Origin of the sequence: Hungatella effluvii (assembly GCF_003201875.1) — a bacterium.
Lineage (GTDB): Bacteria > Bacillota > Clostridia > Lachnospirales > Lachnospiraceae > Hungatella > Hungatella effluvii.
Genome location: NZ_QJKD01000016.1, coordinates 1 through 57,671, shown reverse-complemented (window position 1 = coordinate 57,671; position 57,671 = coordinate 1). Strand labels below are relative to the sequence as shown.

Sequence of the window (57,671 nt, the reverse complement as noted above, 5' to 3'; positions counted from 1 at the left end):
GTACATGAACGTATCCAGTAAGTCCGCGACCATCAAAGAACTTTGATTGCCATTACGGCGCATCCGTTCGATGGCTTCTTTGTCATAAAGTACAGAGTACGTCACATCATAACCGTACATATCAATAGGCAGTCCGCTTTCAAAAACAATCTTGGTCGCTTCCGGGTCAACAAAGGTATTAAATTCCATATATTTTCTTGTAAAAACAAATTTACAGGTACCGCCCATCATAGAGATCTTTTTAATCTTCGGTTTCAAATCAGGATAACATTTCAGTAAAAGCGCCACATTCGTGAGCGGTCCCGTTGGAATTAATGTTACTGGTTCTTCTGATTCCTTAAGGATCTTCGCCATATACTCAACAGCCCTGATTTCTTCTGGTTTTTTCGGGTTGTCTTCCGGGAATGTAAATCCATCAAGTCCTGATTTACCATGCGCACCTTCTGAAATAGCGCCGGTATTGCGGCGCATCTCCGCAAGCAGGGGATCCACATGATTTTGTGGCCGCACAAGAGGGCTGTCACATCCAACCGCTATCGGGATATCATCCGCTCCAATATAGTGCATTACATTCAGACAGTTCCTGGTCACCATTTCAAGAGGCTTGTTCCCAGCCACCGTAGTAACAAGTTTTACATCCAGCGCAGGACTTCCTATCGCCAGCACCAGAGCCATCATATCATCATGTCCGGGATCACAGTCAATAATCACAGGAATTTTCTTCATACTATCTGGCCTTGCCCTTTCTTTAAATACTTATTATGTTTTGGCAGGATTCCTATTCATGCCTTTTATTTACAGTTACGCACAGCTTCCACCAGCATGGAAAGAAACTTCTCATTATCCATACGGTATACCACCTCCACATTCGGCTCCAGGCCCAGTGCGCTGACATAATCGCATACTGTAGCGCCATCAAAATATGTACCGGATGTTTCTATATCTACATGGATCATTTTTGACTCAGTAATCAACTCTGGATCAATGACCCCCGCTACAGCACAGGCATCATGCACTGGACAGGAATCTTTCAGTTTCAAATGATTAAGAGAACTGTTGTGACGGACCATAAAGGTATCCAGCAGACTTTTCACCATACCGCTGCTTTGATTACCAACCGCTTCAATTTGATCTATTGTACGCCTGTCATAAAGAACAGAGTAAGTCACATCATAACCGAACATAGTAATTGGAATACCGCTTTCAAATACAATCTTAGTTGCTTCCGGATCAACAAAGGTATTAAACTCCATAAAGGGACGACTTAATATAAACTCACAGGTTCCTCCCATCAGGGATATTCGTTTGATTTTATGGGTAAGGTCCGGAAACGCTTTGATAAATAGCCCTATATTTGTAAGCGGCCCTGTAGGAATCAGAGTTATGGGGGCCTCGCTTTCTCTCACCACTCTGGCAATCATCTCAACTGCCCTAATTGATTCGGGCTTTTTCGGATTGTCAGGAGGAAATGTAAATCCATCAAGGCCGGTAATACCATGAACCGATGCTCCGGTAATATTTTCCGTATTTTCTCGGCTCTTCTCCGAGTTATTGGTTGGTTTTGGCCTTCTGGCTTTCAGCCGATCCATAGACTCTTTATGACTTCGAACAATAGGATCCTGATAGCCCATTGCTACCGGAATCTCGTCTGCACCAATATAATGAAGTACGTTCAGCGCATTATTAGTAGTATTGCTGATCGTGTTATTACCCGCGACAGTAGTAACTGCCCGGATATCCAATTTTCCGGAACCATAGGCCAGAACCAGTGCCATCATATCATCATGGCCCGGATCACAGTCAATGACAACCGGTATTTTTTTCTCTTCACTCATAGTTCTGTTTTCCTCCATTTGCGGCCCTTAAGACCGGTAAATAAGCAATAGTTCCAAGAATCGCCAGAACCGTACAAATGCCGAACATCGGTTTCATCCCCACATGTTCAATCAGAACACCAGCCAGATAATCCCCCGTAACGCTGGCTATTGCCAGATAGACTCCCGTAACCAGCGTAATCGCCGTAGATCTTAAATACAGAGGTGTGGTCTGACGTATAGATTCTATCATTGCAGGCTGTAAAAATCCGTATGACAAGGAATTAATAATTTGTACGAAGATAAGCGGCCACAATGAATTCACCATAGCCAAGCTGGCAATTCTAATCACAGTAAACAGACAGGCCCACAGATAAATTACTGCATTACTGATTTTCTTTTTCCGGTACAGCCAGCTGTACAGCACCATCATCGGCAGCATTCCAATGGTATTGACCGCCATGGAATACCCGTTATGGCTGCTGTTTCCTCCGAAATTATTAATCATCACCGGTGTAAAAGTAAGGCCGGCCTTCAATCCTATATTTAGCAGGACCGTACTAACAAATACTGCCAGGAACAGCCGGTTCTCCGATAATTCCTTCACGGCCCGTTTCAGTGTCATATCTTTTTTTCTGGTCACATTTCGCCGGATATCTTTGTTCTCCGGATATCCTTTACCTGAAAAAATAATTAGGCAGATAAGCGAAAATCCAACAAGCGCACCGTGAATTACAAAAGCCCAGTTTATGCCGTATTTGTACAGAAAATTTCCGGCCAGAAGACTGGCAATTGCACTGAAAAATGAGCCGCAGCCCCTGGCAATGCCATAGACGATGTAACGGTTTTTCTCTTCGCTTATATTTGTGATAGAATCCAGAAGTCCCTTAACCGGATTTTCAAAACAGGAGGCAACAATACAGCCAATCGTTAAAAGCAGTGTTGACCGCAGCAGCAAAGGAAGCACCAGGACCACCGGAATCGATATCCCCAAACAGATAAGAGTCACTGCCTTGATATTCCACTTCGCATCTGCCAAATATCCCCAAAACGGCTGTGAGATCAGGTTAAACAGGGACATAAAAGTTACAATTAATCCAATTTGAGACTCCGTATAACCATTTTCAATCAAAAAGGTAACCAGAAAAGAGGAAAATACCGTAGCCCCTGCCCAATATCCGGCATGAGCGCCCGAGATCAGTACGCTGTCCAGTTTTGCTCTGAATTTTGTCATCATTCATCCCTTCCTAGTCCAGGCCTGCAACGATTTTTTTCTTCTTATTAGAAGCCGAAACCGACTCGCGTGCACTGTTGACTACCATAACGACCAGCGTAATAACGTAAGGCATCATAGCAATAATTTCCGCAGGAAGCTGTAATATCTGAATGGTATTGGCAAACGCCTGCGCCAGTCCGAACAGCATAGCTGCCAGTAATACGTAAAGCGGGTTGTCTCTGCCGATTGCATTGGCTGCAACCCCGATAAAGCCTCTGGCTCCTGTCATACTTCTTGTAAACCAGGAGACATATCCCATAGATAAAAACATACCGCCCATAGCCGAAACTGCTCCGGCAATTATAAGGGCTATGATCTTAATCCTGTCCGGATTCTCTCCTACCGATTTTGCTGCGGTGTCGTATTCACCTACTGCCCGAATCCGAAGCCCCAAAGGTGTTTTGTAAATCAGCACATATACACCAATTACAGTTAAAAAAGCCAGATACGTAAATAAGTTATGACCCGAGACAATCGTTCCCAAAATCGGAATATCCTTAATAAATGGTATATGAATTGTAGGGAAGCTCAGACTCTGCAGTTTGGAGGTAGATCCTTTGTCTCCCGCAAAAATAACACATAAGAATACGCTGAAACCATTGGCAAATAGGTTCATTGCAACACCGGTTGTATTGGACGGAGCATGCATCTTCACATGGAAAAATGCCAAAAACCCTCCCATCACCATGCCTGTCAGAAGACCACCCAGGCATCCTAACAACAGGCTTTGTGTATACGCGCTGACAAGAACGCCTATAAGCGCGGCCATAAGCATTGTACCATCAATTGTAATATTCACTACACCGGCTTTAGTAGAGATTAAAGCCGCCATACTGGCAAATATAATGGGAGTAGCCACACGGATTATAATAAAAACAAAGCCTGCAGATAAAATATTACTTAAAAATAGCTCCATTATGCTCCCTCCCCGCTCTTTTCTTCCTGCTGTGCACGCAGCCTCGTCTGTTTTTCAATCATCCTCTGCTGCGATTTATTCAGCATGGCTTTAGACGCGATCAACAGAATCATAACAGCCTGTATTGCCGAAATCAGTTCAAGAGGTATGTTACTGTATAAATTCATAATATTGGCTCCGGTTCGAAGATACCCTAAAAACAGTGCCGCAAATGGCACAAGTATCGGATTATAGTAAGCCAGGGTAGCTACCATAAATCCATCCCAGCCATATCCAGGCAGAGCCGTCCAGGAAAAACGCGGTGCTTTTCCGAGAATCTCTACTCCACCACCCAGGGCCGCTACAAATCCCCCAAGAGCCGCCGCAATCAGACTGATTTTAACGACGTTTACGCCTACATACTTGGCAAAATGCGGATTGGACCGCAAAAGTTTTGCCTCATACCCCCACTTCGTTTTATTGCTGAAGACCCATGCCCCCACAGCCAGCAGAAGGCCAATAAAAAAGCCGACATTAACACTTGTTTTCGGGATCAGTGAATGCAATACGGCAAATTCAGGAAAAGGTGCCGTAGCTGTACCACTTTTATAACTATAATCGTGCAGTTTATAATTCAGGAAATAGCTCCCTATGTAAAGCAAAACATAATTAAATAATAATGAAAAAACGAAAGAATCTACTTTAAATTTATTTTGCACAAAAGCAGGGAGTACTGCAATTAAAATACCAACTAATGCCCCTATCAGCAGCGCAATAATTTTTAAAGCATCATTTTGTATAGGCAGCGAAACAGCAACTGCCGAAGCAACAAAACCGCCAAAATATACGGCGCCTTCGCCTGCCAGTGTGACATCACCCGCCGAGAATAACAGACAGGTAGCTACTCCGGTAAACAGTACAGGTGTTGCATTTTCTATAATATTCCCCATATGTCTGACCGAATCAAAAGGAGAAAGAAAGAAGTAATGCATTGTGGAGAATGGTTCATCCGCACACAGAAAGATTACAACAACCACAATTAAAATCGCAACAAGAAAGGCCAGAGACAGTTTTAAAAAATTAAATATTGTCTGAACATTTTTCGCAGAAATGCTATTTTTATTAAATCGCCCCATGGCACACCCCTCCTACCTCTTCTTCTGTCTGCCTTTTTACTCCCAGCATATACTGCCCCAATTCCCGTTCCGTCAGTTTTCTTGTATCAGGGAAGTATCCTGAGATTTCTCCGTCGTATAAGACAATTACCGAATCGGACAGTTCGAGAATTTCATTTAAATCTGCCGAAATCAGCAGCACTCCACAACCCGCATCACGCAATTCCAGAAGTTTCCTGTGAATAAATGTGGTAGCACCAATGTCAATTCCTCTGGAAGGCTGATCTGCCACAATAAGTGGAGGTATCTTGCGCGTTCTGTCCGAAAGTTCTCGCGCTGCGACCACCTTCTGCATATTGCCTCCAGATAGCATTCCTACATACTGTTCACTGGAATCACACTTGACAGAGTAATCCTTCGCCACCTCGTCTGCTAGCTTTTTAAGTGCCTTTGTCTTCAATAATATACCTTTTCTATACTCTTTCCGTTCAGTCAGAAAAGGAATCAGATTGTTTCTGATATCCGTACCGGAAACCACGCCGTAGGTAAGCCGGTCCTGTGGTATATAGGATAACAATTCCGTTCTGATCTGACGAATAGTCTTTTCTTTAATGGAGATCTCTTCAATCGTTACATCTCCCTGATCAAGCGGCATCATACCGGTAATCATAGATACCAGTTCTGCTTGTCCATTTCCTTCTACCCCCGCTACTCCAAGGATCTCGCCTTTTCGAACGGCGAAATTAACATGGTTGACCCGCACTTTGCGTTCCAGATCTACACTGAGAGCCCCCTTCACTTTGAGCACAATATCCTTTGGCTCTGCCGGAGTCTTATTCAGCTCCAGGATAGCGGACCGCCCTACCATCAGCCTTGAAATTTCTTCCTCCGTGATATCCTTCGTGCCTTTCAAAGTATCTCCATGTATATTGTATACCCCCATACTTTTACCCGACCGCATAATGGTCACACGATCACAGATTTCGATTACTTCCCGAATTTTATGAGAAATAAAGATTAATACATGTCCATTATCCCGCAGATTTTTCAATTGTTTAAACAAGACTTCTGTTTCCTGCGGCGTAAGCACAGCCGTGGGTTCATCCAGTATCAGTATTTTTGCTCCCCGGTACAAAGCCTTTAGAATCTCAATCTGCTGCTTCATGCCCACCGACAAATCTTTCACTCTTGCGTCAGGATCCAAAGCGAAATGGTATGTCTCTGAAAGCTCTCTTACCTTCTCTCTGGCCTGTCTTAAATCAATCAAAGCACCCTTATGAGGCTCATTTCCAAGGATTAAATTTTCCGTCACCGTCAGGGAGGGCACCAGCATAAAATGCTGGTGCACCATACCGATTCCCATAGACAGTGCAGATGCGGAATTTGGTATCGATACCTCTGTGCCATTCAAAATAATTTTACCTGACGTGGGTTTTTCCATGCCGAAAAGAATTTTCATCAAAGTCGATTTACCCGCGCCGTTTTCTCCCATCAGCGCATGAATTTCCCCCTGTCTTAAATAAAAATCGACATTGTCATTAGCAAGGATTCCATTTCCGTATATTTTCGTAATGCCTTCCATGCGCAGTACGTCCTGCTCCAAAATTTCACCTGCTTTCCATTTCATAACCGTTTCTGTCAGCTTGTCCCGCCTCCATTATTTTTTGGTTCTTTTGACACAGCCCATGTCTTCATCTCTGCAATCTCATCCTGGGTAGCCGTTAATGCTGTCCCTACAACGATTTCACCAGATGCAATCTTCGATTCAATATCTTCGATGGTTTTGCGAACCTCTTCCGGTACCAAAGTCTGGTAATTTCCTGTTTTCACGATCCCAACTCCACCCGCTGCGATTCCCAGCGCCTCTTGTCCGGTCTTTAACGTTCCATCAGCATACATGGTTATTGCACGGTATACTGCGTTATCCACACATTTCAGCTGTGACGAAAGAATTACTGCTGCCCATTCCGGGTTATTATCTTTATACTGGGCCTCCCTGTCGATATCAACACCTATGGAATAAGCATGTCCTTGAGGAGCCGCTTCCATAACACCTTCGGAAGACGGTCCAGCCGCCGGGAATACCACATCTGCTCCCATATTAATCTCTGACAGAGCAAGCTCCTTTGCTTTTGCAGAATCATACCAGTCATTTGTAAACGAAATAGCTATAGTACCTGTTGGATTCACGTATTTTGCGCCTTCTATGTATCCCCACATAAAATCAGAGATATTAGCTGCTTCCATACCTCCAACAAAACCTACGGTTCCTGTCTTACTCATGCTCATAGCCAGGGCACCCACAAGATAGGAAGCCTCGTTCTGCAAAAAGTTGGCGCAGTATAGATTGTCACCCTTATAAGTAGAAAAATCCAATACTGTGTCAAACAGCATGTATATGGTATCCGGATAGTCCGGGGCAGTACTTACGAAATAGTCGGAGTACATACCTGTCGATAAAATGAAATCATAGTCCTGCTCCGAAACTTCGATCAGACTCGCCTGCAGTTTAGAAGCATCTCCGCTTCCGTCACCTTCCACGATGTCATAAGACAGCCCGTATTCTTCTGCCAGTTTTTCCACGGCTGCGCAAGCCATATCCACTGTACCGCTGTCTCCTCTCGGGCCTGGGAATATTGCACAGACTCTCATATCTGCAAGATTCTTCTTTCCTGTGTTACTTTCCCCCTTCTGTTTGCCGGAATCTTCAGACTTTGTTTCAGACTTTGTCTCAGCCTTCGCCTCAGTCTGTACTGTCTTTTCTCCACTGTCCCCTGTTGGTGCCTTACCGGAATTACCGCAGCCTGTCAATCCCCCGATCATTGTAATTGCCATTACCATTGCTAACAACTTACTGTTCTTCATCATAAATACCCTCCTTTTTTAAACTGCCAGCCCTTTCTTTATGCAGCTGTCCAACTCTTCTCTTGTAGGCAGCGAATCCTGCGCCCCTTTTCTGGTTACCGCAATAGATGATGCCGTATTGGCAAACTCCAATGCTTCGCCTTCTGTTTTTCCTTCTGCCAGCGCTACTGCAAATGCCCCATTAAAGCAGTCACCTGCAGCTGTTGTATCAACTGGTTTCACTTTCCGTGCCGGATATAAATACTCTTCTCCTTTCTTTACCAGCAATGCTCCCTTATCCCCCAGTGTTACAATTACGCAGCCCACTCCTTTATCCAGAAGCAGCTCCGCCCCCCTTTTCATACTACTCATATCACAATCGGTTATCCCGCTTAGCTTCATAAGCTCCGTCTCATTCGGTGTCAGATAATCAACAAGACGATATAATTCATCCGGCAGTTCATTAGGCGCCGGCGCAGGGTTTAATATTACTGTCTTTTTCTCCTCTTTGGCTCTTTGAGCCGCATAAAGCACAGATTCATACGGTATTTCCATCTGCAAAACGACCAGACCACACCACCCGAACAATTTATCCTGTGCTTTTAAATATTCCAGATCACAGTCTTTATTGGCGCCTGGCACAACGGCGATATTATTATCGCCATTGGAATCCACATAAATGACCGCGGTTCCTGTTGGCTGATTTTCACTTTTCTTTAAACAGGATGTATCTACGCCAGCCCATTTTAAGCTTTCAATCTGTTTATCACCGAATTCATCCCAGCCAAGGCAGCCAAGCATACGCACATCTCCCCCCAGTCTTCCGGCCGCACATGCCTGGTTTGCTCCTTTTCCTCCGGTTCTGTAAAACAAATCATTTCCAAGTACCGTCTCACCGACAGCCGGTATGGAATTAAGGCTTATAGACATATCCATGTTCAGGCTTCCTACAACCAATATGCCTTTACTCATCTTTTCCTCCTAAAATGTTATTTTTGTCAAAGAAAATGTTTTCCTAAATCTTTTTCCTAACTTAATATTAGCATGTTTTTCATTCTTGTCAATAGTTTTTATGCAATTTATTTGTAATAATATTTTCTTAAAATGTTTTTTTATGCATATTTTATCTTGCTATATTTTTGGGCGTTGACAAAGTATACTATCTATTACATAATAGAAGCAAGTAATTACCAGATAGTGGCAAAAATATTAAAGAGCGAGGACACTTCATGACTATTAAAGAAATCGCCAGATTAGCCGGTGTATCCATATCAACTGTATCAAAGATTGTAAACAACAAAGATGAGAACATTAATGTGGAGACAAGGAACCGGGTATTAAAAATTGTAAAGGATTATAACTACACTCCATATGGAACTGTTAAAACTACTTCCGAAGCTAAAACATTCATTCTGGGAGTACTTTTAAGATCTATCCCAAAGACAAATCAGTTCCTGAACGGAGCTCTTTTTGCCGCGCAGAAAAATGGATACAGCCTTCTTCTATATGACAGCGTCGGCAGTATTTCATCTGAATTAAAAAATATCACTTCACTGTGTAAAAATAATATTGACGGCGTGATCTGGGAACCAGTCAACGAACAGAGTCTGGAATACCGCCGCTATTTTGATGAACAGGGAATTGAAGTATGCAGCATCAATACAGGATTTGACACAGCCGCCTACTTCATCGATTTTAACCAGATGGGATATGAAGCCACTCAAAGTCTGATCCAATACGGACATACAAAACTTGGTTGTCTCACCAAGGAAAACAGCGTCCGTTCCGACATGGTATTTGAAGGTTTTAAAAAATGCCTGTTTGACAACAGTCTCCCTTATCATGACACAATGAAGCTTTCCGCAGAAAATCAAGATTGGTACAATGGAATCCTTTCCCATACGCCAACAGGAATTGTCAGTTCTCATTATGCATCATCTCTGGTTTTATTGGAACAACTGGCGAAAATCCAGTATCGTATTCCGTATGATCTGTCCTTAGTCAGTCTGCGGGATGATGTAAGGGAAAACCTGCGTTTTCCCGGGATCTCTAGCATCAAAATTCCCTATTACGAGTTTGGGGCTTTTGTCTGTGAACGGCTAATAGAAAAATGTGAAAAAAAAGAACTGACTGCCAATATCTTTCAGACAGAATATCCCTTAGAAAACACATTTAGTCTCGATGTCCCCTTCTCATCTCATGCAAAAAAAATTGTCGTTGTCGGAAGTATCAATATTGATGTGACATTGAACGTGGACGAATTGCCACAGCCTGGCCGAACGGTCAGTACAGGCAAACATTCTGTCATACTTGGAGGAAAGGGAGCCAATCAGGCTGTAGGAGCATCGAAGCTGGGCAGTGAAGTCTCTCTCATCGGAAAAGTAGGCAATGACTACGATTCCACGATTGTATACACCTGTATGGAAGAAAATCATGTAGATGTGCAGGCTGTCAGAAGAGATCCTCACTCTGAAACAGGCAAAGCATATATCTACGTTCAAAATGACGGAGAAAGTATGATCACGATTCTGACCGGAGCCAATCAGAACCTGACTGCCGGGGATGTTCTGCCTTATCATAAGCTCTTTGAAAACGCAGGCTACTGCCTTCTCCAGACTGAAGTACCGGAAGATGCCGTCGAGGCCGCCGCCAGACTGGCGCACAGCTACGGTGTATGTAATATCTTAAAGCCGGCCGCCATGAACCACATCAGTGATACACTCATGGAACTCATTGACATCTTTGTCCCAAACAGAAAAGAAGCCGAGCTTTTGTGCCCGGAAGTTCCGGATATCGAAGGAAAAGCCGATACGTTTTTAAAGAAGGGCGCAAAGATTGTCATTATCACGCTCGGTCATTCCGGCTGTTACATTAAATCACCTGAATTTACAGGATATCTGCCGGCCGCGGACTTTACGCCGGTCGACACCACAGGAGCGGCGGATGCCTTTATCGCAGCACTGGCTGTCTATCTCTCCTCCGGCTTCCCGATTGCGAAGGCTGCCAAGATCGCCACCTATGCGGCAGGCTTCTGCGTTTCGAGGCAGGGCGTTATCCCGGCGCTTATTGACCGCAATTCGCTGGAGACCTATATTAAGAGGATTGAACCGGATATACTGTAGAGAAACTTATACGCTGCAAAAAAGACAGGAATGCATAGCCGCTTTCATCAGCAGCTCACACATTCCTGTCTTTCTTTTCGGGCAGAAAACGTATCCGATTATCTCTGTCATTTACTCCTCAATCGCCTCATACGTCTCCCCAATCCGCCTCTCATCCCCCACGATATCAAGCGGCTCCATCGGCCTGCGCACATTCCTATACTCCGCCATAGTAAGATCCTGGGCGCAGTTTCCCGGTGTCAGAGCCATGATATACTCTTTCAGCACCTCGTAGAATTCCGGCGTCAAATACCCCTGTTTTACCACGGTAATCCGGTAATCATATGCGCTCAGTCCGTACGAATTCAGCACGGCTTCCGAGGTGATCGGTCCGCGTTCGGCCAGGATCAGCACGGTCACCGCATCTGTTTTCACGACTGCCGCCGTCGCTTTTCCTCCCTGACGGAATACCTCCACCAGCTCGGCGTCCGTAAGCACCGTTCTCACGCTTCCTGCCGGATCGATCGTGCCGCCCAGGCTTATATCAAACCGGTCCCCCTTCTCCTTTGCGGCGCAGAACGCCACAGCGGGGCCGTCGATAAAATGGGCGACAAGAACTCCTTTAATCCCCTGTTTCAGGATCATATCCAGCATATACGCGTTATCCCCCGCCGCGCCAGCCGTCACATTATCCGCCGAATCCGAGAGAAAGGCCGGATAATGGCCGCACCGGTCCAGCGTGAGAAGCGCCTTAAGCGGCTCCATGGCCGTACCCTGGAACTTAAATTCCGCCCTCCGCTCCCAGATTCTCCTTCCCAGTTCCACAGCGGCCTTCACTCCCGGGCGCTTATCCCCCACTCCCGAGATTACGATAGAGGAGCCGCCCTGCGCGCAGTCCACCCATGGCATTCCGGCGAAATAGGAGGAACACCAGACACCCGGAACGCTCTCTAAATCCGCCACCATGGAGATCACTTCTTTTCCGAATCCGGAGTCCGTCATCATATTTTCTCCCGGCATCATGAAGGGCAGACGGACTAACTCCGTCCAGGGTTCTTTTCCTTCCTCGATCGCCTTTATCAGAAGCTTTGCGGCCCGTATGCTGGTCTCCGCAATGTCGATGTGAGGCGCGGTCCGGTATCCGTAGATGATATTCGACAGCCTTGCGAGAGTATAGGTGTTATTGGCATGAAGGTCCAGCGCCAGGGCGATCGGAACCCTGGGTCCCACCCGTTCCCGCAGCATGCTGATCAGAAACGCGTCCCCGCTCCCGATAAACTCTACCTCCAGCGCCCCATGGGACGGGAAAAGGATGCCGCTCAGCGAACCATCCAGCGGAAGCCGCTCCAGGATCTCCCCCACCATCCTGCGATAGTCCTCCAGCTTTAAAATCCCCCCCGGCCAGGCACTGGCACAGAGCCCGGGAATCACCTCATAACCGGCGTCCTCCAGTTCTTTGACGCCTGGCGTCTGAGACGTCAGTTCCTCCCCCTTCAAATACGTCAAAAAATCTTTTTGCTCTGACATGAGCGGAGAAAAGGAGTTGCTCTCCTGATAAATACCTGCCACGAATATTTTCTTTTTCATCTTACTATTATTCCTTTGCAATTTGTTTCATTTCGTTTATAATTAAATATACTTTTACAGGGAGGGACATCATGGGAAACGATAAAGCTTACAACAAGCCTGTCTATAACGAACTGATCCGGGTTTCCAACTTATACTATTCCAACTGCAGCCTGTCCGACCTTCTGGACTATCTCGCAGGTGTCTCGGGATTTACGTTCATTCTGACCGACGCCGGCTTTCATCCGGCAGCCGCCAGACTGGCCTTTTCGAGTCACAGGAACACCTTCGCCGCGTCTGATCACGCGTTCGGAGAGATTCCTCCTCTGCAGATTTCCCTGCTGTCCCCTGCCTGCGAACCGGAATACGATACGGCCGAATTTTCCGTTTCCGGAGAAACGGTTGTATGTAAGGTACTTCCGCTTCCCAACTACAGCTATTACCTCTGCATCGATAAAAAGATCGAACTGACTGACAGCCGCTTTCTGGCCATTGTGGAAAACGCGCTTCCTTTTCTTGCCCTGACATTAGATAAGGAGACCGCATTTACCGCTGCCGGTTTTTCCAATAATTTTTATGCGCCGTTTCTCCAGGTTCTCCACAGCAGCAGCTCCAAGACTCCGGATGAAATCAGGAACATCTGTAATATTTACAATTTCAATCCGGACTTAAAACGGGTCTGCATGACGCTGCAGCTTCAGGATTCGGAGGATAACGAGGATGAGCTTCGTGAGCTCATCTCCAGACTACGCAATTACCTCACTGCCGACAAGTACTTCCTGGTCTATAACCACAATTTCGCCAGCGTCTTTCTCCTCTATCCGTACAAGGACCAGGATCTGGATATCATTACAAAAAGCTATGTGCTGTCCAACAATCTGTACAAGGAACTGGAATCCCGCTTTTCTCTGAGAATCGGGATCAGCAGCGCGCACTTCGGTGCGGAGACCATCGCCCTCTCCTTTGAAGAGAGTTTCAAATCCATCAAGGTTCAGAAGCAGCTGAACTTATTAAACTGCGCCTCCTCCTATTTCGAGCAGAGCATTTACCACATTCTCAACATCCCGGAGCTAAAGGACTTCCGGAAGCTAAGCCGCGATATTATCTCGCCTCTCATCGAGTACGACGCGAACAACGATACCAACTTTTTTGAGACCCTGCAGCAGTATTTTCACAATTCCTTTAACATCCAGAAGACCGCCAGGGCCCTGTATATTCACCGGAATACCCTGACCTACCGGCTCCAGCACATCAAGGAGCTGCTGAAATTCGATTTTGACTTTGAACACAACACAGATGCGCTCTTCACCCTGTATTTGTGCATCTGTGTCTATCAGCTTGGATATCATAAGGATTTTACCTCGTAGACTTCTAGTGCCAAACGGCACTAACCTTTCACGCCGGAACTCATGCTTCCTTCCACGAAGTAGTTCTGTAAAAAGAAGAACAGGATTATCATAGGCAGGATCGCTATGGCGGAAGCCGCCATCAGGAGCGCCCAGTCCACTCCGTATGTATTGGTAAACTGGCTGAGTCCCAGGGAGATCGTCCATTTCGTGGATTTCGTCAAATAGATCAACGGACCCATGAAATCGGTCCATGACCAGACGAATGAGAAGAGTGCGACAGTGACGATGGCCGGTTTCTCCAACGGCAGCGCGATCCTTGCGTAGACCCACAGTTCACTGGCGCCGTCGATTCTGGCCGCCTCCATGAACTCGTCCGGCAGATTCCGGTAAAACTGGCGCATCAGGAAGATAAAGTAGGCCGTACCCAGGAAATCCGGCAGAACCAGCGGAATATACGTATTGATCCAGCCCAGCTTCGAAAACAGGCTGTATAAAGGAATCATGGTGACGGTGAAGGGAAGCATCATGGTGGCAACCACGAGCATGAACACCTTATCCCGTCCAGGCCATTTTAACTTTCCAAAGGCATAGCCGATCATGGGGGCCGACAGCACATTTCCCAGAACCGCCAGCGAAGTGGTTTTCATCGTATTCAGGATATACTTCAGATACGGAATCGCCTCGAAGGCCTCCCTGTAATTGCTGAATTTTGCCGGCTTCGGAATCCATTTGGGCGGATACGAGAAGATCTGGTCGGAACTTTTTAAGGATGTGCTGATCAGCCAGATAAATGGCACCAGGAAAAATAAGCCCGCCAGACAGAGAGGAATATACTTCAGCCCCGATTTGATACGTCTTTTCATTCTCATTCACCTCCGTAGTAGACCCATTTTTTCGATCCCTTGAACAGGAAAAAGGTAATGATGATCATTACCACCAGCATAATGGTCGCCAGCGCACTGGAATATCCGAATTTCAAATACTTAAAGCCTTCGTTGTAAATGTCCACCGCATAGAATAAAAGCGAATTTTTCACACCGCCCAGCGTACCGTTTCCCTTGGGAGCCGAGGCCGCCACGATATAGGACTGTGTAAAGGTATTAAAGCCCATGATTATGCCGTTTACGACCTGGAAGAAGGTCACATTTGAGAGCATCGGCCACGTTATGTAGCGGAACTTGGAGATCGGGCCGCCGCCGTCTAAGTCGATGGCCTCGTAATAATCTCTGGGAATATCACCAATGCCTGCAAGGTACACGATAATGGTATTTCCAATTCCCCACAGGGTCATCAGGATGATGGCCGGTTTGGACCACTCCGCCGAAGACAGCCACAGCGGCTGCGGCAGATGAAAGAACTTCAGAACCGCATTTACCAGGCCGTACTGAGGGTTGAGCATCCACATCCAGACAAGGGAGCTGGCCACCGGCGGCACGAGAGTCGGAAGATAAAAAAGGGTGCGGAAGATTCCTCGCCCTTTTACGTTCATATTGAGCAAAACCGCCGAAAATACCGACAGCGCGATCTGCAGGGTCACTCCAATCACCACAAAATAGAGGGAGTTATAGACCGCCTTGTAAAATAAGTCGTCATGGAATATTTTCTTATAATTTAACAGGCCGACAAACTTCGGAGCCTTCATCAGGTTGTATTCCGTGAAACTGTAATAGACCGTCGAGACAATCGGATAAATATGGAACAGGATCAACCCAATCACCCATGGCAGCAAAAATACCATGGCCAGACGGATCTGAGGTGCCTGCGAATTATATTTTTTCTTTTTCTTCATCTGTTTTTCACCTCTGATAGAAAACAGGGCCGCTTTTCCACGGACAGCAGCCCTGTACTTCTTATTAAAATTTATCTGGCATTTTTCCATTCATCTGCAAGCGGCTGCAGCTGTTCATACATGCTCTCCACCGCTTCTTCCACCGTCTTGTCGCCGGAATAGACAGCCTGCTCCTCAAGCCCCTGAATGTCGGAGTATTCCGCGCTGAAAGGTACCGCCGGGAAGGCCTTCGCTTTGCCTTCCAGCACACTCTCTATAAACGGTTCCAGCTGAGGCGCCTGTTTTACAAGATCTTCTGATTCCAAAGCAGAGTACGCAGTCGGAAGGTTTCCAATCAGGGAACAGAATTTAACGTAAGCGTCACCGGAGGTAAGATAACGGATTACCTGGAAGGCCGCATCAGAATTCTTGCTGGTAGACGGGATAGAAAGGAGGCTTCCCTGCAGTCTTCCGCAGCCTGCGATCTCTGGCTTTGCCTCGGTAACAGGAACCTGCACCGCTCCCCATTCGAAATCATCCGGCGCGTATAAATTGATGAAATTCTCAAACCACTCACCCTCGATGGAGAATACGATCTTCCCCTGGAATAAAGCGTTGTCATTGGAAGCGTAAGCGCCGAAGCCGCTCTTGAACTTGGTTACTTCCGGAATTCCATATTCGGTATAGAACTGCGCCTTATAATTCAGCGCGTTCTTAAATTCGTCACTGGTACATGTCACCTGGTCACTTTCAAAATCATAGAATTCCGCTCCGAACAGATACGGAATCTCAACTCTGTCGATCCACGGATAATCCGGAACGTATCCCAGCCGTGTGTACTCTCCGTTTGCATCCTTTACCGTAACCTGCTTACACATCTCGGCCATCTCTTCCAGTGTCTTCGGCGGCTCCAGCCCCAGTTCGTCGAGAACCCCCTTATTATAGAAAAGCATGTAGGAATCCATGGTATACGGCAGGCCGTACTGTTCTCCGCCATACGTACCGAGGGCGTATACGGAAGGGTAAATGTCATCGACATTCACATTTTCCGAGGTAATATAGCTGTCCAGTGTGCTTAAGAGACCGGCCTGCGCCCATTTGCTGCACGTGGTGTCTGAAGTATGTACAATATCCGGGCCGTCGCCGCTGGGAATAGCAGTCAGCATCTTCTCCTCGGTCTGAGACGCCAGGACCTCAACCTCAATCTCATCCTGGCTGGCGTTGAAATCATCAATTACCGTCTGAAATGCCTCGGCCTCGCTGCCGCTCCACATATGCCACATGCTGACCACCGTCGCAGAACCGGAATCTTTCTTTTTCTCACCGCTGTCTGAAACCGTAGTCTCGCCGCTGACCGCCGCCTGGCTGTTATCCGTCTTTTCCCCCGACGAACCGCAGCCTGCCAGAGACGCAGCCACCATGGCCGCCATTGTAAGAGTTGCCAAACATTTCTTCCTTCTCATAATCATTCCTCCTTGGTTTTTAAAAATAGCGGACCGTCCCCAATCCAACGGTCCGCCTCTTTGCCGACGTTTCACTGAGATCAAGTATATCGGATTTTTTATTTTATGGCTTCGTTACCATGCACATGGTTTTTTTTATATTTAATGCGTTTTGCACAATTAACGCTCTATATTTTAAATATTCTTCAATTAACAGTCAAAATAAGGAAGCAATCTTCTTGATTTTCAATTTTCACTATACTATAATAACTCAAACCTAAAACAGTGATTAATAAGGAGGTTTTCCTAATGGTAATGAAACAACTTCTCGAAGTTTTTGATATTCTTGACGACAGTGCGGCAAGCGGTGAGCGCATGAAAAATTATCTTCTGTCCGTCAATCCACAAGCAGACATTGAGGTCTTTCCTCTCACCGGACCGAAAGGCAGTACGGATGTGATCCGTATTCTCATTCCTGGTAAGAACGGCAGATCAGCCGGAAAAACAGCCCCCACTCTGGGTGTCATCGGCAGACTTGGAGGTCTGGGCGCACGGCCAGTCATGACAGGCTTTGTTTCCGACGGAGATGGTGCGTGCACGGTTCTTACTGTTGCTGCCAAGCTGCTGGATATGCAGAAAAAAGGAGATATCCTGGAAGGCGATGTCATCGTCGCCACCCATATCTGCCCCGACGCTCCCACAGAACAGCACGATCCCGTTCCATTTATGGGTTCTCCAGTACAGATGCATCAAAACAACGAAACGGAAGTTCTTCCCGCTATGGATGCCATCCTGTCTGTTGACACAACAAAGGGAAACCGGATTATCAATCACAGAGGGTTTGCCATCTCAAATACCGTAAAATCCGGTTACATATTGAGTGTATCAGACGATCTTTTAGACATCATGCAGACGACCACCGGACAGCTTCCGCACATATTCCCCCTGGCAACTCAGGATATCACGCCATACGGCAATGATTTATACCATATCAACAGCATCCTTCAGCCGGCCACAGCAACAGATGCTCCCGTAGTCGGAGTCGCCATCACAACGGAAACCATGGTAGCCGGCTGTGCCACCGGCGCCAGTCATCCTGCCGATTTAGAGGAAACAGCCCGATTCGTCCTGGAGACTGCAAAATATTACGGCTGCCGCAAGTGCAGTTTTTACTGCGAAGATCAGTTCCGCCGTCTCACAGAATTATACGGCGATATGAAACACTTACAGACCCTGGGAAACGCTTCCCGCTAGGAAAGGACTGCCTATGACAGAATACAGAAAAGCCCGCCGCGGCGAATTGCCGCAGATTATCGAATTCATCAACATGGTTTTCAGCCTCTCCGGAACACCTCACGATTTTGCCTCCCTGATCCCTAAGTTATATGGAAACGGGAAAACTACCGAACCATACCATTTTCTGGCTCTCGAGGAAGGGAAAATCAAGGCGGTCGTCTGTTCCCTGCCCGTAACGCTCCGTTCTGACAGCCATTCCCTTACATGCGCCACCATTGGCAGCGTGGCGGTCCATCCCGACAGCCGCGGGAAAGGCTACATGAAACACCTGATGAACGACGCCATTTGCGACATGAAAGAAAACCACATGGAGCTCAGCTGTCTCACCGGTTTGAGACAGCGTTACCGCTACTTCGGTTATGAACCGTGCGGCAGTATTATAACTTATAGGTTCAGCCGTGATAATTTCCGTCACTGCAAAAACACTTATCTTCATTACGATTTAAGCCTGCGTGAAATAACCGGAGTGTACGATCAGGCATGGGAGGATATCCACCGCCTGCATAAAACCTTACCATACCGCACGGATCGCTTATCTGCTGATTTCAGAGACATCTCAGGCAGCTGGCATCATAAAACCTATGCGGTTCTTCATGGCGGCGCCTTCGCCGGCTGTTTAACGGCAGAACGAAACACAGTCTCCGAGCTGCTCCTGGACGACGAGTCCATGGTCTTATCCTGCCTGGAGACGTATTTCCAGGAAATTTCAGCCCAAGAACTTTTGCTGGAAGTATATCCCCACGAAACCGGGCGTATGGAGACACTGTCCCCATTTTGTGAGAGATGGCAGATGAGACAGGATGACAATTACCGGATACTGGACTTTGAAACCGTGCTGTCATTCTTTCTGTCTCTGAAAGCGGCTTCGGAACCGCTCATGGATGGGAGTACCCTCCTGTCGGTCAAAAACAACGGCAATTACCAGCTGACTGTGGCCGGCGGAGTTCCCTCCGTCTCCCGCACCAGTGAGAAATCCCCCTGGCCGCTATCCGAGACAGAAGCCATACGCTTCCTGTTCTCTCCTGATTATCAGGAAATCCGGGCCCGGCTGAACAGAGACAGCCGGATCAACTGGTTTCCACTCCCTCTGTCCATGTGTTGTCTGGATAAATGTTAGTAAATTCCCGCTCCCGAATGCTATAGTAAAAGCAGGCGCTATTCAATTTAAGTAAAATTTTTACTGTTTTCGTAGAACAGCGGAAACTCATGGATTTTTTCCTGCCTTTGCGCTATAATTTGGTTATAATACCGGTATTATACCGCCATCGGCAGGAAGGAGGATATGCGATTTCCGCTTTTGCGGTTTTTGTATGCAAACTATGGATGATAACTGTAATTCAGCCCTTGAACATAGCGGTTCCATGACATCAGCGCAGATTAATGAATTGATGCTGGAACTGAAAAAAGCCCAGAAGGAACTGGATATGCTGTCTGAAACTGTGCTTGGAGGAACCGCCCGGCTGTCTGTCGACGACGATTTCCGCATCATCACCGCCACGGACGGCTACTATCGAATGATTGGATATACAGAGGAGGAAAGCCAGTCTCCCCCCTTCTGCGCAAAAGGTATGTATCTGGTGGTGCCTCAGGACCGTCCGATCGTCACAAAGGCGCTTCAAAAGCTTCTTGTAACGAATGAGCCAACCACGGTCACCTATCGGATACAGAAAAAAGATAAGTCGATTGCCTGGAATACGGCCTACTGCGCACGGGTGGATGTGACAGGCGGAGAACGGACGGTTAATGTCTTTTTCATTGATATCACAGATAAACGCCAGACGGAAACTACGCTGGAAAGTCTGATCAATACTATCCCGGGCAGCCTGATCCGCCTGCAGCTGGGTAAAAAGGCTACGATGCTCTATGTAAACAAACAATTCTATCGTCAGACAGGCTATGAGCCTGAGCACCTTTCTACCGGGAACCAGCTTTCTCAATTATTCCGCATCGTTTACCCTGCTGACCGCCAGATGGTGAAAGCACAATTTTTCGACTATGTGAATTCCGGGTCAGACAACTGTGTCATGGAATACAGAATCCGTACCAGACAGGGAGAGGTCAGATGGATGCACGCCAGAGCCTTCCGCTTCCGGTCTGACACAGAGACCGGTCAGATCATTCAGCTTTTTATTTCTGATATCACGGAGGAGAAGCTTCAGAGGGAAGAGACCGCACTCAATGAAGAACGCTACCGTATTATCTCCGAGCAGACTCGGGATACGGTATTTGACTGGGATATTCTTAAAGACAGGATTCATTTTTCCCCTGTCTATGAAAAGATGTTCGGATTTCTTCCGCCGCCTGATATTTCCATAAAAAATCTGACCGAGTACGATATTGTATACGAAGATGACAAGCAAAATGTTGAGGATATGATCTCTGCCATACTGAGCGGCGCTCCCTACGCGGAGACAGAATACAGGGCAAAACGCGCAGACGGCACCTATCTGTGGTGCAGGAACCGGGTAACCACTATCTTTGACAGCAAGAAAAGGCCCATTCACGCCATCGGTCTGCTGAGTGATATCGATGACTACAAACAGAAGACCGCGCTCCTGCAGGAAAAGGCCATGCGCGATTCCCTTACCAGCCTGCTGAACCGGATGGCACTGCAGCGGCAGGTGGAACGCAGGCTTAAAAAGCATCCAGACCGGCTTCACGCATTTCTGTTGTTTGATATCGACCATTTTAAGGAGATCAACGATACTCAGGGACACAGCACAGGAGATACCGTGTTAAAAAATGTCTCCACTCTGCTCTCCCGGCATTTCCGGAACACGGATATCATCGGCCGCATGGGCGGTGACGAATTTGCCGTCTTTTTAACCGACCTCCCCTCCCCTTCCACGGCCCGTCGGAAGGCCAGGGAATTAAAACAAAAGACCGCTCAGTTCTTCGAGTCAGCCCCTCTGTCCAGACCACTTACGATCAGTATCGGAATTTCGCTCTATCCCTATTGCGGAAGGGACTTCCAGACACTGTATCAGAGTGCCGACGAGGCGCTTTATCAGGTTAAGAGAAACGGCGGGAACGGTTACTTTATGAATCCGGCCCAACGTCCCCACCGGGATAGAGGCAGGGAGAAGGGCGACAAAACTGATAACCGCTTTTGAAGGGGCTGTAAAATCACCAATTGAATGATTTTACAGCCCCTTCCGTCTATCTTACCATAATTTCCAATATCTTCGCATCGGTCACAATCATTCCCTGTGATGCAATCTCACAGACGCTCTCAATCGTATTTTCTACGGTGTCCTTTACGATCCCGTCTCCCGGCTGGAATTCCTCCGCCTCCATCGACAGGCAGTGCGCCATAATCGCCGCATCCACGGCAGTTGCAATCTTGGCCGCGCACGATGGCTTGGCACCGTCACAGATCATTCCTGATACGTTGGCTAATGTATTTGTGATTGTAGCACAGATCTGCTCATACGATCCCCCTGAAAGATATGTAATACCGGCGCCTGCGCCGCATGCCGCGCTGACCGCTCCGCAGTATGCCGACAATCTTCCGATTCCGGTCTTCTGGTGAATCGCAATCAGATTGCTGAAGACCAGTGCACGCACAAGCTTTTCATGGCTGACGCCCATCTCTTTTGCGTATTCAATCACCGGGACCGACACGGTAATGCCCTGATTTCCACTTCCCGAATTGATCACAACCGGATAAAGACAGCCGCTCATTCTCGCATCGCTTCCGGCGGCCGCCATGGCGCGTGCTCTGACCTGAATGTCATTGCCATAGTATTTCACAAGATTGGCGCCAACGGAAACGCCGTACTCATTTTTCATGCCCTCCTGCGCAATTCTTTCGTTATATTCAATCTGGCGGTCGATCAGCTCCTGTATATCCTCCATCTGAACTTCATCCGCAAATGCCAGAATATCAAGGACATTCAGGCAGCTCCTGTTCGTCAGGGATTCGTCAAAGCTGCCGGACTGATACGGTTTTTCGTACAAAGCAAGACCGTCTTTCTCGATTCTCACCAGATTGGTATGCTGATGTATCAATTCCACCTTTGCTTCATGGCCATCACGCGTCCCGGTAATTCTCACATGCAGGTTCGCTGGAGAATTCATAACCCTGACTTCACAGAAATCGCGGTCTTCAAGCAGTTTTTTCGTTAATTCAATCGCCGCTTCTGTTACTCCGGTCAATACTTCCAGTTTTAATTCCGGATTACCTCCAGCCGCCCCCAGCACCGCCGCGGCCTCAATCCCTTTTAATCCGCCGGAATTAGGAACTACGGCGCCTTTCACGTTCTTAATAATGTTTCCGCTGCTCTCCACCACCAGATGATCCGGCATACCGCCAAGGCATCCGGCCGTCAAAGCTGCCGCATAGGCGATACAGGTCGGTTCCGTGCAGCCAAGGGCCGGAACCAGTTCCTCCTCCAGCACGGCAATATACTGCTTGTAAAAATTCTTGTCTGTCTTCATACTTCTCCATCTCATTTTTATCCGGATAGGCTTATTTCTACGGCCCGAGAATCTCATTCCACAGGCATTCAATATCTTTTACCAATAGTTTCTCCGCCAGTTTTCCATCCTGATGACGGATAGCTTCCATAATTTGTACGTGGCCATTGGCATCTGTCGGATTACCTGTCTCCCAGGACTTATTAAAGTACTGACTTGCCCCTCTGGAACAGAATTTTAACGCATCATTTAACGATTTATACATAAACTGGTTGGAACAACACTCACACAGCATCAGATGGAACTCCATATTCGTTGACCAATGGGTCGTAATATCACGCTTCTGCGCCAAAGCTCCCGCATGCTTTGCATGAGCATTTAACTTATCAATCTGTTCCCTTGTAATGATCTTCATCGTCTTTCTAAGCGCACCTGTCTCCAGGACGATTCTGTATTCGATTATTGCATTGATCTCAGAAGGTGTAATTACAGGAAGCTGATATCCGTATCTTGGAATATTCTTTAAAATCCCCTCACCGCATAACTGAACCAAAGCCTCTCTCACCGGTGTCTTGCTGACACCATACTTTTCTACTAACGTCCTCTCATTCAAAATTGAATTAGCCGGGTACACTCCCTGAATAATATCATTCAGGATTCCCTCATAAACAAGTTCTTTGATTGACTGATTTTTTGCTCCATCCATACCCTTGTTTCCTCTCTGTTGTCCTTTTCCTGCAGGCAGTCCTGCCTCTCGGAATTTCTGTACTAAATATACCACAATAGCAGGAATAATAACAAGTTTATATAATGGCAAATTCCTTTGAGGCCTTCGTGAAATTTTCAAAACCAGTCTCTGTTATAACTCCCATATCTTCAATTCTAATTCCAAAATCATGTTCCAGATAGATCCCCGGCTCCACGGTCATCACCACATTCGGACAGATCATCTCCTGACAGATTTCATTAAATCTTGGGTTTTCATGGCCCTCCAGGCCTATGCTGTGACCTAATCCGTGTTCAAAGCAGCCCTGATATCCGTTTTCGTTAATATAATCTCTGGCTATGCGGTCAATATCGCAGCCTCTGACTCCCGGACGGATACTGATCAATGCTTTCTCCTGGGCCCTTCGCACAATTTCATAGACTTCTTTTTGACGGTCCGTAGCGCTCTCTACCGCAAATGTCCTGGTACAATCAGAATGATAGCCTCCGATTACCGCCCCAAAATCGATCATGATCAAATCACCGGATTCCACCACCTTATCGCCGGTCCCGCCATGCGGCAGTGAGGTTTTGCTTCCGGAAGATGATATATAGCCGATATCGAAATTTTCCGATCCCTGCCGGATCATGAAGCTTCCCAGTTCAATCCGTATTTCAGACTCTTTCATGCCCTTTTTTACGCGTGTTAAAATATACTCATATGCACGGTCGGTGATTTCCTGAGCCGTCCTCAGACAGGATAATTCGTATTCATCTTTTCGTTTCCGATTTTCCTTAATAATGGAATCCATGCAGTACGTATCGTCGAGGCAAATCCCCTTCAAAACCTCTTTTAAATACAGATACCTTTGATGGGATATATTTTTTTCGCAGCAGACAGAGGACAGCTTCCGGTCTTTTATGATCTGTCTCATATCTTCTTCGATATTTTTACACAGCCGTACCTCGCAGTCCCGGACTGATAATAACGCCATCTCATAATAGCGGAAATCCACCAACAGTACTGCTTCCTCCTGAGTGATCAGCATACTGCCTTCCCAAATATCTGTATAAACCAGATACTCCCGGTTTCTCCGGTTCTCGATCAGAGCGGCCTCTATCCCTTTTTCTCTCATCTGTTTCTGAAGCACTTCAATTCGATTTATTTTTCCCATAGCTTTTTCTCCATTTTTATCTGACAGTCCGTTCTCCGGCTTTCTGCTACCCCTTTACAGCTCCTGCAAAACTGCCACCCTTTTGGAATCGTTCCAGAATAATGTATAAAATTATGATAGGAATAATGATGAGCGTCGTTCCAGCCAGGATTACCGGCCACGGGGTGGATAGCCCTTCACTGATCGGAAGCAGCGATATCGTAACAATCAATGTGTATTTGGCCTGTTTCCGCAGATAGAGCAGCGGCCAGAAGAAATCGTTCCATCTGGAAATTAATGTGACCGCTCCCCACGAAGCCAGCGCCGGTTTAATGATGGGTACCACCACCTTCATAAAGATCCCAAAATCATTACAGCCATCAATCTTGGCCGCCTCTACCAGTTCGTCCGGCACATCTGAGATATACTGATTCATATAAAAGATTCCGATTGCGGTGGCTATTCTTGGCACAATCAGGGACCATAAGCTGTTTACCAGATTTAATTTTCTCATTATAATAAACAGGGGAACCGCGCCGACTTCCACCGGAACCAGCATTGTCGCAATAATAAAATAGAATAAGAATTTTCTTCCTGGAAAACGATACTTCGAAAATGCAAAACCGGCCAGGGCACAGAAAAACAGTGAGGTTAAGGTTCCTGCCACCGTAGTGAACACACTGTTAAACGTATTCTGAGCGATCGGGATCAGCTCAAACAGCCTTTTAAAGTTGGACAAGGTCGGATGCTCGATCCACAGAGAATGAAATCCTGTCATGCTTTCCGATGTGCTCTTAAATGAGATCAGACACATCCATAAGATCGGAAACAGGCAGAAAGCTGTGATAACGATCAAAATCGCGTGAACCATGAAGGACTGCCATTTTTTCTTACCTGTATTTTTCATGATACGGTCTCTCTGCCTCCTTTTCTGACGATGAACTGCACCAGTGAAATGATGGTCAGCAATACAATCAATATAACACCGATTGCCGACGCATAGCCCATGTTAAATACATTAAATCCCGATTCATACATGTACTGGAACAGCGATGTATTGGACGTTCCCGGACCTGGAAGAATATAAGGTTCATTAAATATTTTCCACATGTCTACGGTCAGCGTAATGGAACAGAACAACAGGATATTGCTTATGGAAGGCAGCGTAATATAGACAAATTTCTGATAGGTATTGGCCCCGTCCACAGTGGCAGCTTCATAGTAATCCGGCGATATATTCAGCAGACCCGATAATACAATCATGGTATACCATGGGGTATTTCTCCAGACAATCAGGAGGATTACCGGTATTTTCGAATACGTTGTACTGGCCAGCCAGGGAATTTTCTTTCCCAATACCTCGTTGACTAAACCGACATTCTCATCGAACAGCATTCTGAAGATTAACCCCATCGCTACGGCTGCGCAGATATTAGGCAGGAAAGTGGCCGTCTTAAAGAACGCCTTTCCCTTTAGCAGCTGACTGTTCAGCAGGGAGGCTATCAGAATCGCAAGAAATAAGATAAGCACAAGTCCGGTGAGCCAATACACTACCGTATTCCATAGAGCTTCCCAGAACATGCCGTCGATCAGCATCTTTCTGAAATTATCCAGCCCCACAAATTCCGGTACTCCGATTCCTCTCCATTTCGTAAGGCTTATGTAAAAAGTCCATACCGTGGGAATTAACTGAAATATTAAAAACAGAATAAAAAATGGGAGTATAAACAAATAAGGTGCTTTATATTTTTTTATTGTCTTAATCATCTTCTCACCTATAAAGATATGACAGCAGAAATAGCCGTCTGCCGTCATATCTCCCTCTGCTGCAATAGAAGTTATTTTACAATCTCAGCTTTTCCAATCTTAGCCTTCAGATTTTTATCCATATTGGCAATTGCCTCTTCCATCGTCTGGTCTCCAGCTACATATTTTTCAATTTCGGCGGAAATGATCTCGTCTCCCTCCGCATCCTGCGGCGTAACAACCATATTATCTGCACCATTTTTAAGAGTCAGTGCCTCCCATTCACGGAAAGACTGTCCTCCATAATAATCAGAAGGTTCCTTCCAGAAATCGTCCTCTAAAAGTTCTAAGGAGATCGGGTTCGTATACGGCGCATTCTGCTCTTCCATCGATTTTACCCATGCTTCCTTCGATTCCTTATCAAAAGTGAAATCTTTCCACATCTGTTCTACCAGTTCCTTATAAACGCCGTCTTTTCCCTTTTCAAGCACGCATAAATAACTGGAAACAGGGGCGCCTGCCCTGCCTGCACTGTCAAATACCGGTGCCGACATAATTCTCCACTGTCCTGCTACGGCCTGACAGTTCTGCCTCATAAACTCGTCCCAGTAGGCGCCAATATCAAAGGTAGCAATCTTCTGGCTGTTGACCGCATCGTACAACGCGGGATCATACATCTCCACACGCATCAGGAGGCCCTCCGAATACATGGTATCTAATGCCCCCAGAGCTGTCTTTGTCCCTTCATCGCTGCCTATAATGACATTTCCGTCATCATCCCAGACCTTCGCATTCGCCTGCGGCATGAGTCCGCGCCTTCCCCAGCACTTCCAGGTCATATTATTAGAGCCTATCCAGGATAAGTAAACCTCACCGCTGCTTTTTTCTTTCAGCTGTCTCCCCGCCTCAATATAGCCATCCATCGTAGACATCTGTTCCGGATCTACGCCGTACTTGTCGAAAATCTCTTTGTTATACATCAGCAGCTGCGGCCTCACGGAATCCGGGAGTCCGTACATCCTGCCGCTTACCATGCCGTCTGTAACAGCGCCGTCAACCATTTTCTCTACGAACGGCTCCAGGAAATCGGTCTCATCAACCAGTAATCCGGCCTGCACCAAATCCATCAGATTCAGCCTGTCTAAGAATACTGCATCAGGCAGGTCCTCCACCGCCCCCGCCAGGGAAGTCATCGTAATTTTTTCTCTGGCATCCGCGTTGCTCTCCACCTGCACGAACTCTACAGAAACTTCCGGTGCAATATCCCTGTGATTATCGAGCCACGTCTCAAAATACTGCTGCCTGTACTGAGGATTGCCGTTCATGTAAAAGGTTACAGTTCCTTTCGGAAATACTGTAGCTTCTGCTGTCTTCTCTGTCTCCTCCTTCTCTGCCGTTTTGCTCTCAGCTGCCTTCGTATCCTGGACCGCTGCCGTAGTCGGCTGACTGCTTTCTTTTGCTCCGCATCCCGCCAGTAATGATGCTGCCATGGAAACCATTAATAAAGTTGCTGCGCCTCTTCTTCTCATAACATTCTTCTCCTTTTAAATGCTTCTTACTGCGTCTACAATTATCTTAATCCTTTCATATGGAATCTCTGTTGGAAGGGTACAGTCAGCCCCCATGATGAAACCCTTTTTTCCAAAATCCATAACAACTTTTTTTGCTGCCTCTGCGAGCTGCTCTCCGGTACCATCTACCATGACACCACTTCGATTCGCCAGTCCCCCCATGACAGCGGCGTTCGGAAATAACTGTCTCCCCTCTTCAAGAGAAAATCCCGTTTCATAAACTCCCCAGTTCACGACATCGGCTAAATCGCCATACGTCGCATACCGGTTCATATTCAGATTGTTTTTACACATATGCAGAAATGTGTACCCATCCGCTTCTTTCACTGCACGTAAAATCTGCTTGTCATACGGTTCTATACACTCTGCAAACTCGCCGTCCGTAAAGTAATGCTTCTCTCCGCCTAAAGCCGCATAATAGACACCGTCAAGTCCCATCTCGATGTACTTCTGGGACAACTGGCACATGCCGTCGGTTATTCGCTTAAATGCCTCGATTACTGGTTTCTTATTTTCCCTGATGTGAGTGCAGAACAGTTCTCTGACAGCCTCGTATCCGTATCTCGCTTCAATTGGGTGGATTGCCGAAGCGCAGATCCCGTGAATGGTGCCTAATTTGAAAGCACTGGGATCACACTTTTGAAGAATCTCATCTGCCAGGCGAATCTGATCCTGCATAAAGGTGTCTTTTAAGGAATACGACGGAATCTTATTCCAGTCCTCCGGAACCCGTATCTCTCCGATATCCGGAACGAGATTCTCGTTCATAATCTTCAGAATATCCGTATCAGTCCTTTCAAAAAACTCCAGATGTGACTTTACAGCCTCCTTTCCAAATGCGCGTTCTGCAGGAAAATGCAGAGAAAAGCCAGTCGGAACATAATCGGCCTCACCCCCCTGAATTGCAGTGATTACCCGCTCCCTCTTTGTCATTACCTACCTCCATACTCTTTTTAATATTATTTCTATTACTATCACTGATAATACCACAGGACTTATCAACAGTCAATACATTTTTAGCTAATTTGTATATAATTCATCATTTTACTTTTCCTTTTTATTCATTTATTACATATCAAGCAGAAAGGTCCTGCTTTTCAACGCAAAATAAAACAGAGTGAACATACCAGGGCAGCCTTGCCCTCCCAGTATGTTCACTCTGTTTTTGCTGCTATATTTCAAACACAATCCGATACGTCCCGGACCCGGCTTCCGCCTCCATAAATCCATCCCCAGGCCTAAAGCACAATCCGTCGTCTTCCACCACGCGCTGTGCACGGTCAAGACGTATGGCCGCTCCGGTGTTGGCCGGGATATCTGCCAATAAGGAGATCCTGTTTCCCTCCATCTCCCAGCGCACGCGGATCGTGCCGTAGATGGTCTCATGCCTGGCATCGGTATAGCTTAAGCCTCCGCCCATGCGCGGCCAGATCACCGCATGTTTAAAGCCCGCCCCTGTGAAAGCGGCCTCATCTGTCTCTATTCCAGCCATAACGCGGTACATCCACTCGCCGATGGCTCCGTAAGCATAGTGATTAAAGGAATTCATTCCCGGGCTCCACATGGTTCCGTCCGGCTTGATCCCATCCCAGTGCTCCCAGATGGTGGTCGCCCCCATCTTCACCTGATACAGCCACGAAGGGTAATCTTCCTTTAAGAGCAGGTCGTAAGCCTCCTTTAAGCATCCATTCCGGCTTAAGGCGTGGCAGAAATACGGCGTTCCGATAAAACCGGTTACGAGATGGCCGTCTTCTTTATCCAAAAGGCGTTTTAACCCGTTTACGGTCTGTTCGGTCCTGCCTTCCGGCACCAGTCCGAAGTAAAGTGCCACGATATGGGCGGTCTGCGTCTGAGCCTTTAAGCTGCCGTTCCCGTCAAAAAAGGTATCCTGGAACTTCTTCACGATATGCCCATATAATTCCTCATACTCCGCCGCTTCATCCTTCTTCAGAATTCCGGCGATTCTGGCAAATAATCCTGTGGAATAGGCGAAATAGGCCGTGGAGGTCAGGTCCGTAGGCGTAGCCCCGAAGAAGCTTCCCTCCTCGGCATCCAGCGCCACCCAGTCGCCCAGCTGAAGCTTGTAATTCCAGATGTAATCCTCGGAGTGTTCCCTCATGAATTCGATCCATTTCCTCATACTGTCGTACTGCCGCTCCAGGATCGCCGTATCTCCGTACATCAGATACATGGTCCATGGAACGATGACGGCCGCGTCCGCCCATGCGGAAGCGGAGTGAGGTCCCTGCTTCAAAAGCCAGTTGCCTTCCGCGTGCTCCTCCTCGATGTTGGGAACCACATGGGGAACTCCGCCTTCCGGCGTCTGATCCGCTTTTAAATCCCAAAGCCATTTCTTATAAAAGGTATAGGTATTCATCAGATAACACGCCGTGCGGCAGAAAATCTGAGCGTCTCCCGTCCACCCCAGCCGCTCGTCGCGCTGCGGGCAGTCCGTCGGCACATCTAGGAAATTGCCCTTCAGACCCCAGAGATAGTTGTGATGAAGCTGGTTTAACAGCGGATTGGAGCAGGTGATCTCTCCAGCCGGCTCCATCTCGGAGTGAAGCGTCTCTGCCGTAAATGCTTTCGCCTCCGGCGTTCCCGGATACGAGACCACCAGGGCGTACCGAAATCCCATATAGGTAAAATGCGGGTGGTACGTAATCTCGCCGTCCCTCCCAAAGATATACTTCATGGTGGTTCTGGCCTTCCGCAGGTTATCCAGATAGACATTGCCTTCTGTGTCCAGAATCTCGAAGCAGCGCAGCTCTATGACATCGCCCTTCTTCCCGCTTGCCGTCACGCGGATTCTTCCGGCCATATTCTGTCCAAAATCGATGACGGTCTCCCCTTTGGGTGTGACGAACACTTCTTTCGCAGGAATCCGGTCAATCACCCGGACTCTTGCGCCGCCCTGCGCGTGCAGGACCGAGGTGTCAAACGGGACAGTTTCCACGGCATGCCAGCCGCCGGAGGTATGATCTGCGGCAGTCCTGTCAGCCCCGCACCAACCCGGAAGCTCCAGAGAGGCGTCATACGTTTCCCCGTGGTATATTTCAGAAAATACCACCGGGGCATCCGCCCCCTCCCAACTGTCTCCGGTACAGACGGTCTCTTCCCGTCCGTCTTCATATCTCAAAACCAGCTGCATGGCAAATGCGGTCTGGTCTCCATAGTTATTGCGTGATTTCGTGAGGCCCATAACGCCTTTGTACCATCCCGCCCCCACCATGGCGCCTGCGGTGTTGACGCCTTCTCTTAAGCATCTGGTGACATCGTACGTCTGGTACAGCAGGTGGCGGCGGTAGGATGTCCATCCGGGCGTCATCTCATCCTCTCCCACCTTTTCTCCATTCAGATAGAAATGGTACAGACCCAGCGCCGTGGTAAACGCATACGCCTCTTTTAAACCGCTGCCGACAGAAAAGCTTCCTCTCACCAGGGTTCCCTTCGACTCTTCCCGGCAGGCGGGCACGGATTCGGCCGATACGAAGGGCGCCTTCCACTCCCCGCTGCTTAACAGGGCTGTCACAAAGCTTCCCTCACACCAGGCGCTCTCCTCACATTCCGCCAAAGCGGCGGGGAGGACATCTCCTGCTCCTGCCCATACCCGGACACGGACACCATACTTCACAGCGGATTTCAGTTCCACGTGAGGCGGGCGGATGTGGGCGGATTCACGGCTCTCTGTCACTCCGCTGTCGTAGACAGGTGTATCAAAGTCACTGTTTTCTGCAATCTGCAGCTGGTAAGCCGTCTGCACGACACCGCGTTTATCCGACTTCAGCTCCCAGTTAAACTGGGGCATCTCTTCGACACCGGCCGGGTCTTTTTCGTAATCCATTAAGATTCTTACGATCTCTAACATGATGATTCTCCTTTGCTTCCTTAGACACGCTATGATCTTCTTAGGGCTTCAGCACCATTTCCACGGCCGCCTTCCATCCCTTCAGCTTTTCGTTCCGCTCCGCGGGATTCATTGCAGGCGCGTACAGGATGCTTGGAAGCCTTCCATACAGGGATTCATCGTAAATCCCGGCGCCAAGGCCGGCCGCATAGGCCGCTCCAAGGCCGGAAAGCTCCTCCACCCCAGGCACTTTGATTCTGCTATCCAGTATATCACTCTGGAACTGCATCAGGAAGCTGTTTTTTGTTGGACCTCCATCGACCCGAAGCTCCACCTCATCGATTCCGGCCGCTTCCTTCATCAGCGCCACAATGTCCGCGATCTGGTAAGCAATGCTGCATAAACCGGCCTTCACCATTTCGGCGCGTCCGGTGGTCCTGGTCATGCCGACAAAGGCCGCAGACACGTCGCTGCGCCAGTACGGTGCCCCAAGACCGGAGAACGCCGGAACGAGGTACGTGCGGTCTGCCGGATTGGCCGTTTCGGCCAGTTCCTCCGATTCCGCCGCATTCTGCAGAAGGCCCACCTGATCTTTCATCCAGGTGATGACGGCGCCCGTATAGTTAATATTGCCTTCCAGCACGTACTGGACACGGCCGCCCGTCTTCCAGGCCAGGGAGGTGACAATTCCCAGATCTGAGAAGATCGGCTGCTCTCCGATGTTCATCATGATGGAGGAACCAGTGCCGTACGTGGTTTTCATCATGCCGCGGGTGAGACAGCCCTGGCCGAACAGCGCGCCGTGGGAATCGCCCATCACGCCGTGGATCGGCACCTCGGCAGGCAGGATTCCCTCAAAATCGGTCATTCCGAAATATCCATCGGAATCGGTCACTTCCGGCAGGCAGGCGATAGGAATTCCAAATATCCCGCACAGCGTCTCATCCCATTTTAAATCACGGATATTGAAGAGCTGGGTTCTGGAAGCGTTGGAATAGTCGGTGCGGAATTCCTTCCCTTTTGTCAGACGGTATACCAGGTAGCTGTCCATGGTGCCGCAGCAAAGCTCCCCGCGGGCGGCCAGACCGGCAGCCCCTTCCACGTGTTCCATAATCCAGGCCAGTTTTGCCGCGGAGAAGTACGGGGAGAGCTTAAGGCCGGTTCTCTGTCTCACGTCTTCGGCCGTACTAAGATCGGCTTTTTGCCTCACAGCCCCTGCCGCACTAAGATCGTCTCTTTCCCTTGGATCCCCGGCTGTGCCAGGGCACGCTTCCAATCGGCTTCCCTCAATCCGCCTGCATATCTCCTCTCCCCTGGCGCATTGCCAGACAATAGCGTTATAGACGGGTTTCCCGGTATTCCGGTTCCACGCCATGGCAGTTTCCCTCTGATTGCTGATTCCCACGCAGGCCACGGCTTCGCGGTCCACGCCGCTCTTCTTCAGCAGTTCTTCCACCACCAGAAGCGTATTCCGGTAGATTTCTTCCGGATCGTGTTCCACCCAGCCGCGTTCATCGACCAGCTGAGCGTGGCTCCTGTCCGTCCGGTGAAGCAGGTTTCCTTTTTCATCGAACAGTATCGCCTTCGTTCCCTGGGTGCTCTGGTCTATTCCTATGATAAATTTCTGTTTCATAAACTGCACATGGAGACTCTTGCCTTTAGACATGAGAGGAATTGTGCCCCTCCTGACTCTTTCGCAAGCTCCTTCTCCTTTTTAATTTTAGTTTTTCAAACATTTGTTTGCTTTTTACTTCCAATTATAGTAAAATGTACTCAGTTCATAATCTATTATGAGGTATAAAATCTATGAAATCTATTACCATTACTGCTAAAGTCAAACTCTACCCTACATCAGAACAGATGATTATTTTGAATAAGACACTATCCGTTATCCGGGATGTGCTGAACTTTGTCTCCGCATTCGTTTTTGGACAGGAAGGCATCCGCTATCTCGAATTAGAGCATGCATTATACTACCCGGTCAGGCAGCAGTTTGGACTCCGCTCTCAGATGACACAGAGTGTATTTAAGACCGTCCTTGCAAAATATAAATCCATGAAAAGTAATGGACACCCCTTTTCGAAAGTATCTTTTCGAAACTTCGAGTATGATCTGGTCTGGAACCGGGATTACTCCATATCAGGTCAGTCCGTTAGTTTAAATACCCTTTCCGGCAGGTTACATATCCCATTTGAATTAAAAGGGATGGAACACTGGTTTCTTGCCGGAGGACGCTTTGGCACTGCTAAACTGATCCGTAAAAACAGGAAATATTATCTGCATATACCGGTTACTCTGGAAGCAGGGAACAGGAATATCTTAAACCATATTGTTGGGATTGATCTGGGTGTGAACCATTTGGCAGTTTCCTTTGATGATGAAGGGAACACCAGGTTCTTTTCCGGCCGCGCGGTCAAGGAAAAGCGCGCGAAAGCCCTTGCCCTGCGGAAGCGCCTGCAGGCATGTGGAACAAAATCAGCAAAGCGTAAGCTGAAAAAGCTCCGTGAGAAAGAAAACCGTTACGTAACCGCGGTAAATCACGCGGTTACGAAGGCACTTATCTCACAGTATGGGGCCGGAACGCTTTTTATTATAGAGGATTTAACCGGGATACGCACTGCCACGGAACACGTCCGTTTAAAATCCCGGTACGTAATGGTCTCCTGGGCATTCTATCAGTTCCGGGAGATGCTGGAATACAAAGCTGCGCTGTCGCAGTCAGAAGTCCTTGCGGCAGACCCGAAGTACACCAGCCAGAGTTGTCCGGTCTGTGGTAATACGACAAAGGCTAACCGTAACAGAAAGAGGCATGAATTCTGCTGTACTGTATGCGGTTACCGAAGTAATGATGACCGTACCGGAGCCATAAACATCTACCGTAAAGGATGGAATACTCTGTTCGCAGAGGCCTGTCAGGCATAACCGAAGCAGGCGGGCTGCCGTCAATCAGCCTATTGTAGCCAACGTTTGAGGTAGGAGACATGAATAGCATGTCGTACTACGTGTAGTTGAGTTACAAGCCCGTGCCTGGGCCTGCCCCGCTTCATCGGGCATTAGACATGGGTAATTGATACCAACAGCTCCATCGCCTTTTTCGCAATTCCTTCTGCGTTCAGGCCGTAATAGTCAAATACTTCCTTCGAGGTTCCCGTAATCACCGGGGCATCCGGCAGCGCGAGGATATCCATTTTTCTCGGACAGTTTTTGGCCAGCACCTGGCTGACCATAGCGCCCAGGCCGCCGAACGGCGCATGCTCTTCCACTGTAATTACCGCCTTCACGCCCTCCGCCGCGGCGATCACCGCTTTTTCATCAAGGGGTTTTAAGCAGTACATGTCGAGAACCGCGGCGGATATTCCTCTTTCCTTTAACAGTTCCGCCGCCTGTATGGCGGGCCGGACCATCTCCCCGCACGCAATGATCGCCAGATCGGTTCCCTCGCTGATCACAGTTGCGCGGTCCATCTCAAATGGAACACGGTCTTCCCCGTATATATCTTCCACCGGATTTCTTCCCACACGGATATAGGCCGGCTTCTCATCCGATACCAGAGACTCCATCAGTTTTCTCGTCTGATGGCGGTCGCTGGGCACATAGACTCTCATATTCGGGATCGCACACATGGCCGCAAAATCCTGGGCCGAATGGTGGCTCATTCCCAATGCTCCGTAGCTGATTCCTCCGCTGATTCCGATCAGCTTCACATTGGTGTTGGAGTAGGCCACATCCACCTTGGCCTGTTCATAGCTCCTGGTGCTTAAGAAGCAGGCCGGAGACGCGGCATACGGCTTTTTCCCCGCCTTGGCCATGCCTGCGGAAATACTGACTAAATCCTGCTCTGCAATTCCGGTCTCAACAAATTGTTCCGGATAGCCTTCCGTAAATGGCGTCATGGAGGCGCTTCCCCTGGAATCACTGCACAGCACGACAATGTCACGGTCGGTCTTCGCATGCTCCATCAGCACGTCACAGATTACCTGTCGGTTTGGTATTTTATTCATAGCACTAAGCCTCCTTGTTATGCGCGCTGAGCGACCGTAACTCCCGCTCGCTCAACTCTTTTACAGCCGCCTGATACTGTTTGGCATCCGGCACCTTGTGATGCCACCCGGCACTGTTTTCCATGAAAGAGACGCCGCATCCCTTCGTAGTATTGGCAATCACTACGGTAGGGCATCCCTTTGTCTCCCTCGCTGCTTCAAATGCAGCCAGAAGAGCGTCGATCTCATTGCCTGCCACACTTAAGACGTTCCAGCCAAATGCCGCGAAACGGGCCGCAAGATCGTCGTGGTGCATGACCTCCTCTGTGGAACCGGATATCTGAAGCCGGTTTCTGTCGACCACGGCGCACAAGTTATCCAGACGGTACTGGGAAGCTGCCATGACGCCTTCCCAGACGGAACCTTCCGCCAGCTCTCCGTCTCCCATAACCGTGTAGACGCGGCTCGGACGGCCGTCCATCTGACACGCTTTTGCGATGCCCACGCACACAGGCAGGCCGTGTCCCAGGGAACCGGAATTCATCTCGATGCCCGGCAGCTTGTTGTTGGGATGACCGATATACTTTGAACCGAATGTGGAAAAATTCCGGATGACGTCATCAATATCCAGAAATCCCTTCGCCGCCAGAACCGAATAGTAGGCCTCCACGGAATGGCCCTTGCTCATCACGAAGTAATCCCGGTCAGGATCATCCTGGTTTTCCGGGCTGATGTTCATTTCCTTCAGGTACAGGCTTACCAAGATTTCCATGACGCTGAAATCTCCGCCGATATGGCCGGTTTTTGCCCTGTATACCATGTCCAGTACATTTTTGCGAAGCGCGTAGGACAGCGCCTTTAGATTTTCATTCATTCCATATACCTCCTTACCTGCCGGACGGACTGTAGATCGCCGCTTTTACCTCTTCCTCGATGGGATCATATAAATCCGGGGTAACTCCTATGTATTTGCATGCCTCATATAATACCGGCACTACGTCTTTGTGGATTCCCACACAGTGATGGATATACGGGCCGCAGACCAGCTTGTTCTCGAGGCGCTTTAAATCCTCTACCTCCACCCACACATACGTGCCTTTCGTGTATGGTCCCTCGATTCCCCTGGCATTCCCAAGAAGCAGGGAATACTCTCCGTTGTCGCCGTCGAAGCGGCACAGGGTCATCTCACCGTGCTTCGCTTCGGCCTCCACTGCCCCCGGATAGTCGAAGGCCAGAGGGTAGCCGATGGTTGGCTTTTCCTTCGCCACGGAGATCGGCCACGGGCCGCAGTGCTGAAGCAGCTCCCCGTTTTCGTTGTCCGGATGGCGCACCGTCCAGTCCGCAAAGAAGGTTCTCGCCTCGTCCATCCCCGCCGCTTCCGCCATCACCGCGGTGATCGCTCCATGTATATCAGTCTCACAGACAACGGGAATTCCTTCTTCATTTAATAAGGAATTGGCCGCGCAGGGCATGATTCCGATCTCGCTCTGAAGTGCGTTCCAGCACTGGATTGCGACCGCGTTGCAGCCGTACTTTTCGGTCAGACGTTTCATCGCTACCTTGAGGGCGGCGACATTTTCCAGTTCCCCATCCTTGATCTTGACGCACATGCCGGTTCTGCAGTAGTCCATCACGGCCCGCACCTCCACGCCCTCCTCCTTCGCCCGCTTCATCTCGGCAGTCAGCTCCGGAATCGGAATCGGGGATAACTGAATCTGAAACTTCTCCAGCAGTTCTCCTTCGTTGCACATGGTGGACCAGAAATCAAAGGGTCTCGGCCCGATTTGAAGAATTCTCGTATGGCGGAATACCTTCACCACGTTGCAGACCGCCAGGAAGTTACGAATTCCGCCCTCAAATTCCGGATCCTCCAGACGGCAGTTTGTTAAATAGGTAAAGGGCACTCTGAATCTGCGCAGGACTTTTCCGGTGGCAAATAAACCGCACTGGCTGTCCCTTAAACGGATTCCATTCTCATCCGGCCTCTCATCCCTTGGTCCCCATAAGAGAACCGGAACATTCAAACGCTTTGCAAGCCTTGCACAGACGTATTCTGTTCCGAAATTACAGTGAGGAAGAAACAGTCCGTCAACACCTGCCTCCTCAAAACGTTTCACAATGGCGTCGAGATCGCCGTCATCGTATAGCAGTCCCTCTTCATTGATCCCGTCGAGACCGACAAACTCTACCCCCAGCTCTTCCAGACGTTTTTTCGTTAACCCGGCAAACTTTAACGCATCCGGAGCGCTGAATATGCTTCTTCGTGTAGGCGCAAACCCCAGTTTCAGTGATAACATACGTTTCCTCCTTTTAAATCGCAATTGAATTATATTAAATTCTATCTTTATTATTAACTTAATTATATTAAATCTTATTTGAAATGTCAATTGAATTTAACTTAATTTTCTTTAAATTATATAGGAACAATCTATTGACGAATTTAACTAATTCCTGTATGATTAAGTAAACAGTACTTTTTTATTTTTAAGCTGTATTTATGCGTTTGATATTTGTGTCAGAGGAGGGCCAAGTATGTCAATTTCAGCGAAGGAGCTGGCTCAGAAGTTAAATATATCGGCAGCCACGGTTTCCATGGTATTAAACCGCAAACCTGGCATCAGTGAAAAGACCAGAAACCTGGTCCTGGATGCCGCCAGGGAATACGGTTACGATTTTTCAAAAAAATGGGATACCGCCGAGGAAAAAGGCAGTATCCTGTATGTCATTTACAAAAAGCACGGAACCGTCGTCGCAGATACGCCGTTCTTCTCCCAGCTGACAGAGGGAATCGAACAGGCCTGCAAGGGAAAGGGATTCGAACTTCAGATTACTTATTTTTACGAAAATAAAGATATCGGCGCGCAGATTCAGGAGCTCTCGGAGAAGAACTGCCAGGGAATCCTCCTGCTGGGCACGGAGATGGATGTGGAGTACTTCCAGCCATTTACCAGGCTGAAGGTACCTATGGTGGTGCTGGATACGTACTTTGAAGAGCTGGACTGTGATTCCGTCCTGATCAACAATGTGCAGGGTGCATACCTGGCCACCAACTACTTAATCGACAAGGGCCTGGGAGAGATCGGCTACCTGCGTTCCTCCTATCCCATCGGCAACTTTGAGGAGCGGGCGGATGGTTATTACAAGGCGCTGCGCCACCACGACCTCCCCACCAGCCACCCCTACGTCCACAGGCTGACGCCTTCCATGGAGGGCGCTTACACGGACATGTCGGAGATTCTCCGCGAAAAACCGCCGGTTGCCCCGGCCTACTTTGCCGACAACGATCTAATCGCCGCCGGTGCCATGCGGGCCTTTAAGGAGTTCGGCTACAAGATCCCGGAAGACATCTCCATCGTCGGCTTTGACGATACCCCGATCTGTGATTTCCTCGAACCGCCGCTCACGACCATGGAGGTCCCAAAGAAACGCCTCGGTGAACTGGCCGTTTTAAGACTCCTGCAGAAGATCGCGGGGGAGACGAAGGTGATGATTAAGACGGAGGTTTCGGTGAAGCTGCATGAGAGGAAGAGTGTGAAGGGTTAAATAAACGTTTAATTATTTAGTGAATACAGGTTTTTAAAACAGGCAGCTGCTCTCAGGAAGGATTCCCCGGAGCAGCTGCCTGTTACTTTTTTATGTTGTTTTCTGTACCATGGTTTGTTATAATAATATTGCCATTGCTGACACTTGAAGGTCTGATCGCTGCTCTTAGTCTCTTACTGACAGCTTTTGGACTTGGCTCTGCCATAGAAGGCAATCATAATCACAAAATAACCGCCCTGTCCTGAGAAAACAAGCGGTCATTTTTGATTAGGCTATTTTCATGGGGCCAACCGTACAATCGGCAGCGCTTCTTTAATATTATATATTATTATAATAGTATCTTTAAACATATAATGTCAATCCCAATTCACTATAATGAAAGCAATGCCGGTTACAGCGTTGCAGTTCACAGCCCCGTCGTCCTCTGCTTCCCGGTCTGCCCCGCCTGGCTTATGCGTGGTTTCCAGTGACTTTGAAGGGGATTAGCAATTCTTAACGCGCAGGATTTTTCGTTCAGGGGAAATTCCCACCTGTCTGAGCGCAGCGAGTTTGGGAATTTACCCTGGTTTTTAGAAAAATTCTGCACGTTTAGAAGTGCTTATCCCCGAAACTTGAACTGGAAACCACGCATAAGCCAGACGGGGCAGACCGGGACGCAGAGGACGACGGGGCTGTGAACTGCAACGTTGCAGCACAGCGATAAATCCTGCAATCCAATGCCAAAGGAGGCCCCTATGCCAATCAACCACCAGACCACCATCACCCTTAACGGAGTACCGCAGTACGTATCAATCCGGGCGGAAAGAGACCGTCTGCCCCTTCTCCTCTATCTTCACGGCGGCCCCGGAGACGCCGCGCTGCCGCTGGTTCTAAAATACAACGGCGAGCTGGAAAAGCATTTCACCGTCGTCGTATGGGAGCAGCGCGGGGCAGGTAAATCCTATTACGATTTCGGGGACAGCGTGGTCACCATTGCCACCTTTCTCGAGGATCTCCATGCGCTGGTGACACTCTTAACCGAACGTTACCGCCAGGAAAAGCTCTATCTCGTCGGACATTCCTGGGGAAGCGTCCTGGGGCTTACCTATACGGAGAAGCATCCGGAGAAGGTACGCGCCTATGTCGGATGCGGCCAGGTGGTAAACATGAAAAAAGCCAGCCGCACGGGCTGCGAGTTCGCTGCCGCGCACGCCAGTAAGAAGGCTCTTGCACGTCTGAAAAAAGCGGACTGCACTTACACCGGTGAAAACTGGCTGGACGATCTGCTTTTCGTGACAAAACAGGTTGTAAAACACGGAGGCTCTCTCTATGGCAGGACAAATTATAATCCCCTGGTGACACCGTTCCTGTTTTCCAGGTATTATTCGATTCCTGATTTAATACGGCGCCAGAAGGGCAGTCTGCAGGCAATCAAACGGCTGTGGCCTGAGCTTATGGAGGTTAATTTCGAAGGCCGGACCGAGTTTGGGGCGCCTGTCATATTCGTGGAGGGGCGTCATGATGTCCACGTCTCATCCGCGCTGGCAAAAGAATACTATGACACCATACAGACGGAAAAACAGTTTCACTGGTTTGAGCGCTCATGCCACTTTCCGCAGTGGAGCGAACACGAAAAATTCCATACACTCATGGTGGATTTACTCCACTGATTTTTGGGTACTTTGCATGTGTTGTCATTGACCTTCCCGGGATTTCATATACTGTAACACTTATGCAATCCCGGAAAGGCAGCGTGGCCCCATGACTCATACCCTTTTTCCCCTCACCTCTTCCCAGCGCATGCTCCAGCAGGCCCTTGAAGAATTCGGCACAGCCCAGATTTTAACCATCGGAGTGTGCGTTTCCTTACATGCTCCCGTAGACTTTTCCCTGTTAGAAAAATGCCTGAAAGAAGAAGTCCGGCGTCTTGATTGCCTGCGGGTCCAGTTCACGCCGCCGCACAGAGACGGTGGAATCCGGCAGTATATTGTTCCGGAGACTTCCCCTGACATTACATATGAAAACTTAAAGGATAAAAGCGCCACGGAAATTAAGGCTCTGATGAATCACTGGAGCACTCTTGGCTTTGACGAAGCAGATTCCCCCCTCCTGCGTTTTGTCATGGTATCCCTTCCGGGCGGCTGGAACGGCCTTTACCTCTGTATCGATCACCGCATCATGGATTCCTGCGGATTAATTTTCATGATGAATGATACGTTCCAGCTGTACTGCCACTATCTTTACGGATCACCGCCCCCAGACAGCCCGGCGTGTTATGAAGAGGTTCTGCGGTCAGATTTACGCAGGGAACAGGATCCGCAGCGCAGGGAAAGAGACAGCGCCTTCTGGAGGCAGCTGCTGTCTGCAGGCGAGCCCATCTACACAGATATCGGCGGTTCCCGGAAACTGATGAAGAGCCGGATCAGCCACGGCCTTCCCGGCCTGCGCGCTGCCGACCGGATCATACAGCCCATGGATGGCGATATGGAGAAGTTCACTCTGCCGAAAAAGGAGGCTGCCCGGCTGGAAGCATACTGCCGGAAACATTCCGTGTCCATGGCTAATCTGCTGCTCATGGCCATGCGCACTGCGCTGTCCTTTGCCAATGACGGAGAACCGGACATCAGCCTCCGCAATTACGTATCCCGCCGCTCTTCCAGGCAGAGCCGTACCTGCGGCGGCTGCCGGATTCACTGCTATCCCTGCAGGACCGTGGTTTTGCCGGAAGCCACTTTTCTGGACGGTATACGGCAAATAAAGGCTTATCAAAACGGCATATACCGCCACGCCGACTTCGATCCTGAACAGGTAAATGCGCTGTTTGCCAATACCTTCGGAATGCCGCCGCTTACCACCTATGAAGGAGCCGCATTGACGTGTCAGCCCCTTCCTCTCTCCTCTCCCAACCCATTTTTAAAACACATCCCGCTGAACATCGAGTGGTTCTCAAGCAGGGCGGATATTCAGAAGCTTTACTTAACGGTGATGCAGGCGCCTCAGAACCGCGGTTTGGATTTTTATTTCAAATATCAGACGGCAGAGCTGGATCGGGCAGATATCACTCGTTTTTACGAGGTGCTTTCTAAGATCCTTACACTTGGAACGCAACAAGAGACGCTTCATACCGGAGAATTGATGGAACTGCTGGCACGCCTCTGATTTCTCTTTCAGGGTTCACTCTGCTCTTTGGGTAATTTGGTATCTTCAAAATAACAAAAGGAGCTTTCAAGCCGCTGCCATGGCAGACTTGAAAGCTCCTATCTTATTTTATGACAGATTCACTTCTTTCCGCAGCATCAATTCAACTGCTGAATCCTTCCGGATGCTTGGCATGAAACAGTGCCAGCTTCGCAAAGAAGTCATCCAGGATCAGCCTGCTGTCGATGGAATGGTAAATCCGGATCGGTCTGTTCAATTTCGTATGAACATAGGCCATATCTTCCGTCACCAGCGGCGCTTCGACCCAGTCAAACTCAAATCTGTGCTCATATAAGAGCAGGCCAACGGCCGGGCTGTCCCCGACGACCCACGTCTCCCCGGTGCGGAAGGCGCTGTTTCTCGGCCCCTCCTCCTGCGCGTGTTCGTCCAGCTGCTGCAGAAGGTACTCTCCGATTTCCCCGTACGGAGCTACCTTATATTCCAGTTCTGCCAGTGACAGCGGCATCATCTCATAAACGTTCTTCGGAACCTGCCAGATCTCCATTTTACTCTGGAACACCACATTGGCCGCATTAATGTCATTACCCAGGTTAAACTCCGGGCCGCCAGCCGGATACCTTCCGCCGCCGATCCAGATAGCCGTCATCCGGGAAGCAATCTTCGGCTCCATGAGAAGAGCGCTCGCCAGGTCCGTAAGCGGGCCTAAGAAGATTGCGAACAGCGGACGGTCGTCGTCCTTCATGGCTTCTCTGACAATCAGCTCCGCCCCTTCACTCACAACCGGAGTCGTCTTGTCGGGAATTGCATGAGGCGCGCCGTGGAAAATCATGTTTTCCTTTGGGAAATGCATCTTGTCGAAGATAACCTCCAGCTCTTTAAAGCTCCGCTCCATGGAATCCTCATGTCTCGTTCCATAATGAGCCGCAATCATGCCTGCATTTTCAAATTTCGGGCTTAGCAGCGCCTGGACGATCGCAAACTGGTCGTCCGCCTCGTTCTTAGCATCGGTATTCACGATCAGCCTTACAATCTTTTCTTCCGGTACGTGAAACTTATAATCTGTATATCTCATTCGCGTTCCCTCTCATCATTTTTTATAGTTAAACTATCCCTTTACCGCGCCATTCGTAAGTCCTGACACAAAGTATTTCTGGAAATACCCGAATACCAGCATCAGGGGAAGGGTGACCATGCAGATTCCCGCGGTGTACTGTCCCCATTCAACGCCCATCTCCGTCTTGAAATTCAGAAGACCGACGGGAAGTGTCTTAATCAGCGCGTTGGAGGCCGTCGTAATGTTGGCCCACATCAGTTCGCCCCAGTTTCCGATAAAGGTGAATACGATGATGGTCGCAATCGCCGGCTTCACCAGCGGAAGCATAATATGGAAAAACGCCTCGAATTCCGTACAGCCGTCGATTCGCCCGCTCTCGATCAGTTCCTCGGGTATGGTCTCAAAGTACTGTTTAATGATATACATGGAAAATGGAATCTGCCATGCAATATAAGGCAGAATCAGACTGATTCTTCCACCCGTCAGATGCATCTTGCTCATCATTGAATAGAGGGAGATATAGATCGCAATGCCGGGGATAAAGTTGAATACCATAAATGCATCCATGATCAGGTTTGCCTTCGGTATGTATAACTTCGCCAGCGCATATCCGCCAAGCAGTGAAACAATCGTGGTAACCGCTACGGAAACTCCGGTGACCACTACACTGTTTCCAAAATAGGTACCCAGTTTTCCCACACTCCACGCCTTGGCGTAGTTCATGATCTCCACGTTCTGCGGAAGGCCGAACAGGTTTACGAAGAACTCTTTATTTGATTTAAATGATGTAAAAAACATGAATAAAATCGGGTAGGCAACCACGACCGTATAAATGCCCAGAACAGTATAGGCAAGCACCTTCATCCATTTATTCATGCCGAACATTCTATCGCTCATAGTTACCTCCTCTTACCAGCTTCTTGACCACAACCATGCCGATTAAAACAATGACAACAAAAATCATACTCATGGCGGAACCATAACCGTAATTGTTAAATGAGAACGAGTTTTGAAGAATCCATAACGGCATAACGGTCGTTGACTTGGCCGGTCCGCCATTGGTGAGTGCTACTACGGTATCGTAAATCTTAAGACCGCTCATGACTGCAAATATTGTGGAAAGCTGGACAAACGCCATGATAAGCGGCAGAATAATCTTCTTAAAGATCTGGAAATCCGTCGCCCCATCCAGTCTTGCAGACTCGATTAAGGAGTTGTCGATTCCCTGCATGCCTGCGAAACAGAGTACCATGGTAAGTCCCACCTGCTTCCAGGCCGATACAAACAGAATACAGTTGAGCGCCGTCCCCTTGTTGGTCAGCCACGCATGCTGTAAATTCTCCAGGCCGAGAGTACCCAGGATATTATTTAAAATACCGATCTCCGGCTCATAGACGAACGCAAAGATAAGAGCCGTGATGACAGCCGGAATCATGCTGGGCGAAAAGAGGATGGTCCGGAAGAAGCCGCCCCATTTTTTCCCTACATAAAGAAGCAGCCATGCCATAAGAACACCTATGATCACGCTGAAAAACGCCGATGCCACACCGAGATAAACGCTGTTCCTGATGGCCAGGAGGAACGTTTTATCGCGGAACGCGGAAAAATAATTCTTCAAACCAAGAAACGTTCTCGGTCCAAAACCGCTCCACTCCTGAAATGACAGAATGAAACTGTCAAAAAACGGGATGACGGCAAATATAAGATAGATCACAATAGCAGGCGTCAGGAATGCAAAGCCTGCAACCATATATTTTTTCTCGATATTGCTCATTTTTCTCTTTGATTTCTGCATACTCTATACCTCAATGTAAGGAAAAAGGGAGCGCTGTCAGCACTCCCTTATCAGCGCGTATTTACTGCTTTCCTTATTCGCCTTTCACGGTTGCCTGCTTTAAATCTTCCAGCTGCTCCAGTGTGTCTTCTACACTGGTTCCTGTGCAGACCATGCCGACCATATCATTCTGAAGGAAGGAATTGATCTCGGAAGAAAGTCCCTGCATCTGCTTGTACCCGACTACATTGTCGCCTACCGTGGTAGCAAGAAGATCTTTTAAGATTTCGCTGTCCACCTTGTCCTGCATGGAAATGGTAGCTGGCAGTCTTCCGCTCTTAATGATCTCTTCGATGCCTGCGTCGCTGGTATAGTACTTCATGAAACGGACCGCTTCCTCCGGATGCTTTGCATTGGCTGGAATGAACAGTGCGTTTGTCACAGTATTGAGTGCGTACTTACCGCCTTCTGCTACATATGGGAAAGGAAGGATTCCAACTTCAAATTCGCTGTTCTTTGTGTATTCGCCTGCGTTGGAGCCTGCGTCAAACATCATGGCTACCTTGCCCTGATACCAGGCTGCCTGTGTCTGGTCCTTGGTGGAGGTTAAAGCGCCCTCGCCCGGATACCAGTAGCCTGCATCATAAACGGATTTCCAGTTCTCGAGACATTTCTTCAAGCCTTCACACTGGGTAAAGTCGCCTTTGCCTGCCACGTATTCTTCCAGCGTTCCGTCATTGGCCATATACTGGTATGCGAACTGAAGCAGCTGATGGTTCTGGCCGTTCCAGTTGCCTACACCGTATACGCCGTTGTCCTTGAACACTTTACATGCTTCTACAAATTCGTCCCATGTCTTTGGAATCTCTACATTATACTGAGTAAATAAATCCTTGTTATAGAAAATGGTCTCGATAACCGGCTGATAGCTTACGGCGTAGTACTTACCGTCAACCATGCCTGCGTCTATGTATGCCGGAACAAATGTATCTTTCCACTCATTGTTGTTTTCTGTTAAGTATGGAGTTATGTCGTATGCCATGTTGTCATCTGTAAATGCATTGATCTGGCTGCCCCAGAAGAAGCTTACGTCGACCGGATCACCGGAAGCGATACCTGTCTTGATGATCTGCTCCGCGTTATCGAAGTCTACCGGTACGATCTCAACCTTGATATCCGGGTTCTCTGTCTGGAAGCCCGCCACGATGTTCTGGTTGTACTCAGAATCGGATCCGTAGAAACGAATGGTGGTTACCTCTCCGCTCTTAGCCGCCTCTGTGGCAGTGTCTCCTGCTGCTTTAGTATCTCCTGCTGCAGTGGTATCTCCCGCCGTAGTCGCTGCGCTTTCCTTTGTCTCCGTTCCTGAATTAGAACTGCCACACCCCGTTACCATGATCCCCGCTGCCAGGGCAACTGTAAGAACTGCTGTTAATTTCCTTTTCACGATTCTCCTCCTTGTTAAACACTATTGAATTTTTATTTAATTAACAATTAAATTATATTTAAAATATACACTAAGAATTAAGTTTTGTCAATATGATTTTACTAAATTTTACAATCTTTCTGGTGTTTTTCTCGCTGTACTCTCCCTTTTACCCTGCGGGCTGCCGGATACATTTTAATTGCTTCATGAAAAGCACTGAATTTTTGTTTAATTATTTTAATTATGCAATTGAAGTGCCCTCTTTTCCCGCCGTCTGAACTGTTACAGTTTAATACATAGTGCACAGGTATGGATGAGGTAATACTTTCCAACTTTGATTTATAAGGTATTGGTAATTTCCTTTTCCACACAGAAACGGCGGAGAGGATTTCTTCTCCTCTCCGCCGCTCACCGTCTGCTCATGAGAACTTATATTTCACTTCGCATCCATAAGAAACCTTATTGCAGATGTTCACCACCCGGTCCATGACCGCGCTGAACTCCGCGGAATCCGCGTCGATGTCCATCTCTCTTAAGTCCTCAGAAATGTCCACCTTCTTTACCCCGTCCATTTTTCCGATCTCGCCGACAATTCGCTGTGCCTTCGAGGGGTCTGACAGGGAATACACATGATAGCGCCTGCTCATACCTTTTCCTCACTTTCACCAGTTGTTATTAACAAGTATTGGCAGAAGAGGGAAATTTTAAACACGGGCCAAAGTATTGAATATTTCATCCATTTTGGGCTGCAATGTTCAATGACACTTGAGCATCTGATTGATGCCTTTCTGATCTCGGAAAGCAAGCGGTATGATGTCAGGGCAAATCTTGCTTTGACTCTCCCCGCCGGACTTTCATAACGTTTTTCTGTTAAACACCATAACGGACAGGATCAGCAGCACCGCCGACAAAATTACGGTAAGAATCCCAGGAAGTATAAACTGGGAAGCTGCCGCTTCTCCGGTGAGCAGATCTACATTTTTCAAGACAAGAAAAGATGGGCTGACGCCTTCCAGCAGCGGCGTCATGCTCAAAAGTCCCATCACGACGGTGAACACCAGCAGAAACAGTATGGCGGTGAAGGCCTGACGGAACATCACACAGCCCAGCATAAGAATACATAAGTACAGCAGCGCGGTGAGCCACACCACAAAGGCTGACAGCAGAAGGTGGTTAAAGCCCTCGCCCGGCCACAGATATGCGGTATATGCCCAGGCAACAGCAAAACTGAGCCAGTAGCTCACCGTCATAATCACCGCGGAGGAAATAAATTTTGAAAGCACAACCGCCCTTCGGGACAGACCCTTCGTGAACATGATCGTCAGCGTGCCCTTTGCGTATTCTCCGGACAGGCTGCTGCTGAACAGAATGATCATCAGGCTCAGGCCGAGAGATGACACATTTTTATAGAACTGCATCCACGCGTCCGCCGCGCCTGGTTCCGTCATCGTTATCTCCATATTTACTGCAAATGTTTCAATGAGAAGAGGAGTAAATTTCGCCAGCAAAGGACTCGATACTCCAAAGAAAAAGAACAGGGCTAACATCAGAAACAGACGGTAGGTGCGGACATTTTCCACCAGTTCTTTTCTCGTAAACGCGGCCATTCCACTCATTTCACCACCTCCAGGAATAAATTTTCAAGTGTCGGCTCCATAAGCTCCATTTTGAGCGGACAAATCTCCGTCTCTGCCAGTGCCGCAATAACGCGATGCTGAATCCGGTCCATGTCCGTTCCATGCAGAATCATTTCCCTTTCTTTCATCTCCGTGTGTTCCAGCAGGGGAACGATCTGCTCATTGGCCGCAAATGTATGGATATCATCACTGCCGGAAAACTCCAGCAGCAGGCTGTCCCGCCCATGCAGCGCCCTGATCTCGGGAAGCGTTCCGCTGACTGCAATGCCGCCCCTGTGCAATACGGCGACACGGTCACAGATCCGCTCGACATCCGACAGGATATGCGTCGAGAAAATTACCGTCGTGGTGCCTTTTATCTTCATCAGAATATCCAGTATCTCCTTCCGCCCTACGGGATCGAGGGCACTTGTCGGCTCGTCACAGATCAGCAGGTGCGGCTGTGACAGCAGCGCCTGCGCGATACCGAGACGCTGTTTCATACCGCGTGAATAACCGCCGATCCGTTTCTTCACGCCCTCCAGTCCCACAAGGTTCAGGAGTTCATGGCTCCTGTTTTTCGTCTCTTCCTTTGGAAGCCCCGAAATCTCGCCGCAGAGCGCCAGGTATTCGACGGCGTTCATGTACGGGTAAAACTCCGGGACATCCGGCAGATAGCCGATATGGCGGTTGGCCGCTGTCCCTCCATACTTCACCGGCTCCCCGCAGACGGTAATATTCCCGCTGTCGGCTTTCAAAAGGCCCAATACCATTTTCATGGTCGTCGTCTTTCCCGCCCCATTTTGGCCGATAAATCCAAATACGGCCCCTTCCGGCACGGAAAGCTCCAGACGATCGATCACCTTCTGTCCTCCGAAGCTTTTAGACAGATCCTCTATCGTAAGAATATTCATTCTTCCTCCCCTCTTCCCAGGACGAAATACGCGATTGGTCCGATCACCTGAATGAAAAGCACGATCAAAGCCCACATGATTTTATTTCCAAACCGGTAATGCGGATGGCGTAACACATGAATGAGCGCCGTGACTGCGAGGATCACCTCGGCTATGATAAGCGGGATAAATAGCGGTAAGTTAGCCATAAGTACATCCATTCTAAATCCTCCATTGTTCTATATCATCATGATACTATCATCACTTTTGTAATATTATCATATTGATAACAATAAGTCAATAGAACGGCTCTTCCAATAATTTCCGCATCTCTGCTGTCAGCATGATGCGGTGTTTCCGGAAAGAGCCGTCTCTGATTTACTCATTATATGTCTCAGGTGGCGTCACAATAAGGCCGATGGTTCTCAGCTTTCTGCCCGGAGCCGGCGGGTTATGATGCAGCGGCTCGATGATTCGCGCGAATTCTCCGACCGCAGCTTCCAGTTCTTCATTGGTCGCATAGACAGGAGCCATGGTAAAGGCTGGATGGTCTTTCATGATATCGATATCCGGACGTTTGCAGTACTCCTGAAACTGCTTGACGAGTCCCAGCATGTAGTTCATAAAGAGCAGCATAAACGCCTCCCCTGAATTGGAGCTTACGATATCCTCTATCCCTTCACCTAAGGGGACAGCCAGGGCGTAGGTCTTCTCCACAGTTCCCCTGATCGGATTCTCTCCCACGATTTTTAAGATCCCTTCGTCTGTCATCCGCTTCAAATAGCGATACAGCGTTGCCTGCGGAATATCGCTGTACAGCTCCGACAAACGCTTTGCGGTCGTCTGACCGGAAGCGTATATCTCCAGCAGCAGCTTACATTTAATCGGATTGGCGAAGCAATCCATTATTTTCTGATCCATTCTGCACCTCCTCGCATTGCTTACAAGAATATTATCACTGTGATAATAAAAAGTCAATGCTGCATAGTATCCAACTAAAATTTCTACAGTTCACATACCATAAGGTACTCCTCCGCATGTTCAGCCACAATCTGAAACCCAAGACGGAGATACAGAGCCGCTGCATAGTTGGCCTTCTGTACAGAGAGGGAGACACGGCTGACCCCGCTCTCTTTTAAATGTTTAAGCATGGCCTTCATCAGCCGGGTTCCTATGCCGAGCCCACGGTACGGCCCATAGAGGGATATCGCAAGTGACGGCGTGCTGTCATCGAAATGGCCGTAGTCATTCATGATCCGCACCCATACGGCCCCCACAAGTTTTCCGTCCGCCTCTGCCGCCAGCGCCTGATCCGCCGTCTGACTTCCAAAATCCGCAGTGTAGACCTGCAGCTCCGGCGTCTGAAGGATCGATCTTGCAGGCGGCGTCATGCCTTCCGGCACAAATATCGCCTCATATAAAAAATCTTCCAGCAATGGATATTCCGATTGTTTCATTTTCCGTATTATATACTCCATATTTGACCTCACCTGCCTGCGTCTTCCGCCTGTCCATCAGTAGAAATACTTCGTTCTTGCAAAATTTACAGTACAGTATTCCTCATAACACCGGGGCACTCGACAATCTGATATTCATGTTCCGGCACCGTGTCATGCTCCTTCAGGGACAGATCAAATCCAAGAATCTGCAGCAGCTGATCATAAAATGCCTCCGCCCGTTTGATATCCCCAACGGTTACATGGATGTGGTCAATTTTCGGTTTCATTTTTCACCTCTCCAGTTGTATTTACTTAAATTCTACACGCTGCTTTCCGCCAGATCCGCCAACTTGAAATGACTGACCAGTTCCTTTAAGAGCTGCGCCTGGGAAGCCAGTTCTTCGCTTGCGGCGGCGCACTCTTCCGCCGTGGCGGAATTCGTCTGAACCACCTCGGAGATCAGATTGATATTCTCCGTGACCTGCCGGTTCGCGTCAAACTGTTTTGATGACGCGTCCGTTATATGGAAAAGCAGCTCCGACACGTTGTCAATCCCGCTTACCACCTCCGACAGCGCATTGTCCGTCTCATTTGCGATCTTCCGGCCGTTTTCTACAGCCTGAAGGGAACTCTGAATCAGGGCCGCAGTGCTCTTAGAAGCGGCGGACGACTGGTTTGCCAGACTCCGCACCTCATTTGCCACCACGGAAAAACCTTTGCCGCGGTCTCCTGCACGCGCGGCTTCCACCGCCGCGTTCAATGCCAGGATGTTGGTCTGAAAGGAAAAATCCTCAATCGTCTTAACGATCTTCCTGATTTCGTCGGATTTGCCGCTGATCTCCGCCATGGCCTTCACCATCTCCTGCATGGAGCGGCTGCTTTCGGTTGCATTTTCTTTGACCATCTGCGCTTTTTCACTGGCCTCCCGTGCGTCCCTGGAATTCCGGTATGCCTGATCCGATATCTCGCTCATCATGCCGGTCAGTTCCTCTACGGAAGCGGCCTGCTCCGTGGTTCCCTGCGCCAGATTCTGTGAACCGGAGGATACCTGTTCCGAACCGGCCGCCACGTTGTCTGCCGACCGGCTGATCTGAAGCAGGAGCTTACTTAATCCGCGGTTAATCTTTTTCATGGAGCGCATCAGCTGCTCAAATTCTCCGATATAATACTCATCTCTTTCGCTGTGCACACTGAAATTCCCCTCCGCCATCTCATTCAGAATATAGGTTTCATTCTGAATGACATCTGTCAGAGTCTTCACCATGCTGCGGATATCTCCGGCGAGGCTTCCCAGTTCATCCCTGGAATCATATGCAACGCGGACCGCCGAAAACTCTCCTTTGGCCATGGCGCGCGCCGCCTGCTCCAGTTCTGTGACCGGCTGAGTGATCCCTCGCGTTATGTAAACGCCAAATACAACGCATACCGCTACGCTGATGCCCCCCAGGATGACCACGGTAAATACAGCCATCGCCTGCTTCTCCCTCAGCCCCGATACCAGATTCACGCCTTTACTCTTCCCACTCTCAATCAGGCTGTTCAGTTCCACCTGTGCCTCCTGAATCGCGAGAATATTATTATGCTCCATATAATCCGCCGCCTCGGCCTTCTGATTCTCCAAAGCAAGCGTAAGAACGTGTTCCCTCATGGGCGCCAGCTTTGCCAGTGCTGCATCCAGCCGGTCGATGATCTGCTGATCGCCCATGTAATGCGCTTTCACAACAGGAAGCTGTTCCTGTATGGTTGCAGCGGAATTCCTGGCATCTGTGATCGCTTCTTTTACAATTTCGGAATCCGTATTTGATATCGAACGGTAAACAGACTTCTGCATCCGTTCAAAGTTTGAATTTATAACACTTGCACTGTCATTTACAGTAAACGGCCCGTCATAGAAAGTCTCTATCTGCCCGCCCAGTCTGATGAAATCGACAATACTCACCACACAGCTCATTATAAGCAGGGTAAGTATGATCGCATATGAGATCGTCAACTTCTTTGATACCTTTAAATCCTTCAATGCCCCCATCCTCCATATCATCATTCCTAACTCTCTCCCGCTCCCGACAGATACTGTTCCAGCAGCTTCTCCAGCGCATTCACATCGATCGGTTTGGAAAAATGATCATTCATGCCTGCGCGAAGCGCTTCCTGTCGGTCGTCCTCGAATGCATTGGCCGTCATGGCCACAATGGGAATCTGTTTTGCGTCCTGCCGCTCCAGATTCCGTATGGCTTTCGTCGCCTCGTAGCCATTCATGACCGGCATCTGAACATCCATCAAAATCAGACTGTAGTATCCTTCTTCTGAACCGATTACCTTCTGGACCGCTTCTCCTCCGTCACAAGCGTCGTCCACCTCAGCTCCCATCTCCTCAATCAGAGTATGGGCAATCTCCCGGTTCAACAGATTGTCCTCAGCCAGCAGAACCCGTTTGCCCTGAAAATCGCGGCTGGCTCCCATCTCCTTGTATTCGACAGGATTTTTCTCTTCCTCCAGCTCCCTTAAGAGGTAGCAGATCTTGGAACGGTAGAACGGCTTCGCCAGAAATGCCGTCACGCCCGCCTCCCGGGCCTCGTCCTCGATATCGGACCAGTCGTAGGCGGTCAGAATAATGATCGGCACCTCATTCCCGGCAATCTTCCGAATCCGCCTCGTAATCTCCACCCCGTCGATATCCGGCATCTTCCAGTCGATAATCATCAACTCGAACGGATCCATGCTGTCCATGGCCTGGGCCGCCAGGCTTACCGCCCTCATGCCTTCCGTCGTAAACTCCGCACGCAGTCCGATATCCTCGAGAAGCTCCGTGACATTTTTACAGGTCTGCATATCGTCGTCCGTGATCAGACAGTGGATGCCGAGCCATTCTCCTGGAATCTCCTCCTGAGGAGCGTTCTGCAGCCGCAGCGGCAGGGTCACGGTAAAGGTAGAGCCCTTCCCCAGCTCGCTCTTCACCTGAATATCGCCGCTCATCATATCTACGATATTCTTTGTGATGGCCATGCCGAGACCGGTTCCGGTGGCCTTGCTGTGTGTGGAATCCTGTACCCGTTCAAACGGGAGAAAAAGCTTATCCAGGAATTCCGGGCTCATGCCCAGTCCGGTATCTATACACTCAAACACGTAATTCTGATGCTCCCCGCGTCCGCTGCTTTTCTGGTATACATGGACACTGATGCCGCCCTCCAGCGTATATTTAACTGCATTGCTCAAAATATTGAAATAGATCTGGCGGATTCGAAGCGGATCACCGATCACCATCTCATCCTTTAACTCCAGCAGACTGATGTCCATGCGAAGATGATCCGCATCGGCCTGCGGGCGTATCAGCTCCGTAACCTCAGCCACCAGATCCGCAAAGTTAAACGGTTCCTCCCGAAGGGATATCTTACCGCTCTCAATCTTTGACATATCCAGGATATCATTAATCAGGCTTAACAAATGCTGACTTGACAGATTAATCTTTCTTAAACATTCCCGCACCCGATCATGGTCCTCCATGTGGGAAGCAGCGATCGCCGTCATCCCAACAATGGCGTTCATTGGTGTCCTGATATCGTGGCTCATATTAGACAGGAACTGGCTCTTAGCCACACTGGCCGCCTTTGCACTCTCCAGAGCGCTCTGAAGAGCCTGCCGTTGCTGTTCCTCCTCGTGCTTCTGTTCGTCAATCCGGCGTGATAACAGGATGGCGAGCTGATCGCTGGAATACGGGTTTTCCACGTATATAATCTGTGTGGAAGTCCAGTGATACTGACCATCCGACAGCATAAGCCTGGCCTCCAGGAATACCTCCTGTCTCTGGATTCCCAGGGCCTTTTTAAGGCTCTCCGGTGCCAGACGCTTTCTGAATTCATCCTGAAAGTCCGGATGCACGCAAGCCAGAAAGTCCTGGTACAGTCTGCTGAAGGATTCCTGTTCTCCCAGGTCAGCCATGAGCCCCGGCAGTACATAGATGAACTTAAGCGTATCACAGGTTAAATTCAGACTGATAATGACCGGGAACACGTTGGAAACCGCACTGATCAGCATCCGACGCTCCTGCAGTTTCTCCCGCTCCGCCTCTTCCGCCGCCAGCTTCTCCAGTGTAATGTCGTGGAAAGTGGCTATAAGGATCGGGGTTCCGTCTTCATTCAGCGTTTTTTCCACCAGCCCCGCCGACCAGAAAAAGCTTCCGTCTTCCCTCATGACACGGTTCTCAAAAGTTTGCTTCTGACCGCCTTCGGCCGCCTCCCGGAAGATGTTCACAATCATCGGATAATCCTCCGGATGGATAAATTCCATGATTTTCATTCCATTGGGCGAGCTGTTAGATGCCTCCTCCGGGAAATTAAGCAGACGCAGCCCCTCCTGGTTCAGCTGAAGCAGTTGGAATGGGGCCTCTACGGTTATGAGAGCGATTCCTTCCGGTATTGCATTGTAGAGATGCACAATGTAGCTGGCCTGCCCTCTCAGTTTTCGGTTCATCTGTTTGACGTACCGCAAGTAGACGATCACCAGTATGGCCAGTCCGGTCAGGATAACCGCAATCAGAAGAAATGTGCGGATTAAGATCTGGTTCGTCTGCGCCTCAACAACGTTCTGCGGAATAATCGAGATCAGATACCAGTCAGAATTCAGCCCCAATGGAATATAACAGAATACGGTGTCCTCATCCTGATACGTGAAGGTAGCCCATCCCGTCCTTTTATCAATCAGAGACTGTGCAAACTGTTCCAGTCTTGCGGAATCATTCTGAGAGTCCGGAAGCATGTCAAACAGGTTCTGCACCGTCTTGTTGCTGCCCGGATGCGGCGGACGAATCAGCACATCTCCACTGGTGTCCACCACGTAGGAAAAACCGGCGCCCTGATAAAACGAGACGGTGAAGCTGTCCACAATCTCTCCCACTTCGTACGATTTCAAAAGGTATCCCGCTGTTCCATCCTGCAGGATCACTTTTATATACAGGTTAAATTCATTGACTCCTGTACCGCTGCAGATGTGAGGATCAATGATCCCCTTTTCCTCAGAAGCTGAGGCCAGAAATTCTGCTGCCACCGTATCACCGGAATTACCGGACGGAAATATGGTACCGTCTTCCAGATATAATACAATCCCGTTGTCCATGCGGCTGTAACTGCTGATCAGCCCGTCCAGTTCTTTCGTCTGACCAGCGTCGTATTGTTTCAGATAATCCCTGAGTGACTCCATAACCCTGTATTCTTCCTGCAGCTGGACCCGCAGCGTATTAATTCCCTGCTGGGTACTCTCCCGAATGGTGCCGATGGACTGCTGCCAGAGCTGTTCCCTCACCGAACTCACAAAAAGGATACTGATCAACGCAATCGTCACGCTGACGAGTAACGCTACCAGAGCAATTTTTATCCTGGCCTTTCCGGCCTGTTGCTTCATCATGGTACAATCCTTTCCTGAGCCTGCTGATCCAGCCAGCTCATGGTAGATTTAAGGCTTTCCCCTGCCAGCAGCTTTTGGGAAGCTTCCGCCGTCAGATCCCATATGGGCAGCTTCAGAAAATCATCGGTTCCAATCACCGTCCGCCCCGATTCATAACAGGAAATCAGAGGCTGGATCTCCATAACGCTGGAGGGGTTCCCTCCCTTTAGCGGACTGAAGGAAGACTGCTGATCGGCAAACCTCTGTATATTTTCAGCTTTCGTGAAATACTCCACAAACTTCATGGCCGCGTCAAAATGTTCGCTGTCGGAATTTACGCTCAGACGTGTATCGGGATTGATCACCAGCATACTGCCATCGTCGAGAATCGGCAGCGGCGCCACCTCAAACTGGAAGTCTGGATTCATACGGTCCACCCGCCCCGCTGCCCAGGCTCCGGTCAGCATAAACGGAGATTCGCCCAGAATAAATTCCTTCAGATCGTCGGAGGTCTTTTGGGTCTTCAGCGCCTTATCCGCGTCCAGATACCCCCTGCTGATAAACGATTCTACAGTTGAAAATCCATCCGTCAGATATTCGCTCAGCTTCTCATCACCGCTGTTAAGACGTTCCAGCACCTCCGTCTGGCGCTTATCCTGGTATACCTGATAGAATCCCCGGCCAATCGCCAGTGTCTTCAGGGAAATGTCATTGTTAGCAATAACCGGAGTTATTCCTCTGTTGACAAAATAGTCGCAGACGGCTTCCCATTCTTTCAGTGTACCGGGAACCTGCTGTTTATGTTCCTTCAATAAATCCAGATTACAGTAAAGGCCGAAGACGGACACCGTCGTAGGGACCCAGGTAATCCTTCCGTCTCCCATCTGGCGTCTCATCTCGTCCGTAAAATCAGGCAGCGTGGAGAGGCCCGACAAATCCGCCAGCTGTCCCTTCTCTTCCAGCTTCAGCAGGCTGTCGTGGTTCACCATAAATATATCGTCCCCCTTTCCGCTCTCCATGCGTTTCTCAAGGGCGTCAAAATATGCGGTTCCCTTCAGACTCTCATAGGAAACGCGGATATTGGGATTTTCGATCATGAATTCTGACATAATCTGTTCGATCACGATTACATTGTCGGGCTCATATTTGTTTCCAAAAAAGGTGATTGTCACAATCTCCCCGCTATTCAGGGTATCTTCATTCACCACTCTGTTCTTACCGCCGCAGCCTGTGAGGGCCGATATCGTAAGGGTAAGAAAAAGAAACAGTGCCGGGATTTTTCTTGACATTACAGTTCTCTCCTGTCTTTTGCAATACATGGTATTTCCATCTCTGTTCACATACTAATTGGAGTTTACCACAACCTGACTTCGAGTGCAATCGAATCTATCCTTTTAAACGGTACTGTACCGTTTCATAAGCTCATGGTATAATCCCGTCTTTGACAGTAAAAAAATTCAAACACCGCTGGAAGCCCTATTCTATAAGGGTTTCACAGCGGTGTTGCTTTGTTTTTAAGTATAGTCT

47 protein-coding genes (1 of these 47 running past the window's edge) are annotated in these 57,671 nt (G+C 48.7%); 9 read left to right on the top strand and 38 right to left on the bottom strand.

Translation table 11 applies throughout. The annotated features are described in order from the left end of the window. From DFR60_RS23975 to rbsK, 8 genes are all read right to left on the bottom strand, one after another. Window positions 1–726, bottom strand: partial view of a nucleoside hydrolase gene (locus DFR60_RS23975; protein ID WP_110325148.1) — the 5' portion only. 273 nt of this gene lie to the left of the window's left edge; only the first 726 of its 999 coding nucleotides appear in the window; the start codon lies at window positions 724–726; its stop codon lies beyond the left edge, outside the window. A gap of 65 nt (window positions 727–791) precedes the next feature. Further along, window positions 792–1,835, bottom strand: a complete 1,044-nt coding sequence (locus tag DFR60_RS23970; protein WP_110325147.1) for a nucleoside hydrolase — start codon at window positions 1,833–1,835, stop codon at window positions 792–794. Beyond that, a complete protein-coding gene (locus tag DFR60_RS23965) occupies window positions 1,828–3,051 on the bottom strand; it encodes an MFS transporter (RefSeq protein ID WP_110325146.1) in 1,224 nt (407 codons plus the stop codon). Before DFR60_RS23965 ends, DFR60_RS23970 begins: the two co-directional genes overlap by 8 nt. Before the next feature lie 10 nt (window positions 3,052–3,061). Beyond that, a complete protein-coding gene (locus DFR60_RS23960) occupies window positions 3,062–4,006 on the bottom strand; it encodes an ABC transporter permease (protein WP_002601220.1) in 945 nt (314 codons plus the stop codon). Continuing rightward, window positions 4,006–5,121, bottom strand: coding sequence for an ABC transporter permease (locus tag DFR60_RS23955; protein ID WP_110325145.1), 1,116 nt, complete (start codon window positions 5,119–5,121; stop codon window positions 4,006–4,008). The genes DFR60_RS23960 and DFR60_RS23955 overlap by 1 nt, the downstream gene beginning before the upstream one ends. Further along, window positions 5,108–6,703 (bottom strand): ABC transporter ATP-binding protein, encoded by a 1,596-nt coding sequence (locus DFR60_RS23950; protein WP_110325199.1) that lies wholly within the window; start codon window positions 6,701–6,703, stop codon window positions 5,108–5,110. Before DFR60_RS23950 ends, DFR60_RS23955 begins: the two co-directional genes overlap by 14 nt. 35 nt (window positions 6,704–6,738) lie before the next feature. Then, complete coding sequence (locus DFR60_RS23945) at window positions 6,739–7,968, bottom strand: BMP family ABC transporter substrate-binding protein (protein ID WP_110325144.1); 1,230 nt, start codon at window positions 7,966–7,968, stop codon at window positions 6,739–6,741. Between the two features lie 15 nt (window positions 7,969–7,983). Next, window positions 7,984–8,916: a ribokinase gene (gene rbsK / locus DFR60_RS23940; protein WP_110325143.1), complete on the bottom strand. Its 933-nt coding sequence runs from the start codon at window positions 8,914–8,916 to the stop codon at window positions 7,984–7,986. A 257-nt stretch (window positions 8,917–9,173) separates the two neighbouring features. On the opposite strand from rbsK, the gene DFR60_RS23935 reads away from it, so the two are divergent. After that, a complete protein-coding gene (locus DFR60_RS23935; protein ID WP_110325142.1) occupies window positions 9,174–11,066 on the top strand; it encodes a PfkB family carbohydrate kinase in 1,893 nt (630 codons plus the stop codon). 111 nt (window positions 11,067–11,177) lie between these two features. Here DFR60_RS23935 and DFR60_RS23930 read toward each other — a convergent pair whose 3' ends face one another. Continuing rightward, window positions 11,178–12,632, bottom strand: coding sequence for a M81 family metallopeptidase (locus DFR60_RS23930; RefSeq protein WP_110325141.1), 1,455 nt, complete (start codon window positions 12,630–12,632; stop codon window positions 11,178–11,180). A gap of 71 nt (window positions 12,633–12,703) precedes the next feature. Between DFR60_RS23930 and DFR60_RS23925 the strand changes: the two genes are divergently transcribed. Continuing rightward, complete coding sequence (locus tag DFR60_RS23925) at window positions 12,704–13,978, top strand: PucR family transcriptional regulator (protein ID WP_110325140.1); 1,275 nt, start codon at window positions 12,704–12,706, stop codon at window positions 13,976–13,978. A gap of 20 nt (window positions 13,979–13,998) precedes the next feature. On the opposite strand, the gene DFR60_RS23920 is transcribed toward DFR60_RS23925, so the two are convergent. From DFR60_RS23920 to DFR60_RS23910, 3 genes are all read right to left on the bottom strand, one after another. Then, complete coding sequence (locus tag DFR60_RS23920) at window positions 13,999–14,823, bottom strand: carbohydrate ABC transporter permease (protein ID WP_110325139.1); 825 nt, start codon at window positions 14,821–14,823, stop codon at window positions 13,999–14,001. A 2-nt stretch (window positions 14,824–14,825) separates the two neighbouring features. Next, a complete protein-coding gene (locus DFR60_RS23915) occupies window positions 14,826–15,749 on the bottom strand; it encodes a carbohydrate ABC transporter permease (RefSeq protein WP_002601230.1) in 924 nt (307 codons plus the stop codon). 71 nt (window positions 15,750–15,820) lie between these two features. After that, the gene (locus tag DFR60_RS23910; protein ID WP_167437710.1) at window positions 15,821–17,191 is read right to left on the bottom strand and encodes an ABC transporter substrate-binding protein; all 1,371 of its coding nucleotides are present in this window, start codon (window positions 17,189–17,191) and stop codon (window positions 15,821–15,823) included. A 288-nt stretch (window positions 17,192–17,479) separates the two neighbouring features. On the opposite strand from DFR60_RS23910, the gene DFR60_RS23905 reads away from it, so the two are divergent. The 3 genes from DFR60_RS23905 to DFR60_RS23895 all read left to right on the top strand — a co-directional run bounded on the left by DFR60_RS23905 (window position 17,480) and on the right by DFR60_RS23895 (window position 21,579). Continuing rightward, on the top strand, window positions 17,480–18,424 hold the full coding sequence (locus DFR60_RS23905) for a DUF1177 domain-containing protein (RefSeq protein ID WP_110325136.1): 945 nt from the start codon (window positions 17,480–17,482) through the stop codon (window positions 18,422–18,424). 13 nt (window positions 18,425–18,437) lie between these two features. Continuing rightward, entirely contained in the window at window positions 18,438–19,583 is a 1,146-nt protein-coding gene (locus tag DFR60_RS23900; RefSeq protein WP_110325135.1) for a GNAT family N-acetyltransferase, read from the top strand. Window positions 19,584–19,776: 193 nt separating this feature from the next. Beyond that, window positions 19,777–21,579 (top strand): sensor domain-containing diguanylate cyclase, encoded by a 1,803-nt coding sequence (locus DFR60_RS23895; RefSeq protein ID WP_110325134.1) that lies wholly within the window; start codon window positions 19,777–19,779, stop codon window positions 21,577–21,579. A gap of 46 nt (window positions 21,580–21,625) precedes the next feature. On the opposite strand, the gene DFR60_RS23890 is transcribed toward DFR60_RS23895, so the two are convergent. From DFR60_RS23890 to DFR60_RS23850, 9 genes are all read right to left on the bottom strand, one after another. After that, window positions 21,626–22,906, bottom strand: a complete 1,281-nt coding sequence (locus tag DFR60_RS23890; RefSeq protein WP_110325133.1) for an L-cysteine desulfidase family protein — start codon at window positions 22,904–22,906, stop codon at window positions 21,626–21,628. Window positions 22,907–22,943: 37 nt separating this feature from the next. Then, a complete protein-coding gene (locus tag DFR60_RS23885) occupies window positions 22,944–23,591 on the bottom strand; it encodes a GntR family transcriptional regulator (RefSeq protein WP_110325132.1) in 648 nt (215 codons plus the stop codon). A gap of 97 nt (window positions 23,592–23,688) precedes the next feature. Next, window positions 23,689–24,765 carry a M24 family metallopeptidase gene (locus DFR60_RS23880; protein ID WP_110325131.1) on the bottom strand — a complete coding sequence of 359 codons (1,077 nt, stop codon included), beginning with the start codon at window positions 24,763–24,765 and terminating at the stop codon, window positions 23,689–23,691. 46 nt (window positions 24,766–24,811) lie between these two features. Further along, complete coding sequence (locus tag DFR60_RS23875) at window positions 24,812–25,651, bottom strand: carbohydrate ABC transporter permease (protein ID WP_110325130.1); 840 nt, start codon at window positions 25,649–25,651, stop codon at window positions 24,812–24,814. Beyond that, a complete protein-coding gene (locus DFR60_RS23870; protein ID WP_110325198.1) occupies window positions 25,648–26,511 on the bottom strand; it encodes a carbohydrate ABC transporter permease in 864 nt (287 codons plus the stop codon). The genes DFR60_RS23875 and DFR60_RS23870 overlap by 4 nt, the downstream gene beginning before the upstream one ends. Window positions 26,512–26,582: 71 nt before the next feature. Further along, window positions 26,583–28,019, bottom strand: a complete 1,437-nt coding sequence (locus DFR60_RS23865; protein ID WP_002601240.1) for an ABC transporter substrate-binding protein — start codon at window positions 28,017–28,019, stop codon at window positions 26,583–26,585. Window positions 28,020–28,034: 15 nt separating this feature from the next. Further along, window positions 28,035–28,994, bottom strand: coding sequence for a uroporphyrinogen decarboxylase family protein (locus DFR60_RS23860; RefSeq protein WP_110325129.1), 960 nt, complete (start codon window positions 28,992–28,994; stop codon window positions 28,035–28,037). A gap of 238 nt (window positions 28,995–29,232) precedes the next feature. After that, window positions 29,233–31,929 carry an alpha-L-rhamnosidase gene (locus DFR60_RS23855; RefSeq protein ID WP_110325128.1) on the bottom strand — a complete coding sequence of 899 codons (2,697 nt, stop codon included), beginning with the start codon at window positions 31,927–31,929 and terminating at the stop codon, window positions 29,233–29,235. 40 nt (window positions 31,930–31,969) lie between these two features. Then, window positions 31,970–33,541 carry an FGGY-family carbohydrate kinase gene (locus tag DFR60_RS23850; RefSeq protein ID WP_110325197.1) on the bottom strand — a complete coding sequence of 524 codons (1,572 nt, stop codon included), beginning with the start codon at window positions 33,539–33,541 and terminating at the stop codon, window positions 31,970–31,972. 173 nt (window positions 33,542–33,714) lie between these two features. On the opposite strand from DFR60_RS23850, the gene DFR60_RS23845 reads away from it, so the two are divergent. Then, complete coding sequence (locus DFR60_RS23845; RefSeq protein ID WP_110325127.1) at window positions 33,715–34,830, top strand: RNA-guided endonuclease InsQ/TnpB family protein; 1,116 nt, start codon at window positions 33,715–33,717, stop codon at window positions 34,828–34,830. 131 nt (window positions 34,831–34,961) lie between these two features. Here DFR60_RS23845 and DFR60_RS23840 read toward each other — a convergent pair whose 3' ends face one another. From DFR60_RS23840 to DFR60_RS23830, 3 genes are read right to left on the bottom strand one after another with little or no spacing between them, the layout of a single operon-like run. Beyond that, a complete protein-coding gene (locus DFR60_RS23840; RefSeq protein WP_110325126.1) occupies window positions 34,962–35,909 on the bottom strand; it encodes a transketolase family protein in 948 nt (315 codons plus the stop codon). A 4-nt stretch (window positions 35,910–35,913) separates the two neighbouring features. Further along, window positions 35,914–36,762 carry a transketolase gene (locus DFR60_RS23835; RefSeq protein WP_110325125.1) on the bottom strand — a complete coding sequence of 283 codons (849 nt, stop codon included), beginning with the start codon at window positions 36,760–36,762 and terminating at the stop codon, window positions 35,914–35,916. 13 nt (window positions 36,763–36,775) lie between these two features. Continuing rightward, window positions 36,776–38,185, bottom strand: a complete 1,410-nt coding sequence (locus DFR60_RS23830) for an L-fucose/L-arabinose isomerase family protein (protein ID WP_110325124.1) — start codon at window positions 38,183–38,185, stop codon at window positions 36,776–36,778. Window positions 38,186–38,420: 235 nt separating this feature from the next. Here DFR60_RS23830 and DFR60_RS23825 point away from each other — a divergent pair, with 235 nt between their 5' ends. From DFR60_RS23825 to DFR60_RS23815, 3 genes are all read left to right on the top strand, one after another. Then, entirely contained in the window at window positions 38,421–39,431 is a 1,011-nt protein-coding gene (locus DFR60_RS23825; protein ID WP_002601247.1) for a LacI family DNA-binding transcriptional regulator, read from the top strand. A 734-nt stretch (window positions 39,432–40,165) separates the two neighbouring features. Further along, entirely contained in the window at window positions 40,166–41,080 is a 915-nt protein-coding gene (locus DFR60_RS23820; RefSeq protein WP_110325123.1) for an alpha/beta fold hydrolase, read from the top strand. Between the two features lie 91 nt (window positions 41,081–41,171). Then, complete coding sequence (locus DFR60_RS23815; protein ID WP_110325122.1) at window positions 41,172–42,569, top strand: condensation domain-containing protein; 1,398 nt, start codon at window positions 41,172–41,174, stop codon at window positions 42,567–42,569. A gap of 142 nt (window positions 42,570–42,711) precedes the next feature. Here the strand turns inward: DFR60_RS23815 and DFR60_RS23810 are convergent, their stop codons facing one another. The 14 genes from DFR60_RS23810 to DFR60_RS23745 form a co-directional block, all read right to left on the bottom strand. Next, window positions 42,712–43,641, bottom strand: a complete 930-nt coding sequence (locus tag DFR60_RS23810) for a nucleoside hydrolase (protein WP_110325121.1) — start codon at window positions 43,639–43,641, stop codon at window positions 42,712–42,714. A gap of 33 nt (window positions 43,642–43,674) precedes the next feature. After that, window positions 43,675–44,520, bottom strand: coding sequence for a carbohydrate ABC transporter permease (locus DFR60_RS23805; RefSeq protein ID WP_110325120.1), 846 nt, complete (start codon window positions 44,518–44,520; stop codon window positions 43,675–43,677). After that, window positions 44,510–45,418 (bottom strand): carbohydrate ABC transporter permease, encoded by a 909-nt coding sequence (locus DFR60_RS23800; RefSeq protein WP_002601259.1) that lies wholly within the window; start codon window positions 45,416–45,418, stop codon window positions 44,510–44,512. Before DFR60_RS23800 ends, DFR60_RS23805 begins: the two co-directional genes overlap by 11 nt. A 73-nt stretch (window positions 45,419–45,491) precedes the next feature. Continuing rightward, on the bottom strand, window positions 45,492–46,841 hold the full coding sequence (locus DFR60_RS23795) for an ABC transporter substrate-binding protein (RefSeq protein WP_110325119.1): 1,350 nt from the start codon (window positions 46,839–46,841) through the stop codon (window positions 45,492–45,494). A 398-nt stretch (window positions 46,842–47,239) separates the two neighbouring features. Beyond that, entirely contained in the window at window positions 47,240–47,467 is a 228-nt protein-coding gene (locus DFR60_RS23790; RefSeq protein WP_110325118.1) for a hypothetical protein, read from the bottom strand. A gap of 207 nt (window positions 47,468–47,674) precedes the next feature. Further along, window positions 47,675–48,436 carry an ABC transporter permease gene (locus tag DFR60_RS23785; protein WP_110325117.1) on the bottom strand — a complete coding sequence of 254 codons (762 nt, stop codon included), beginning with the start codon at window positions 48,434–48,436 and terminating at the stop codon, window positions 47,675–47,677. Further along, a complete protein-coding gene (locus tag DFR60_RS23780; protein ID WP_110325116.1) occupies window positions 48,433–49,350 on the bottom strand; it encodes an ABC transporter ATP-binding protein in 918 nt (305 codons plus the stop codon). The genes DFR60_RS23785 and DFR60_RS23780 overlap by 4 nt, the downstream gene beginning before the upstream one ends. Further along, window positions 49,347–49,550 (bottom strand): PLDc N-terminal domain-containing protein, encoded by a 204-nt coding sequence (locus tag DFR60_RS23775; protein ID WP_110325115.1) that lies wholly within the window; start codon window positions 49,548–49,550, stop codon window positions 49,347–49,349. Before DFR60_RS23775 ends, DFR60_RS23780 begins: the two co-directional genes overlap by 4 nt. A 157-nt stretch (window positions 49,551–49,707) precedes the next feature. Further along, window positions 49,708–50,250, bottom strand: coding sequence for a helix-turn-helix domain-containing protein (locus DFR60_RS23770; protein ID WP_110325114.1), 543 nt, complete (start codon window positions 50,248–50,250; stop codon window positions 49,708–49,710). A gap of 83 nt (window positions 50,251–50,333) precedes the next feature. Then, window positions 50,334–50,807 (bottom strand): GNAT family N-acetyltransferase, encoded by a 474-nt coding sequence (locus tag DFR60_RS23765; RefSeq protein WP_110325113.1) that lies wholly within the window; start codon window positions 50,805–50,807, stop codon window positions 50,334–50,336. A 65-nt stretch (window positions 50,808–50,872) separates the two neighbouring features. Further along, window positions 50,873–51,055, bottom strand: a complete 183-nt coding sequence (locus DFR60_RS23760; RefSeq protein WP_110325112.1) for a VOC family protein — start codon at window positions 51,053–51,055, stop codon at window positions 50,873–50,875. Between the two features lie 32 nt (window positions 51,056–51,087). After that, window positions 51,088–52,809 (bottom strand): methyl-accepting chemotaxis protein, encoded by a 1,722-nt coding sequence (locus DFR60_RS23755; protein WP_243005167.1) that lies wholly within the window; start codon window positions 52,807–52,809, stop codon window positions 51,088–51,090. 2 nt (window positions 52,810–52,811) lie between these two features. Beyond that, window positions 52,812–56,162, bottom strand: a complete 3,351-nt coding sequence (locus DFR60_RS23750; protein ID WP_432764127.1) for a response regulator — start codon at window positions 56,160–56,162, stop codon at window positions 52,812–52,814. Continuing rightward, on the bottom strand, window positions 56,162–57,433 hold the full coding sequence (locus DFR60_RS23745; protein ID WP_110325110.1) for an ABC transporter substrate-binding protein: 1,272 nt from the start codon (window positions 57,431–57,433) through the stop codon (window positions 56,162–56,164). Before DFR60_RS23745 ends, DFR60_RS23750 begins: the two co-directional genes overlap by 1 nt. Window positions 57,434–57,671 lie beyond the last annotated feature (238 nt).

Coding starts and splice junctions, on each gene's coding strand:
- DFR60_RS23970 (WP_110325147.1), bottom strand. CDS start 1,835: ATGAGTGAAGAGAAAAAAATACCGGTTGTCATTGACTGTGATCCGGGC.
- DFR60_RS23965 (WP_110325146.1), bottom strand. CDS start 3,051: ATGATGACAAAATTCAGAGCAAAACTGGACAGCGTACTGATCTCGGGC.
- DFR60_RS23960 (WP_002601220.1), bottom strand. CDS start 4,006: ATGGAGCTATTTTTAAGTAATATTTTATCTGCAGGCTTTGTTTTTATT.
- DFR60_RS23955 (WP_110325145.1), bottom strand. CDS start 5,121: ATGGGGCGATTTAATAAAAATAGCATTTCTGCGAAAAATGTTCAGACA.
- DFR60_RS23945 (WP_110325144.1), bottom strand. CDS start 7,968: ATGATGAAGAACAGTAAGTTGTTAGCAATGGTAATGGCAATTACAATG.
- rbsK (WP_110325143.1), bottom strand. CDS start 8,916: ATGAGTAAAGGCATATTGGTTGTAGGAAGCCTGAACATGGATATGTCT.
- DFR60_RS23935 (WP_110325142.1), top strand. CDS start 9,174: ATGACTATTAAAGAAATCGCCAGATTAGCCGGTGTATCCATATCAACT.
- DFR60_RS23930 (WP_110325141.1), bottom strand. CDS start 12,632: ATGAAAAAGAAAATATTCGTGGCAGGTATTTATCAGGAGAGCAACTCC.
- DFR60_RS23925 (WP_110325140.1), top strand. CDS start 12,704: ATGGGAAACGATAAAGCTTACAACAAGCCTGTCTATAACGAACTGATC.
- DFR60_RS23920 (WP_110325139.1), bottom strand. CDS start 14,823: ATGAAAAGACGTATCAAATCGGGGCTGAAGTATATTCCTCTCTGTCTG.
- DFR60_RS23915 (WP_002601230.1), bottom strand. CDS start 15,749: ATGAAGAAAAAGAAAAAATATAATTCGCAGGCACCTCAGATCCGTCTG.
- DFR60_RS23910 (WP_167437710.1), bottom strand. CDS start 17,191: ATGAGAAGGAAGAAATGTTTGGCAACTCTTACAATGGCGGCCATGGTG.
- DFR60_RS23905 (WP_110325136.1), top strand. CDS start 17,480: ATGGTAATGAAACAACTTCTCGAAGTTTTTGATATTCTTGACGACAGT.
- DFR60_RS23900 (WP_110325135.1), top strand. CDS start 18,438: ATGACAGAATACAGAAAAGCCCGCCGCGGCGAATTGCCGCAGATTATC.
- DFR60_RS23895 (WP_110325134.1), top strand. CDS start 19,777: ATGCAAACTATGGATGATAACTGTAATTCAGCCCTTGAACATAGCGGT.
- DFR60_RS23890 (WP_110325133.1), bottom strand. CDS start 22,906: ATGAAGACAGACAAGAATTTTTACAAGCAGTATATTGCCGTGCTGGAG.
- DFR60_RS23885 (WP_110325132.1), bottom strand. CDS start 23,591: ATGGATGGAGCAAAAAATCAGTCAATCAAAGAACTTGTTTATGAGGGA.
- DFR60_RS23880 (WP_110325131.1), bottom strand. CDS start 24,765: ATGGGAAAAATAAATCGAATTGAAGTGCTTCAGAAACAGATGAGAGAA.
- DFR60_RS23875 (WP_110325130.1), bottom strand. CDS start 25,651: ATGAAAAATACAGGTAAGAAAAAATGGCAGTCCTTCATGGTTCACGCG.
- DFR60_RS23870 (WP_110325198.1), bottom strand. CDS start 26,511: ATGATTAAGACAATAAAAAAATATAAAGCACCTTATTTGTTTATACTC.
- DFR60_RS23865 (WP_002601240.1), bottom strand. CDS start 28,019: ATGAGAAGAAGAGGCGCAGCAACTTTATTAATGGTTTCCATGGCAGCA.
- DFR60_RS23860 (WP_110325129.1), bottom strand. CDS start 28,994: ATGACAAAGAGGGAGCGGGTAATCACTGCAATTCAGGGGGGTGAGGCC.
- DFR60_RS23855 (WP_110325128.1), bottom strand. CDS start 31,929: ATGTTAGAGATCGTAAGAATCTTAATGGATTACGAAAAAGACCCGGCC.
- DFR60_RS23850 (WP_110325197.1), bottom strand. CDS start 33,541: ATGAAACAGAAATTTATCATAGGAATAGACCAGAGCACCCAGGGAACG.
- DFR60_RS23845 (WP_110325127.1), top strand. CDS start 33,715: ATGAAATCTATTACCATTACTGCTAAAGTCAAACTCTACCCTACATCA.
- DFR60_RS23840 (WP_110325126.1), bottom strand. CDS start 35,909: ATGAATAAAATACCAAACCGACAGGTAATCTGTGACGTGCTGATGGAG.
- DFR60_RS23835 (WP_110325125.1), bottom strand. CDS start 36,762: ATGAATGAAAATCTAAAGGCGCTGTCCTACGCGCTTCGCAAAAATGTA.
- DFR60_RS23830 (WP_110325124.1), bottom strand. CDS start 38,185: ATGTTATCACTGAAACTGGGGTTTGCGCCTACACGAAGAAGCATATTC.
- DFR60_RS23825 (WP_002601247.1), top strand. CDS start 38,421: ATGTCAATTTCAGCGAAGGAGCTGGCTCAGAAGTTAAATATATCGGCA.
- DFR60_RS23820 (WP_110325123.1), top strand. CDS start 40,166: ATGCCAATCAACCACCAGACCACCATCACCCTTAACGGAGTACCGCAG.
- DFR60_RS23815 (WP_110325122.1), top strand. CDS start 41,172: ATGACTCATACCCTTTTTCCCCTCACCTCTTCCCAGCGCATGCTCCAG.
- DFR60_RS23810 (WP_110325121.1), bottom strand. CDS start 43,641: ATGAGATATACAGATTATAAGTTTCACGTACCGGAAGAAAAGATTGTA.
- DFR60_RS23805 (WP_110325120.1), bottom strand. CDS start 44,520: ATGAGCGATAGAATGTTCGGCATGAATAAATGGATGAAGGTGCTTGCC.
- DFR60_RS23800 (WP_002601259.1), bottom strand. CDS start 45,418: ATGCAGAAATCAAAGAGAAAAATGAGCAATATCGAGAAAAAATATATG.
- DFR60_RS23790 (WP_110325118.1), bottom strand. CDS start 47,467: ATGAGCAGGCGCTATCATGTGTATTCCCTGTCAGACCCCTCGAAGGCA.
- DFR60_RS23785 (WP_110325117.1), bottom strand. CDS start 48,436: ATGAGTGGAATGGCCGCGTTTACGAGAAAAGAACTGGTGGAAAATGTC.
- DFR60_RS23780 (WP_110325116.1), bottom strand. CDS start 49,350: ATGAATATTCTTACGATAGAGGATCTGTCTAAAAGCTTCGGAGGACAG.
- DFR60_RS23775 (WP_110325115.1), bottom strand. CDS start 49,550: ATGGATGTACTTATGGCTAACTTACCGCTATTTATCCCGCTTATCATA.
- DFR60_RS23770 (WP_110325114.1), bottom strand. CDS start 50,250: ATGGATCAGAAAATAATGGATTGCTTCGCCAATCCGATTAAATGTAAG.
- DFR60_RS23765 (WP_110325113.1), bottom strand. CDS start 50,807: ATGGAGTATATAATACGGAAAATGAAACAATCGGAATATCCATTGCTG.
- DFR60_RS23760 (WP_110325112.1), bottom strand. CDS start 51,055: ATGAAACCGAAAATTGACCACATCCATGTAACCGTTGGGGATATCAAA.
- DFR60_RS23755 (WP_243005167.1), bottom strand. CDS start 52,809: ATGATGATATGGAGGATGGGGGCATTGAAGGATTTAAAGGTATCAAAG.
- DFR60_RS23750 (WP_432764127.1), bottom strand. CDS start 56,162: ATGAAGCAACAGGCCGGAAAGGCCAGGATAAAAATTGCTCTGGTAGCG.
- DFR60_RS23745 (WP_110325110.1), bottom strand. CDS start 57,433: ATGTCAAGAAAAATCCCGGCACTGTTTCTTTTTCTTACCCTTACGATA.